General features: G+C 67.4%; 57 protein-coding genes (1 of these 57 cut by a window edge). 30 read left to right on the top strand and 27 right to left on the bottom strand.

Features of this window, described 5'->3' with window-relative positions; translation table 11 throughout:
* From lysX to P3L18_RS07200, 4 genes are all read left to right on the top strand, one after another.
* Positions 1-2,233, top strand: the 3' portion of a protein-coding gene (gene lysX, locus P3L18_RS07215; protein WP_276113726.1) for a bifunctional lysylphosphatidylglycerol synthetase/lysine--tRNA ligase LysX. The gene continues 1,169 nt to the left of window position 1, outside the view; 2,233 of the gene's 3,402 nt are visible here — the last part of the coding sequence; the start codon falls outside the window, past its left edge; the stop codon is at positions 2,231-2,233.
* Positions 2,234-2,380: 147 nt separating this feature from the next.
* Positions 2,381-2,878, top strand: coding sequence for a ribonuclease E activity regulator RraA (gene rraA, locus P3L18_RS07210; protein ID WP_006369132.1), 498 nt, complete (start codon positions 2,381-2,383; stop codon positions 2,876-2,878).
* A gap of 41 nt (positions 2,879-2,919) precedes the next feature.
* The gene (locus P3L18_RS07205; protein ID WP_276113844.1) at positions 2,920-4,476 is read left to right on the top strand and encodes a succinic semialdehyde dehydrogenase; all 1,557 of its coding nucleotides are present in this window, start codon (positions 2,920-2,922) and stop codon (positions 4,474-4,476) included.
* A gap of 106 nt (positions 4,477-4,582) precedes the next feature.
* The gene (locus P3L18_RS07200) at positions 4,583-5,776 is read left to right on the top strand and encodes a CapA family protein (protein ID WP_094601615.1); all 1,194 of its coding nucleotides are present in this window, start codon (positions 4,583-4,585) and stop codon (positions 5,774-5,776) included.
* Positions 5,777-5,779: 3 nt separating this feature from the next.
* Here the strand turns inward: P3L18_RS07200 and P3L18_RS07195 are convergent, their stop codons facing one another.
* Positions 5,780-6,283 carry a hypothetical protein gene (locus P3L18_RS07195; protein ID WP_231386813.1) on the bottom strand — a complete coding sequence of 168 codons (504 nt, stop codon included), beginning with the start codon at positions 6,281-6,283 and terminating at the stop codon, positions 5,780-5,782.
* Between the two features lie 366 nt (positions 6,284-6,649).
* On the opposite strand from P3L18_RS07195, the gene P3L18_RS07190 reads away from it, so the two are divergent.
* Positions 6,650-8,692: a glycosyltransferase family 39 protein gene (locus tag P3L18_RS07190; RefSeq protein ID WP_276113725.1), complete on the top strand. Its 2,043-nt coding sequence runs from the start codon at positions 6,650-6,652 to the stop codon at positions 8,690-8,692.
* Positions 8,693-8,780: 88 nt separating this feature from the next.
* On the opposite strand, the gene P3L18_RS07185 is transcribed toward P3L18_RS07190, so the two are convergent.
* A complete protein-coding gene (locus P3L18_RS07185) occupies positions 8,781-9,239 on the bottom strand; it encodes a DUF3224 domain-containing protein (protein ID WP_014358411.1) in 459 nt (152 codons plus the stop codon).
* 70 nt (positions 9,240-9,309) lie between these two features.
* On the opposite strand from P3L18_RS07185, the gene P3L18_RS07180 reads away from it, so the two are divergent.
* Positions 9,310-10,155, top strand: a complete 846-nt coding sequence (locus P3L18_RS07180; RefSeq protein WP_276113724.1) for a helix-turn-helix domain-containing protein — start codon at positions 9,310-9,312, stop codon at positions 10,153-10,155.
* Between the two features lie 82 nt (positions 10,156-10,237).
* Positions 10,238-11,110, top strand: coding sequence for an alpha/beta fold hydrolase (locus tag P3L18_RS07175; RefSeq protein ID WP_276113723.1), 873 nt, complete (start codon positions 10,238-10,240; stop codon positions 11,108-11,110).
* A 622-nt stretch (positions 11,111-11,732) separates the two neighbouring features.
* Here the strand turns inward: P3L18_RS07175 and P3L18_RS07170 are convergent.
* From P3L18_RS07170 to P3L18_RS07160, 3 genes are all read right to left on the bottom strand, one after another.
* Positions 11,733-12,170, bottom strand: a complete 438-nt coding sequence (locus P3L18_RS07170) for a hypothetical protein (RefSeq protein WP_276113722.1) — start codon at positions 12,168-12,170, stop codon at positions 11,733-11,735.
* A gap of 42 nt (positions 12,171-12,212) precedes the next feature.
* The gene (locus tag P3L18_RS07165) at positions 12,213-12,986 is read right to left on the bottom strand and encodes a hypothetical protein (protein ID WP_276113721.1); all 774 of its coding nucleotides are present in this window, start codon (positions 12,984-12,986) and stop codon (positions 12,213-12,215) included.
* Positions 12,987-13,115: 129 nt separating this feature from the next.
* Positions 13,116-13,829, bottom strand: a complete 714-nt coding sequence (locus tag P3L18_RS07160) for a DUF6474 family protein (protein WP_006369142.1) — start codon at positions 13,827-13,829, stop codon at positions 13,116-13,118.
* A 170-nt stretch (positions 13,830-13,999) separates the two neighbouring features.
* On the opposite strand from P3L18_RS07160, the gene P3L18_RS07155 reads away from it, so the two are divergent.
* A complete protein-coding gene (locus P3L18_RS07155; RefSeq protein WP_276113720.1) occupies positions 14,000-15,745 on the top strand; it encodes a TM0106 family RecB-like putative nuclease in 1,746 nt (581 codons plus the stop codon).
* On the opposite strand, the gene P3L18_RS07150 is transcribed toward P3L18_RS07155, so the two are convergent.
* Complete coding sequence (locus P3L18_RS07150; RefSeq protein ID WP_276113719.1) at positions 15,674-16,123, bottom strand: hypothetical protein; 450 nt, start codon at positions 16,121-16,123, stop codon at positions 15,674-15,676. The genes P3L18_RS07155 and P3L18_RS07150 overlap by 72 nt on opposite strands.
* Before the next feature lie 675 nt (positions 16,124-16,798).
* On the opposite strand from P3L18_RS07150, the gene P3L18_RS07145 reads away from it, so the two are divergent.
* From P3L18_RS07145 to P3L18_RS07135, 3 genes are read left to right on the top strand one after another with little or no spacing between them, the layout of a single operon-like run.
* On the top strand, positions 16,799-17,359 hold the full coding sequence (locus P3L18_RS07145; RefSeq protein WP_014358420.1) for a helix-turn-helix transcriptional regulator: 561 nt from the start codon (positions 16,799-16,801) through the stop codon (positions 17,357-17,359).
* A gap of 50 nt (positions 17,360-17,409) precedes the next feature.
* The gene (locus P3L18_RS07140; protein ID WP_079928431.1) at positions 17,410-17,916 is read left to right on the top strand and encodes a hypothetical protein; all 507 of its coding nucleotides are present in this window, start codon (positions 17,410-17,412) and stop codon (positions 17,914-17,916) included.
* Positions 17,916-19,154, top strand: coding sequence for an MAB_1171c family putative transporter (locus tag P3L18_RS07135; RefSeq protein WP_276113718.1), 1,239 nt, complete (start codon positions 17,916-17,918; stop codon positions 19,152-19,154). Before P3L18_RS07140 ends, P3L18_RS07135 begins: the two co-directional genes overlap by 1 nt.
* 24 nt (positions 19,155-19,178) lie before the next feature.
* Here the strand turns inward: P3L18_RS07135 and P3L18_RS07130 are convergent, their stop codons facing one another.
* From P3L18_RS07130 to P3L18_RS07120, 3 genes are all read right to left on the bottom strand, one after another.
* Entirely contained in the window at positions 19,179-19,949 is a 771-nt protein-coding gene (locus P3L18_RS07130) for an SDR family NAD(P)-dependent oxidoreductase (RefSeq protein ID WP_014358423.1), read from the bottom strand.
* A 101-nt stretch (positions 19,950-20,050) separates the two neighbouring features.
* On the bottom strand, positions 20,051-20,830 hold the full coding sequence (locus tag P3L18_RS07125) for a TMEM165/GDT1 family protein (RefSeq protein WP_276113717.1): 780 nt from the start codon (positions 20,828-20,830) through the stop codon (positions 20,051-20,053).
* 138 nt (positions 20,831-20,968) lie between these two features.
* The gene (locus P3L18_RS07120) at positions 20,969-21,490 is read right to left on the bottom strand and encodes a hypothetical protein (protein WP_006369149.1); all 522 of its coding nucleotides are present in this window, start codon (positions 21,488-21,490) and stop codon (positions 20,969-20,971) included.
* A 199-nt stretch (positions 21,491-21,689) separates the two neighbouring features.
* On the opposite strand from P3L18_RS07120, the gene P3L18_RS07115 reads away from it, so the two are divergent.
* Together P3L18_RS07115 and P3L18_RS07110 are read left to right on the top strand one after the other, a co-directional pair.
* Positions 21,690-23,879, top strand: a complete 2,190-nt coding sequence (locus P3L18_RS07115; RefSeq protein ID WP_276113716.1) for an ATP-binding cassette domain-containing protein — start codon at positions 21,690-21,692, stop codon at positions 23,877-23,879.
* On the top strand, positions 23,876-24,625 hold the full coding sequence (locus P3L18_RS07110; protein ID WP_006369151.1) for an energy-coupling factor transporter transmembrane protein EcfT: 750 nt from the start codon (positions 23,876-23,878) through the stop codon (positions 24,623-24,625). Before P3L18_RS07115 ends, P3L18_RS07110 begins: the two co-directional genes overlap by 4 nt.
* Positions 24,626-24,639: 14 nt before the next feature.
* On the opposite strand, the gene P3L18_RS07105 is transcribed toward P3L18_RS07110, so the two are convergent.
* From P3L18_RS07105 to P3L18_RS07095, 3 genes are all read right to left on the bottom strand, one after another.
* Entirely contained in the window at positions 24,640-25,107 is a 468-nt protein-coding gene (locus P3L18_RS07105) for a hypothetical protein (protein ID WP_079928435.1), read from the bottom strand.
* Positions 25,108-25,370: 263 nt separating this feature from the next.
* Positions 25,371-26,000: a superoxide dismutase gene (locus P3L18_RS07100; RefSeq protein ID WP_006369159.1), complete on the bottom strand. Its 630-nt coding sequence runs from the start codon at positions 25,998-26,000 to the stop codon at positions 25,371-25,373.
* 281 nt (positions 26,001-26,281) lie between these two features.
* On the bottom strand, positions 26,282-26,434 hold the full coding sequence (locus P3L18_RS07095) for a hypothetical protein (RefSeq protein ID WP_276113715.1): 153 nt from the start codon (positions 26,432-26,434) through the stop codon (positions 26,282-26,284).
* A 161-nt stretch (positions 26,435-26,595) separates the two neighbouring features.
* Between P3L18_RS07095 and msrA the strand changes: the two genes are divergently transcribed.
* Together msrA and P3L18_RS07085 are read left to right on the top strand one after the other, a co-directional pair.
* Positions 26,596-27,297 (top strand): peptide-methionine (S)-S-oxide reductase MsrA, encoded by a 702-nt coding sequence (gene msrA / locus P3L18_RS07090; RefSeq protein ID WP_211542933.1) that lies wholly within the window; start codon positions 26,596-26,598, stop codon positions 27,295-27,297.
* A gap of 9 nt (positions 27,298-27,306) precedes the next feature.
* Positions 27,307-28,440, top strand: a complete 1,134-nt coding sequence (locus P3L18_RS07085; RefSeq protein ID WP_276113714.1) for a winged helix DNA-binding domain-containing protein — start codon at positions 27,307-27,309, stop codon at positions 28,438-28,440.
* On the opposite strand, the gene P3L18_RS07080 is transcribed toward P3L18_RS07085, so the two are convergent.
* Positions 28,409-29,164 carry a VOC family protein gene (locus tag P3L18_RS07080; protein ID WP_079928438.1) on the bottom strand — a complete coding sequence of 252 codons (756 nt, stop codon included), beginning with the start codon at positions 29,162-29,164 and terminating at the stop codon, positions 28,409-28,411. The genes P3L18_RS07085 and P3L18_RS07080 overlap by 32 nt on opposite strands.
* Positions 29,165-29,217: 53 nt before the next feature.
* On the opposite strand from P3L18_RS07080, the gene P3L18_RS07075 reads away from it, so the two are divergent.
* The 5 genes from P3L18_RS07075 (at position 29,218) to P3L18_RS07055 (ending at position 33,741) form a co-directional block, all read left to right on the top strand.
* Positions 29,218-30,066, top strand: a complete 849-nt coding sequence (locus tag P3L18_RS07075; RefSeq protein ID WP_276113713.1) for a S49 family peptidase — start codon at positions 29,218-29,220, stop codon at positions 30,064-30,066.
* 468 nt (positions 30,067-30,534) lie between these two features.
* Positions 30,535-30,867, top strand: coding sequence for a rhodanese-like domain-containing protein (locus P3L18_RS07070; RefSeq protein ID WP_006369165.1), 333 nt, complete (start codon positions 30,535-30,537; stop codon positions 30,865-30,867).
* Between the two features lie 92 nt (positions 30,868-30,959).
* Positions 30,960-31,907 carry a DUF4328 domain-containing protein gene (locus tag P3L18_RS07065; RefSeq protein ID WP_276113712.1) on the top strand — a complete coding sequence of 316 codons (948 nt, stop codon included), beginning with the start codon at positions 30,960-30,962 and terminating at the stop codon, positions 31,905-31,907.
* Positions 31,904-32,695 carry a glycerophosphodiester phosphodiesterase gene (locus P3L18_RS07060; protein ID WP_276113711.1) on the top strand — a complete coding sequence of 264 codons (792 nt, stop codon included), beginning with the start codon at positions 31,904-31,906 and terminating at the stop codon, positions 32,693-32,695. The genes P3L18_RS07065 and P3L18_RS07060 overlap by 4 nt, the downstream gene beginning before the upstream one ends.
* Before the next feature lie 53 nt (positions 32,696-32,748).
* Positions 32,749-33,741, top strand: a complete 993-nt coding sequence (locus P3L18_RS07055; RefSeq protein WP_276113710.1) for a DUF5926 family protein — start codon at positions 32,749-32,751, stop codon at positions 33,739-33,741.
* Positions 33,742-33,760: 19 nt separating this feature from the next.
* On the opposite strand, the gene P3L18_RS07050 is transcribed toward P3L18_RS07055, so the two are convergent.
* The 9 genes from P3L18_RS07050 to P3L18_RS07010 all read right to left on the bottom strand — a co-directional run bounded on the left by P3L18_RS07050 (position 33,761) and on the right by P3L18_RS07010 (position 41,204).
* Complete coding sequence (locus P3L18_RS07050; protein ID WP_276113709.1) at positions 33,761-34,075, bottom strand: hypothetical protein; 315 nt, start codon at positions 34,073-34,075, stop codon at positions 33,761-33,763.
* Between the two features lie 115 nt (positions 34,076-34,190).
* Positions 34,191-34,733 (bottom strand): ferritin, encoded by a 543-nt coding sequence (locus P3L18_RS07045; RefSeq protein ID WP_006369170.1) that lies wholly within the window; start codon positions 34,731-34,733, stop codon positions 34,191-34,193.
* A 94-nt stretch (positions 34,734-34,827) separates the two neighbouring features.
* Positions 34,828-35,907: an LCP family protein gene (locus tag P3L18_RS07040; protein WP_276113708.1), complete on the bottom strand. Its 1,080-nt coding sequence runs from the start codon at positions 35,905-35,907 to the stop codon at positions 34,828-34,830.
* 445 nt (positions 35,908-36,352) lie between these two features.
* The gene (locus P3L18_RS07035) at positions 36,353-37,150 is read right to left on the bottom strand and encodes a CPBP family intramembrane glutamic endopeptidase (protein ID WP_079928444.1); all 798 of its coding nucleotides are present in this window, start codon (positions 37,148-37,150) and stop codon (positions 36,353-36,355) included.
* A gap of 221 nt (positions 37,151-37,371) precedes the next feature.
* A complete protein-coding gene (locus P3L18_RS07030) occupies positions 37,372-38,010 on the bottom strand; it encodes a hypothetical protein (protein WP_276113707.1) in 639 nt (212 codons plus the stop codon).
* 30 nt (positions 38,011-38,040) lie between these two features.
* Positions 38,041-38,646, bottom strand: a complete 606-nt coding sequence (locus P3L18_RS07025) for a cold shock domain-containing protein (RefSeq protein WP_026920406.1) — start codon at positions 38,644-38,646, stop codon at positions 38,041-38,043.
* A gap of 73 nt (positions 38,647-38,719) precedes the next feature.
* A complete protein-coding gene (locus P3L18_RS07020) occupies positions 38,720-39,346 on the bottom strand; it encodes a helix-turn-helix domain-containing protein (protein ID WP_026920405.1) in 627 nt (208 codons plus the stop codon).
* Between the two features lie 184 nt (positions 39,347-39,530).
* Positions 39,531-40,235: a hypothetical protein gene (locus tag P3L18_RS07015; protein WP_231386805.1), complete on the bottom strand. Its 705-nt coding sequence runs from the start codon at positions 40,233-40,235 to the stop codon at positions 39,531-39,533.
* Between the two features lie 195 nt (positions 40,236-40,430).
* Entirely contained in the window at positions 40,431-41,204 is a 774-nt protein-coding gene (locus tag P3L18_RS07010) for a DUF2470 domain-containing protein (RefSeq protein ID WP_079928447.1), read from the bottom strand.
* Positions 41,205-41,357: 153 nt separating this feature from the next.
* On the opposite strand from P3L18_RS07010, the gene pheA reads away from it, so the two are divergent.
* Both pheA and P3L18_RS07000 read left to right on the top strand, forming a co-directional pair.
* On the top strand, positions 41,358-42,326 hold the full coding sequence (gene pheA / locus P3L18_RS07005; RefSeq protein WP_276113706.1) for a prephenate dehydratase: 969 nt from the start codon (positions 41,358-41,360) through the stop codon (positions 42,324-42,326).
* Positions 42,326-43,027: a histidine phosphatase family protein gene (locus P3L18_RS07000; RefSeq protein ID WP_079928449.1), complete on the top strand. Its 702-nt coding sequence runs from the start codon at positions 42,326-42,328 to the stop codon at positions 43,025-43,027. The genes pheA and P3L18_RS07000 overlap by 1 nt, the downstream gene beginning before the upstream one ends.
* Positions 43,028-43,070: 43 nt before the next feature.
* Here P3L18_RS07000 and P3L18_RS06995 read toward each other — a convergent pair whose 3' ends face one another.
* Together P3L18_RS06995 and P3L18_RS06990 are read right to left on the bottom strand one after the other, a co-directional pair.
* Positions 43,071-43,421, bottom strand: coding sequence for a metallopeptidase family protein (locus tag P3L18_RS06995; protein ID WP_079928450.1), 351 nt, complete (start codon positions 43,419-43,421; stop codon positions 43,071-43,073).
* Between the two features lie 6 nt (positions 43,422-43,427).
* Entirely contained in the window at positions 43,428-44,744 is a 1,317-nt protein-coding gene (locus P3L18_RS06990) for a septum formation family protein (RefSeq protein ID WP_079928451.1), read from the bottom strand.
* Positions 44,745-44,817: 73 nt separating this feature from the next.
* On the opposite strand from P3L18_RS06990, the gene P3L18_RS06985 reads away from it, so the two are divergent.
* The 5 genes from P3L18_RS06985 (at position 44,818) to P3L18_RS06965 (ending at position 49,812) form a co-directional block, all read left to right on the top strand.
* Complete coding sequence (locus P3L18_RS06985) at positions 44,818-45,216, top strand: ankyrin repeat domain-containing protein (protein WP_276113705.1); 399 nt, start codon at positions 44,818-44,820, stop codon at positions 45,214-45,216.
* Positions 45,217-45,281: 65 nt separating this feature from the next.
* The gene (gene serS / locus P3L18_RS06980; protein WP_014358463.1) at positions 45,282-46,538 is read left to right on the top strand and encodes a serine--tRNA ligase; all 1,257 of its coding nucleotides are present in this window, start codon (positions 45,282-45,284) and stop codon (positions 46,536-46,538) included.
* Between the two features lie 99 nt (positions 46,539-46,637).
* A complete protein-coding gene (locus P3L18_RS06975; protein ID WP_014358464.1) occupies positions 46,638-47,663 on the top strand; it encodes a DMT family transporter in 1,026 nt (341 codons plus the stop codon).
* A 3-nt stretch (positions 47,664-47,666) separates the two neighbouring features.
* The gene (locus P3L18_RS06970) at positions 47,667-48,527 is read left to right on the top strand and encodes a DMT family transporter (RefSeq protein WP_276113704.1); all 861 of its coding nucleotides are present in this window, start codon (positions 47,667-47,669) and stop codon (positions 48,525-48,527) included.
* Positions 48,528-48,612: 85 nt separating this feature from the next.
* Positions 48,613-49,812 carry a lipase family protein gene (locus tag P3L18_RS06965; protein ID WP_079928454.1) on the top strand — a complete coding sequence of 400 codons (1,200 nt, stop codon included), beginning with the start codon at positions 48,613-48,615 and terminating at the stop codon, positions 49,810-49,812.
* A 41-nt stretch (positions 49,813-49,853) separates the two neighbouring features.
* On the opposite strand, the gene P3L18_RS06960 is transcribed toward P3L18_RS06965, so the two are convergent.
* Entirely contained in the window at positions 49,854-50,789 is a 936-nt protein-coding gene (locus tag P3L18_RS06960; protein ID WP_216354218.1) for an AraC family transcriptional regulator, read from the bottom strand.
* Between the two features lie 176 nt (positions 50,790-50,965).
* Between P3L18_RS06960 and P3L18_RS06955 the strand changes: the two genes are divergently transcribed.
* A complete protein-coding gene (locus P3L18_RS06955) occupies positions 50,966-51,904 on the top strand; it encodes an NADP-dependent oxidoreductase (RefSeq protein ID WP_079928456.1) in 939 nt (312 codons plus the stop codon).
* Positions 51,905-51,945: 41 nt separating this feature from the next.
* Here the strand turns inward: P3L18_RS06955 and P3L18_RS06950 are convergent, their stop codons facing one another.
* Together P3L18_RS06950 and P3L18_RS06945 are read right to left on the bottom strand one after the other, a co-directional pair.
* The gene (locus tag P3L18_RS06950) at positions 51,946-52,593 is read right to left on the bottom strand and encodes a response regulator transcription factor (protein WP_276113703.1); all 648 of its coding nucleotides are present in this window, start codon (positions 52,591-52,593) and stop codon (positions 51,946-51,948) included.
* The gene (locus tag P3L18_RS06945) at positions 52,590-53,816 is read right to left on the bottom strand and encodes a histidine kinase (RefSeq protein WP_276113702.1); all 1,227 of its coding nucleotides are present in this window, start codon (positions 53,814-53,816) and stop codon (positions 52,590-52,592) included. The genes P3L18_RS06950 and P3L18_RS06945 overlap by 4 nt, the downstream gene beginning before the upstream one ends.
* A gap of 122 nt (positions 53,817-53,938) precedes the next feature.
* Between P3L18_RS06945 and P3L18_RS06940 the strand changes: the two genes are divergently transcribed.
* Positions 53,939-54,514: a hypothetical protein gene (locus P3L18_RS06940; protein ID WP_276113701.1), complete on the top strand. Its 576-nt coding sequence runs from the start codon at positions 53,939-53,941 to the stop codon at positions 54,512-54,514.
* A gap of 522 nt (positions 54,515-55,036) precedes the next feature.
* Complete coding sequence (locus tag P3L18_RS06935) at positions 55,037-56,326, top strand: HNH endonuclease signature motif containing protein (protein ID WP_276113700.1); 1,290 nt, start codon at positions 55,037-55,039, stop codon at positions 56,324-56,326.
* The last annotated feature ends 455 nt before the right edge of the window (positions 56,327-56,781 follow it).

The following is a 56,781-nucleotide window of genomic DNA, read 5'->3' as shown; positions in this document are numbered from 1 at the left end:
GCTGTCGGGACCGGCGATGAAGAGTGTGCGCCAGGCGGTCACCCGTAATCGGCGGGCCGGGGTCACCGTACGAATCCGACGGCACAGCGAATTGTCGGACGCACAGATGGCCGAGGCGATCGCCCGCGCCGACGCGTGGCGCGACACCGACGAGGAACGCGGCTTCGCGATGGCACTCTCGCGACTCGGCGACCCCGCCGATGGCAACTGCCTGCTCGTCGAGGCGATCCAGAACGAGGGCACCGACGACGAGAAGGTCATCGGCTTGCTGTCCTTCGTCCCGTGGGGTCGGCGTGGGGTCTCGCTCGACCTCATGCGCCGCGACCGCAACGGCGTCAACGGCGTGGTGGAGACGATGGTCGTCGAGCTGTGTCAGCGTGCCGAACAGGTCGGCGTCACCGACATCTCCCTGAATTTCGCGACGTTTCGCGCCTTCTTCGAGCATGGCGGGCAGATCGGTGCCGGACCGGTGATGCGGGCGAGTTACTCGGCGTTGATGTTCGGCTCCCGGTTCTTCCAGATGGAGTCGCTCTATCGCTCCAACGCGAAGTACCTGCCGGATTGGCAGCCGCGGTACCTGTGCTTCGAGGACGCCCGGATGCTCCCGCGTGCCGGGCTGGCGAGCATCGTCACCGAGGGTTTCGTGCGGCTGCCGCGCTTCGGCCGCAAGGAACAGTACGAAGCCGGCGAGCCGTCGGTGCCGCAGGGAGTCGACGTCGACGCGCTCGTCGCGCAGTTCGCCGAGGAGGCCGATCAGCAGGCGGTCTCCGTGCATCGGCCCGAGCAGGTCCGGGTCCGGATGGCCAAGCTCGATCGGCTCGTCGCCGAGGGCTTCGACCCGTACCCGCCGGCCGACGCGCCCACCCACACCATCGCCGCGGCCCGGGAACTACCGCAGGGCACCCAGGTCACCATCGCCGGCCGCATCACCCGGTTGCGTGACTTCGGCAAAGTGATCTTCGCCGGCCTCCACGACTGGTCGGGGCAGGTGCAGTTGCTCATCGAGGATTCCCGGATCATTCCGGGCACACCGGATTTCGGCTCCGATGTGGACCTCGGTGATCTCGTCGAGGTGCGTGGCATGCTCGGCGAGAGCCGCAAGGGCGAGTTGTCGGTGCTGATCGACGCGTGGCGGATCAACGGCAAATGCCTGCGTCCGCTGCCCGACAAGTGGGCCGGTCTGACCGACCCGGAAGCCCGTGTGCGCCAACGCTATCTGGACCTGGCGACCAACGCCCGCAGCCGGGACCTGCTCAAGACCCGCAGCGTCGTCGTCAAAGCGCTGCGCGACTTCCTCGCCACCCGGGATTTCCTGGAGGTGGAGACGCCGATCCTGCAGCGAATCCACGGCGGCGCCAATGCCACCCCGTTCCAGACGCACATCAACGCCTACAACCTCGACCTCTATCTGCGTATCGCACCCGAGCTGTACCTCAAGCGGCTCTGCGTCGGCGGGGTGGAGAAGGTCTACGAGATCGGGCGGAACTTCCGCAACGAGGGCGTCGACTTCAGCCACAACCCCGAGTTCACCAGCCTCGAAGCCTATGAGGCGCATAGTGATTACCTGAAGATGCTGGATCTGACCCGCGAGATGATCCAGTTCGCCGCGATCGCGGCGCACGGTGAGCCGGTGATCTACCGGACCGGTGACGACGGCACCGTCGAGCGCATCGACATCTCCGGTGACTGGCCGGTCAAGACCGTGCACGAGGTGGTCTCCGAGGGTGCCGGTGAGGAGGTCACGCCGGAGACGAGCGCCGAGGACCTGCGTCGGATCTGTGATCGGCTGGAGATCGCACACCGCCCCGACTGGGACGCGGGGGCGCTGGTGCTCGAACTGTATGAGCACCTCGGTGAGGACCGCACGACGTTCCCGACGTTCTACATCGACTTCCCCACGTCGACCTCGCCGCTCACCCGTGCCCACCGCAGCCGCGCGGGTGTCGCCGAACGGTGGGATCTCGTCGCCTGGGGCGTCGAGCTCGGCACCGCCTACACCGAGCTCACCGATCCGGTCGAACAACGCAAACGGCTGACGGCGCAATCGATTCTGGCCGCCGACGGTGATCCGGAGGCGATGGAACTCGACGAGGACTTCCTCGAGGCACTCGAATACGCGATGCCGCCCACCGGCGGACTCGGCGTCGGCGTCGACCGCGTCGTCATGCTGATCACCGGTCAGTCGATCCGCGAATCGCTGCCGTTCCCGTTGGTCAAGCCCGACGAGGGGTAACCGTCGTCGACGGCGCCCGGTTTCACGCCGACGGCGCTTGTCTCAACGCCGAGAGCGCTCGAGGACGCGTCGCGAAGGCGCTGTCGGCGGGTTGGAGGGCGCTGTCGGCGGAGTAGGGGTCATTACCTGTTGGTTGCGGTTACACCTATGCTGGTTGGCATGAGTGAGCTCACCTTCACCCCGACCGCCGACCTGGTCGATGAGATCGGTGCCGATGTCCGTAGCTGCGACGTCCAGTTCACCCAGTACGGCGGCGTGCGCGAGTTCGTCGGCCGCGTGAGCACCGTGCGCTGCTTCCAGGACAACGCCCTTCTCAAGTCGGTGCTCGGCGAATCCAACCCCGGTGGTGTCCTCGTCGTCGACGGCGACGCGTCGGTGCACACCGCACTGGTCGGCGATCTGATCGCCGAACTCGGCCGGTCCAACGGCTGGGCCGGCATCATCGTCAACGGCGCGATCCGCGACGCGAAGACGATCGGCGGGATGGGGATCGGTGTGAAGGCACTGGGCACCAACCCGCGCAAGTCCACCAAGACCGGTGCAGGTGAGCGTGACGTGCCCATCGACCTCGGCGGCATCACCTTCGTCCCTGGCGACACCCTCTACTCCGACGACGACGGCATCGTGCTCGTCGCCGCCGTCTGACCGTCACACCCATCTCCCGATCGCTGACGAGGAGCGCACAGATCATGGCCCGACCCACTCCCGAATACTTCGCCCGTCTCGGTGCGCTCGTCGCCATCGACAACGCCGCCGACCGGCCCACCCGCCCGGTCCTCGAGGCGTTCAGTGGTGTCGAGATGGCCACCATCCCGGTCGGGACCGCCGCCGACCTCGAGACCGCCGTGGCCCGCGCCCGCGTCGCGCAGGAGGGCTGGGCCGCGCGCAGCCCGCAGGACCGCGCCAAGGTCCTCGACAAGTTCTCCGAGCTGGTGCACCGCAACGCGGCGTCGCTGATGGACATCGCGCAGGCCGAGACCGGCAAGGCGCGCGTCTACGCCCAGGAAGAGGTCATCGACGTCGCGCTGACCGCGCGGCACTACGCCACCGCGGGCCCCAAGATGCTCGCCGACCGCAAGGTCAAGGGCATCATCCCGGGCGCGACGAGTGTGCGGGTGCGATATCAGCCCAAGGGTGTCGTCGGCGTGATCAGCCCGTGGAACTATCCGCTGACCCTCGCGGTCTCCGACGCGGTGGCTGCGCTGCTCGCCGGCAACGGTGTGGTCATCAAACCCGACAGCCAGACCCCGTACTGTGCGCTGGCGCTGGCCGAACTGCTCTACGAGGCGGGCCTGCCGGCCGAGTTGTTCGCTGTTGTACCGGGACCGGGAAGTGTTGTCGGACAAGCGATCGTCGCCACCACCGACTACGTCATGTTCACCGGCTCGTCGGCGACCGGCGCCACGCTCGCCGAGCAGGCCGGCCGACGTCTGATCGGCTTCTCCGCCGAACTGGGCGGCAAGAACCCGATGATCGTCACCGCGGGCGCCGACATCGACCGCGCCGTCGAGGGCGCCGCCCGCGCCTGCTACTCGAACTCCGGGCAGTTGTGCATCTCCATCGAGCGCCTCTACGTCGACGCGATCATCGCCGACGAGTTCATCGAGAAGTTCGGTGCATTCGTCCGCGGCATGCGCCTGGGCGCCACCTACGATTTCAGTGCCGACATGGGCTCGCTCGCCTCAGCCGCCCAGGTCGACACCGCCCAGGCACACGTCGACGACGCAGTGGCCAAGGGCGCCACGGTGATCGCGGGCGGCAAGCGCCGCGCCGACCTGGGACCGTTCTTCTTCGAGCCGACCGTGCTCACCGGCGTCACCGATGCGATGGAGTGCTTCGCCAACGAGACCTTCGGTCCGGTGGTGTCGGTGTACCCGGTCGACTCGATCGACGAGGCCATCAAACTCGCCAACGACACCGACTACGGACTCAACGCCAGCGTGTGGGCGGGCAGCAGTGACGAGGCCCAGCGGATCGCCGAGAAGCTGCGGGCCGGCACGGTCAACATCAACGAGGGCTATGCCGCGGCGTGGGCGTCGACGGCAGCCCCGATGGGCGGCATGGGCATCTCCGGCGTCGGGCGCCGGCACGGCGAGGAGGGCCTGCTCAAATACACCGAGCCGCAGACGATCGCCGAGCAGCGGTTCATCGGCATCGATCGCGCACCCGGCATCCCGCAGGGCCTCTACCGCGCGGCGACGCCGTTCGCGATGCGCGCCCTGAAGTATCTGCCCGGTCGCTGATCGGATTCTCGAGCACTCGAACACCCGGGGTTCCGGCCCCTCCCGGGCCTGAAATCCCCTGATCAGCCGACACGCACACGGCGTGCCAATCCGGTTGGATGCAAGAGTGTTCGCGAGTGTGCGCCGACGTTCCGGCGTCTGGCTGGTCGTGGTGATCGGGGTCGTCGTCGGAGTGGTGGCGGCGTCGTCGGCATCGTCGACGACGGCTGCGCCGGTCGCACGGGTGGTGCCCGGGCCGGTTGCCGCGCCGCCGATGCCCCGTGCCCAGCAGCTCGTCCTGAGTTTCACCGGTGACAACATCCTGGGCACCGACGACAAGTTCTCCACGGCGACGTCGTTGCCGACGGTGTGGGCGGACAACGGGCGGCGGCCGGACTACTTCTTCCAGAACGTCAAGGCGCTGTTCGATGCGGACGATCTGACCGTCGCCAACTTCGAGGTGGCGCTCACGCGCCGCGGCACGCAGCGCTACAAGGGGGAGGGCGAGGTCTATCACTTCCACGGTGATCCGGCGCTCGCGGCGACGTTGCCCGCGGGCGGGATCGACGTGGTGACCGTCGCCAACAATCACACCTTCGATTACGGCCAGGTCGGTTTCGATGACACTCTCGCCGCGCTCCGGGGTGTCGGCGTGGAGTACTTCGGCACCGGTGACGAGAGTGAGGGGTCGGGGTACGACCTGGACAACCTGACCACGATCAAGGGCGTGAGGTTCGGCTTCGTCGGATACCAGGCGTGGACCGACAGCGCACAGATGCGTCGAAAACTGGTGTCGGACATCAAATCCCTGCGAGCCCGCGGCGCCGACGTGGTGATCCCGTTCATGCACTGGGGCATCGAGAGCGAACACGAACCGTACGGTGTGCAGACCGAGCTCGCCCATCTCGCGATCGATGCGGGCGCCGACCTCGTCGTCGGAACCCATCCCCATGTCATCCAGTCCATGGAGATCTATCGGGGCAAGCTGATTGCATACTCGTTCGGCAACTTCGCCTTCGGTGGCAACAGCAACCCCACCGACAAACGCACCTTCATCCTGCAAACCCGCTTCGACATGGCCGGTACCGCGGTGCGCGGCGTCGATTTCCGGGTGATCCCGACGCGGGTGTCACGTACGGAGTCCTACAACGACTACGTCCCGACGCCGTACCCGCAGGCGCAGGCGGCGCAGGTCCTGACGTTCATCAACGGGCTCTCCCCGACGCTGAACGGCCGCGCCGCCAATGCGTTCGTGCCGGTGAACCCGAACAATGTCCCGACGACCCCGACACGGCCGGGTGGGGTCGGCGGACCGGGCTGAGGGTCAGCGAGAAGCCCAGCCGTTGGCGTTGCCCGCCTGCGACCACTCACGGTCCCACAAAACGTCGTGGATGCGCGCGACCCGGCGTCGAACCAGGGTGACCCCACTCATCACCAGCGCGAACATCGCACACCAGGCCAGTACACCCACCCAGACCGCACCCAGAACGCGTTCGGTGGGGCCGGGGTGATCCTGGAGCCGGGTGCCGTCCGGGGTGGTCCATGCGGGGGTGGTGGAGCCGTCCTTGGTGCCGCGGGGCACCGACGTCGAATCGGTGTGCACGCCCGAGGAATTGCGCCACGAGACGGTGGCGGTGGTCTCGACGGCGGTCGGATCCGAATCGGAGACGCTGACGACCGTGGCGGAGATGGGGATCGCGGCGTCGGCGCGGTCGGTGACCGAGCGATAGGTGGCATCGGCCGCCCACACGCTCAGTGGGATCGCCAGGAGAAGGATGACGACGGATGCGACGACCGCGGCGGCGATCATCCGATCGCCGCGTCGCATCAACGGATTGTGGGACCACGGTAGATACGCGGCCCTCCGCCGATACGACATCCGGTTGTCCATCATTACCTCGCGATCGCGGACACATTCACCTTCCACAATTCGCTTCGGTAACGGTTTTGACAAACGCGAAAGCCCAGGTAACGACGAAGTGTGAGCAACCCAACACCGCTCGCACGCTCACAGGCTTCTCCCAGTCGTCGTCCAGTCGGGGTGGAGAACCGGACATCATTCTTGAACCCGATGCAGTGCGCTGCCATGAACGAGGCAAGTGCACTGGCGGGGCGGATCGCCCGGCGTACGTCCACCCGGCAACACACGCAGTGAGCAACGGCGAGACGTGAAGGTCTCGCGACAGGAGGAATGATGACCGCAATTCTGGATCGGCCGAGTTCGTCGCCGCCATCCGACGACGCCGCCCCACCGAGCCATCGGCGCACCGGGCGACCGATGCCGTGGAGCAAGCTGAGCCTGACCGGCTTGCTGACCATCACCGGAGTTCTCTATCTGTGGAACCTCTCGGCCAGCGGCTACGCCAACACCTTCTACGCCGCGGCCGCCTGGGCCGGGTCGCAGAGCTGGCGTGCCTGGTTCTTCGGCGCGCTGGATCCGTCGAGCTTCATCACCGTCGACAAGCCGCCGGCCTCGCTGTGGGTCACCGGGTTGTCGGTGCGGATCTTCGGGATGAACTCCTGGGCGGTGCTCGCGCCGCAGGCGATCATGGGCGTCGCGTCGGTCGCGTTGATGTACGCGACGATGCGCCGTGTCATCGCCGATCCCCGCCAGGGCACCGCGGCCGGCCTCATCGCCGGCGCCGTGCTGGCGTTCACCCCGGCGGCCGCCCTGATGTTCCGCTTCAACAACCCCGACGCGCTGCTGGTGCTGTTGATGGTGGCCGCGGCCTACTGCACGGCGCGGGCGATCGCGACCAACTCGGGCCGCTGGCTGGCCCTGGTGGGTGTCGCGCTGGGCTTCGCGTTCCTCACCAAGATGATGCAGGGCCTGCTGGTGCTGCCGGCATTCGCGCTGGCCTACCTGCTGTTCGCGAACAACGGCTGGCTCAAGCGGATCGGGCAGTTGCTGCTCGCCGCGGTGGCGCTGGTGGTGTCGGCGGGCTGGTTCGTGCTGGTCACGATCCTCGTCCCGGCGAGCTCGCGGCCCTACATCGGGGGCTCCACCGACAACTCGTTCATGAATCTGGTGCTCGGCTACAACGGGCTGGGTCGCATCAGTGGCGGTAACGGCCCGGGTGGTGGCGGTGGTCCCGGTGGCGGGCAGGCCGGAGGCTCCTTCGGCGGCTCGACGGGTCTGAATCGACTGTTCGGTTCGGAGATGGGCAACGAGATCTCGTGGCTGCTGCCGGTGGCGCTGTTCGTGGTGGCCTTCGGGGTGTACCTGATGATCCGTAGCTTCCCGATCTTCAACTACCGCAACGGTGTTGACCGCGTCGAGTCCGGCGCCATCGTCACCTGGGGTGGCTGGCTGCTGGTGACCGGGATGATCTTCAGCTACATGAGCGGCACCATCCACCCGTACTACACGGTGGCGCTGGCCCCGGCGATCGGCGCGCTGGTCGGCATGGGATCGGTGTTCGCGTGGCGGCGGCGGGCGCACTGGGACGGACGCATCGCGATGGCCGCGATGATCGGGCTGGCCGCATGGTGGGCCATCGTGCTGCTCAATCGCAACGACTGGGGTCCGGTCTGGTGCCGGTGGCTGATCGGTGTGGTGGCCGTCATCGCCGTGGTCGGTGTGATCGCCGGAAGCGTGCTGGGTCTGAAGAAGGTGGTGGCCGCCTCGGTGCTGGCCGGTGCACTCGCCGGATTCGGTGGTACCGCAGCCTTTTCGATCGCGACCGCGGCCACCGCGCACAGTGGGTCGATCCCGACCGCGGTGCAGACCTCCTCGGCCGGTGGCGGTATGGGCGGACCCGGTGGCATGGGTGGCTTCAGCGGACGAGGTGGGCAGCACGGCTCGACGCAGGGTACCCAGGGGACCCCGCCGTCGGGGACTGTGTCCCAGAACGGTTCGGCCCAGAACGGTTCGGATCAGCAGGGACGACGTGGCGGTGGCATGAGTGGTTTCGGTGGCGACGTCTCGTCGAACAGCGATCTGGTCAAGCTGCTGCAGTCCACCAACGCCACCTGGGCGGCGGCGACCAACGGATCGCAGTCGGCGTCGGGGATCGAGATCGCGACCGGCAAGTCGGTGATGGCCATCGGCGGCTGGAGCAACGACCCCGCGCCCACGCTCGACGAATTCAAGAAGATGGTGTCGGAGGGCAAGATCGCCTACTACATCGGCGGATCGGGCGGCGGTCCCGGCGGCAATTCGGAGATCTCGACCTGGGTGTCGCAGAACTTCACCGCGATGACCGTCGGCGGGCAGACGGTGTACAAGCTGATCTGATCCCCTCGGTCTGATCACGCCCGCCAGACCACGGCAGCCGCGACCGAATCGGTCGCGGCTGCCGTGCTGGTGGGCCCGGGTGGATTGCTCATTCCATCGTGTAGTGAAAGGTGATCGGGTAGCCGTCGTCGCTGTGGCCGGCCAGGTCGATCTCGGCGTGTCCGCGCATGGCTGCCAGACCGCCGGTGCCGAGGCCCTCGACGATCTCGACCGTCTCGTGCACGCCGGTGGCGTTGTGGAAACCGTTGTGCCGCAGCACGAGACTGCCCTCGTGGCCATCGATCGAACCCTCGAACGCCTCGAAGCCCGCAGTCGGGGCGTCGGCGCCCTCGATGTAGGTGAGCAGGTAGGCGAGGGTGCCCGTGCCCGTGACGTCACCCTGGTAGGAGTAGGCGACGTCGGCGCGGCTGAACCCCCGCGCCGGGTAGGTGACGCCGCTGATCTCGACGGTGCGGTCGTCGGTGGTGTAGATCTTCTCCTCGTTCCACGAGGTGACCTGGAATGTGGCTGTGACGGAGTGTGTCCGGGACGTCGATGAGGTGCTCATGGCTCCAGGGTGCGGTTGGGGTGCGGGTGTGGTCTTGTACAAACGCGACATCGGTTCGACACTGGTCGTGATGAGCGAGGACGGAAACGAGGGCTTCACCACGCGGCCCGTGCTGGGCCGCGGGCCACGGGCGATCATCGGACCTGCCGCCGCGATGCCGTTCCGGGTGTCGCGTCTGCGTGCGCCTGCCGATCTCGCTCGCTGGGTCGACTACTTCTGGATCGTGCGCTGGTCCACCGTCGACATTCATGAGCAGCAGGTCATTCCGCAACCCGTGGTGCACGTGGCGGCCGAGGACGGCAGGCTCTGGGTGCATGGCGTGGGGGAGAGCAGGTTTTCGCGGACGCTCACCGACGACGGTCAGGTGTTCGGCATCGCGTTCCGTGCCGGTGGATTTCGGGGATTTCTCGACGGTCCGGTGAGTGCGTGGACCCGATCGGTGCGCACGGTGGCCGACGTGCTCGGCGTCGATGACCGTGAGGTTGCGCGGCAACTCCTCGATCCCGACGTGGGCGACGACGAGTTGGTGACGATCGCCGTCCGGTGGCTCGCCGAGCGTGATCCCGTCGACGACCCGGTGATCGACGAGGTTGCCGCGCTCGCCGAGGCGGCCGAACACGACCCGTCCATCACTCGTGCCGAGCAACTCGCCGCACAGGCGGGCGTGAGTTTGCGGACGCTGCAGCGGCAGTTCGGTGAGTACGTGGGCATCGGACCGAAGTGGGTCATCCAGCGGTTCCGGATACTCGATGTCGCTGCGATCGCCAATGCGGGTGGAGACGTCGACTGGGCCGACACGGCGGTGCGTCTGGGATTCAGCGACCAATCGCATCTCACGCGCGCGTTCAGTCGCATCGTCGGGAGACCCCCGGCCACCTACGTCCGGACCGAACGGACCGGGGGCAGTGAACGGTGAGCGGGTTCGATGAGCGCCGGACGCGCTACTGTCGAGCAGTGCGCTGCCGCCGGAACGGCTTCGGCGGTCCTGGACGGGAGGTATGATGACGGACGACAGCACTACCGGCGAGACCGGAAGAATCAGTGAATTCGGCAGGGACGGATATGTTTTCGATGTGATCGACTCCGGTCGTGTGGGGTCGGGGGAGGTACCGGGCGCCGACATCCCGATCGTGCTGCTGCACGGATTTCCCGAACGCGCCGCGTGCTGGAACCTGGTCACCCCGATCGTGAACGAGCGCGGCTACCGCACTGTCGCCCCTGATCAGCGCGGATACTCCCCGCGGGCGCGTCCGGCCGCCGTCCGTGATTACCGGATCTCCGAGCTCGCCCGCGACGTCATTGCCTTGGCCGACACGCTGGACGCACCGAAAATTCATCTGGTGGGCCATGATTGGGGATCGGGAGTGGCGTGGGCCGTCGCCGCCGACTATCCCGATCGTGTCGCCACGCTGACCGCACTCGCGGTTCCGCATCCGGGGGCCTATCTGCGCGCGATGCCGCGTGGTCAGCTGTTGCGGTCGTGGTACATGGGGGTGTTCCAGATCCCGGGATTCGCGGAATGGGCGCTGAGCAAAGGCATGTCCAACCCGAGGGCGGCACGATTCGGTCCGCCCGGCTTCGCCGAGCAGCTGCAGACCGACATCATCGACTACGGTGCACTGACCGGCGGACTCAACTGGTATCGCGCACTGAAGTACGGCGATCGCGGACTGATGAACCGCAAGGTCACGGTGCCGACCACCCACATCTGGAGCGACGGAGACGTCTACCTGTCCCGGGCCGGCGCCCGCGGTTGCGCCCAGATGGTGGACGCCCCTTACGACTTCATCGTCCTCGAAGGAGTCGACCACTGGATTCCGCAACGCCGCCCGGAACAGGTGGCCGAGGCGATCCTCGCTCGCATCGCCTGAGTCGCCGGCGCCGCGCTGGTGGAACTTGCCTTCAGTGGATGGTCGCGGTTGATATGAATATAACTTCCACCGGAGCGGGTATCCGACCCCGATTTTCGGGGTTTTCGGCCCAATTCGGTGGAAACTGTATCCGCGGTCGCGGCTTGCACCCGCCCGTCGGTTCATGACGTTCGGCCCTTCCGTCCCGATGGCCGTCCCGCCCCGAGAACCGTTGCACCGATGGGTGCTCGGTCCACCGTGACCCGAATCCAGCATCGGCGCCGGTGGTCTCGAGGCTCGCCGCACGCGGCTCGCACCTCGACCAGCGGGGGACGACGATCCCCTCGAATGATGCTGATGTTCTCCCCATCCGACGATCGGACACTCCCCACCCGATGGTCGAGGTGCACGGCGCCGCAGACGCCGGGCCTCGGGACCCGTTGCACCGGATTGTGCGGAAGGAAAGGTGCTTGTGGACAACAGGTTTGGCTGGTGGGCTGGCGGCAGTTGTCTGTCGGTGGGGTGTGGTAGTGGGTATGGCTTTCGCTGTGATCGGGGGGATGATGAGCCGCCAGGCGGAGAGCCGCGAGATCGCTTGTACCGATGCTGGTTTCGGCTCCGCGCTGCTAGCTCCCCTCCGCGACTACGCTCGCCGCAGGACCTCTCCAAGCGACCCCGTGCTGTCGGCGCGTGTGCGTTCCGAGTCCTGTAGCGCTTTCACGCCGAGATGTGCACCGGCGATGATGAGCGACAGGACGGCCATCGGCACCCCGGCGAGGGTGAGCAATCCCCAGAAGAAGGCCCAATTAGCAAGGCCGACAAAGGCTACGACGAGAATCACCGGGACCACCAGCCACGAGACCCAACACCGCATGACGATCGCCGCCACGATCGGGGGCAGGGCGAGCGCCAGACCCAATTGGATCAACGGCCACGGTCCGAGCGCGGAGAAGGCCGTATCCGCGCACGTGGCACCGGGTCGGGTGCCCGTCTCCTCCAGTACACCGCCCTTGCCGCATCCCAGGGACACGAAACCGACCGGCTGATACGCCGCCCAGATCACGAATGCCAGAGCGCCCACGGCGATTACGCACCACAGGCACCGAACCGCGGCCATGGTCGGTCAGCTCCGCCGACGCCGAAGTACCTCGATGAGGAGCAGTAGGACGGCGAGTAGGCCGCCGCCGACGACGACCGGCACACGAACGGGATAGGGGAGCTCCGTGGGGGCGCCGGCGCGCAGCTGCGCGAAAGTGGCTCGCTGAGCATCGGATTCGGCGACGACGTCGACGATCGCCGTGCTGTCGGATTCTGCGGATGCAGGCTGCTCGGAAGCCGAGGGGGTGGACGTCACGGCTTCGGTGGTTGGTTCGGCGGCGGCCGGCTCGTCGAAGGGAAGCTCGGGTTCGACAGCGGCACGGGCCGGTGTCGGCTCGGGTGCCGGTTCAGGTGACGGGGGAACCGACTTGGGTGGCGCCTTCTTGGCCGGCGCGGTGCCCGCGCTCGGTGACGGCCGCTTGGTGGGCGGCGCCTTCTTCGCCGGCGCCTTCTTCACTGGGGCTTTCTCGGCGGTGGCCTTCTTCGGGGCGGACTTCTTCGCCGCGGCTTTCTTTGCCGGCGCCTTTTTCGCGGGCGCTTTCTTCGCGGGGGTCTTCGTGGCCGCCGGCTTGTCGGTTGCGGCCTTGTCGTTTGCGGCTTTGTCGGCGGCGGTTTCCTCGGCGTCAGCGGCCTTCGGCGGAGCCTTCTTGGCGGGTGCCTTCTTCGCGGGACTCTTCTTCGCGACCTTCTTGGCCGGTGTGCTGTGACCGGCCGCGCCGGAACCCGTTTCCGGCTCGCCACTCCCGGCCGTCCGGCCTTCGGACGATGGGCGCGCCTTGTTCGGGTCCGGGTCGGTCATGGTGCGGTCGCTCCCTCGCATGTCGCTGACGTGGCGAAACCAATCCTAGACATGACACACACCGGACACGGACACCCCGGACACAGCACCACGCCGTCTCACGACGCCGTCACCGGCGCCCGACATTGCTCAGGACCGGACGCCGAGCCTCGCGAGGATGTCGGCGTCGATCGCCCCGAGTTCGTCCTCGATCGCGCGGTGCGCGGTGCGACGCTGTCCCGACGCCATCGCCTCGGCGGCGTCCACCGCGATGGCGAGGTTGTCCAGACGCTTGCCGATCGCGTCGACGAAGGCCTTGGCATCGGCGGTGGTGTCCTGGGCGGCCACCTTGTCCAGGGAGGTGCGGGCGGTGGCAATCCGCGCGGCGAGGCTCGCACCGTGTCCGGAGAACTGACGCAGCACGTCCGGCGCGACGCCGACCCGTTCGGCCTGCATCGACGAGAACCGACCCCGTGCGGCCACCGCGGCGCGATACACAACCGGTGCGACGATCGGTGCGACGAGCCGGCCGACCGTCAGATAGCGGCGCACGCTCGCCGGGCTGTAAGGCTTGGCGTCGGCGGCAGCCTTCGCCTTCGCGGCCACCGTCTTGGCTTCGGCCTGCGCGACCTTCACCTGCGCCTTGCTCGCCTTGCGGTCGGCCTTGGCGGCCTTCTTCGCAGTCTTCTGCTCGACCTTGAGCTCTTTGCCCCGCAGCTTGTGCTCGGCCTTGCGGCGTTCCTTGGCGGCCTTGCGACGATCCTTGGATTCGAACTTGGCCTCGAGCTTCGCCTTGGCCTTGAGTGCTTTGGCCTCGGCCCGCCGTTCGGCACGGCTTCTACCGTCGGACGAGAACACACCCATCGGGGCACCTTTCGCTGGGACTGCCGAGTCTTTGTCCACCTGTACGAGTCCATCTACACGATCGCGACATGACGCGCGCGACCGCGATGGTGAACCCACCGACACAAGCATTACATAGGCTCGGAAACAGACTGTGACGGGCGATACCGCACAACCGGGGACTGCAGGAGGTGACGACGACGGTGGTGAGCCTGCTGCACGCCCGGGACCTCGCCGGGTGCGAGCATCGCCTCGCCCTGGATTCCGCGCACCCCGAGATGACCCGAGACCGTCCGCAGACACCCGAGGCCGCGCGTCGCACCGAGGCTGCGGCGTTGCATCGGGATCGTGTCCGTGACCTGCTGCGGGCCATCCACAGCGACCAGGAACCGAACACGTTCGTCACCGTCGGCCCGGGCTCCTCGGCACAGCGGGCGGCGCGGACGTTGCAGGCATGCGACGAGGGTGCGCACTGGATCTGGAATGCGACGCTGCCGATCGACCCCGACCATGGTCGTCGGGGACACTCGGAACTTCTCGTACGCGTCGACGACGGCTATTTCCCGATCATCGTGGTGAATCATCGGGCGTCGTATCCGGCCAAGCCGCGACGCGGTGCGCCCGCCGAGGGCACGGCGGCGCTGCTGACCAGCCCGCTGTGGGGCTGGCTGCCGACCCCCGACCCACACCGCACCATCCGCAACCACCGTCGTGACCAGCTGCGGCTGGCCCATCTGACCCAGATGCTGCTCGACGAGGGGCTGGCCCCGACGCGTGACGAGCCGGACCTGTGCGCAGGGGTGATCGGCCTGGACATCGATTGCATCGTCGTGCACCGCATCGGAACGACGCTGCCCGACTACCGGTCGGTGTTCGAGCGGCGACAGGCCATCGCCGCGGGGTCGGTGCTGACCGCACCGCGCCGGGTCTCCGAGTGCCGCAGCTGCCCGTGGTGGGAGAAATGTGGTCCCGAACTCGAGGCGCGCCGCGACATCAGCCTCGTGGTCTCCTCGGGGCAGGCCGACACCCTGACCGAGGCGGGAATCCGGACCGTCGACCAGCTCGCCCGCTACGAGGGGCCGGCGCCGCAGTCGTGGCCGTCGAACGTGGCCTTCGACGACGCCGTGGTCAACGCGATCGCCTGGCTCACCGAGGTGCCCCTGGTGCGCCGGGTCGAGCGACCCCTGGTGCGGCGGGCCGACGTGGAGGTCGACGTCGACATGGAGAGCTACGGCGAGGACGGCGCCTACCTATGGGGCACGCTGCTCACCGACAACGTCGACCGCGACCGGCCGGTGCGCTATCGGCCCTTCGTCACCTGGCACCCACTCCCGACCGCCGACGAGGCCCGCTCGTTCGCCGAGTTCTGGGCGTGGCTGAAAGCCGAACGGCAGGCCGCGCACGACAGCGGGAAAACCTTTGCCGCCTACTGTTATTCGCAGCAGGCCGAGAACCGGTGGTTGCTCTCCTCGGCCGATCGGTTCGCCGGCGCACCAGGCGTCCCCACGCGCGCCGAGGTCCAGGCGTTCATCGATTCGTCGGAGTGGGTCGATATCTATGAGGCGGTGAGCGCGAATTTCGTGTGCCCGCAGGGCAAAGGCTTGAAGAAGGTCGCTCCCGTCGCCGGTTTCACCTGGCGCGACGACGAGGCCGGCGGCGCCGCGTCGATGGATTGGTACAAGGCGGCTGTCGCGCTCGGCACCACCGAACTCGATCTCTCCCAACGTGATCGGCTCTTGGCCTACAACGAGGACGACGTGCTCGCCACCAAGGTGTTGCGGGAATGGATGGACGGTGACTGGACCGATCCCGACCTCGCCCGGCGCGTCCCCTATCAAGAAGAGCTGTTGACGCTGCGTCGACGGTCAGAGGCGCGTCGAACGCAGGGCGTCGAGGAACGGCCCGGTGCCGACGAGCGCGACGGCGCCGAGCAGTAGCAACAGGCCGGGCGAGATGTCGCGGAAGAAGCCGCCGACGCCGGCGAGGGTGACCTTCGGTTCCGCGGCGGGAGCCGCCTGCGGAGCCGTCGAGACCGGCCGTGGTGTGGTGGCGCGTGGTGTGGTGGCGCGCGGTGCGGGTGCGCCCGGCGCGGGAGACGCCGCCGGGGCGGAATTCGGTGTCGATCGGCCGGTGTGCGGAGCGGATGTCCCGGGAACCGCGCCCGCACCACCCGCACCTGCGGCAGGTGGTGCGACGGGCACGACCGGCGGCACCGGCGCGGCGGGTGCCGCGGGTGCGGGTGCAGTGGCCGTCGGCCGGGGACGCTCACGTTGCGGGTTCACCACGTTGCCCGACGACGAGGTGGACGTCGACACGGACGGTACGGAGTGGGAGTGGGGAGGGACGGTGATACTGGTCGGTGTTGTAGGCGGCGTTTCGTCCGTCGTCGGCGATGTGGTGGTTAACGATGTGGTGGTTGACTCAGTGCTGGGTGCTGTCTCGGGATCGGTTGTAGGTGCGACAAACGACGATCCACCGGTCGATCCACACGAGTGGTGGCAGTGAGACCCGCCGCCCGGCGACCCTGATCCGCCGCCCGGTGACCATGGAGGCGAGGCAACGGCCACCCCGACCCCGGCGCCGACCATCAGCATCAATGTGGCGAGCAGCGTGAGTAACGGCACACGTCGATGCCAACGCGGCGTCGGTGTGCGGTGCCGTCCCATCGCTGGTCTCTCCTGTTGTCGTCGGGTGGATCTCTGTCGTCGGGGGATCTCCCGATTTCTGAGTGATCCATCAATGGCCGCGCGGCCGTGTTTGCCTCGTATTCACCGATCTGTGACTGTAGGATCACAGACTGATCACGGCCAATGGACCCCTGTCACAGTGACTGTGATCAACACCACAAAAGCTTCAGGAGTGCTGGCTGTGCGGCTGAAGTGGTTCCCGAGGACACGGCCGTGCGAAATTTGATGATAGCTGCCGTTGCGGAATCTCGGGTTTACGGTCTTTAATGTTTGCAAATGCAAGTTTCAGGTTTCGGAGAAGGTATGACGTCACGAGGCGATGAACGGCCCGCGGGTTCGACGACGGGGGCGATCGACAAAGACAAGCCGGTCGACACCGACCCCGGCCTGTTCGCGCGCAGATTGGAAGAGCTGTTCCGCACGGTGCCGGGGCCCAATGGCCGCGCGTACAGCGCCAAGGCGATCGCGGCGCGATCGACCGAGCGCGGATTCCGACTCGGCGAGTCCTACCTGAGCCAGTTGCGCTCGGGTAAGGCCAAGTCGCCGTCGTTCCGTACCGTCGAGGGGATCGCGGCCGCGTTCGGCGTGGACGTGCACTACTTCCTCGAGGATCGGGCGGCCCAGCGCACCCGGGACGAGATCGACCTGATGCGCCTGCAAGCCGACACGAACGTGCAGCTCGCGGCGTTCCGTCTGGCCGGTCTGTCCAGCGATTCGGTGACCGTGGTCAACGAGCTCATCAAGGTTCTGCGCGAGCAGCAGGGGCTGCCGAAGGATCCGCCGGATATCGTGGCAGCGGGGTTGACCGAAGAGCAGGCCGATGCGCGGCTGCGCGTAGTCGGCGGCAAGGAGATCGAGGACTGATCTCCGTCGTCGCCGCGGGCCCGCTCCGCCACGACGAGGAGGGGTGTCCGATGCGCAGTTCGCGCGAGATGTGGACGCTGTGCCGTTCGGTACTCGCCCCGCTCGACCTCGACCTGCCGCTCGATGTCGATCAGCTCTGCGACCGCTTCGGCGAACGCAGGGGACGGCCGATCCGCCTCATCGCACACCCGCTTCCGGCGGGAGTGCCCAATGGGGTATGGCTGGCCGCCGAAGACGCCGACTACTTCTTTCACCAGGTCAACACCACACGCTGGCATCGTGATCAGATCGTCATCCACGAGTTCGCGCATCTCATCGCCGGCCATCAGATGCTCGCCAGCATGCCGGAGGTGCTCGCCGGGCTCAGTGACGCCGACGCCGACTCGTCACTGCGCGGTACCTGCTACGACGACGACCGCGAACGGGAGGCCGAGACCCTGGCGTCGATGATCCTCACGTGGGCGGCCAAGGCCAGCGACGGCGTCGGGCACAGTTCCGCCGACCCGGAGATCCGCGGGCTGCAGCGCCTCCTCGGAGGCCACAAGGGGTGGCTGTGATGTCGGTGCATCCGTTGGCCGCCGAGGTCCTCGCCACGCGATGGCTGACGGCGCCGGCGGTGATCAACGTGCTCGCGCTGGTCATCTTCGCCGCGGCGTTGTGCTGGCGGATCGACCAACTCCGTCGGCACGGCGGTGGCTTGCAGGCCCTCGCCATGACGGTGGCGGTCACGGCACTGACCCTGGCCTTCGTCGTCGACAACGACTCGGTCGCGCACACCCTCGACGACTGGTTGTTCGCCGGGGCCTCCCGGGTTGTCCTGTACGGCCTGCTGGCGCTGGGCGTGGCCGCCCTGATCGTCGTGTTCTTCTATCCCGGCCGCTCGGTGACCCGGGAACGGCGTGCCGGCGTCGAGGCCATCCCGCTCGTCGCCGCGCTGATCGGGCTGCAGGTGACCCTGTCGTTCGTGCCCGCGGAGATGCGCGATGCGTCACTGAGTCATTGGACGCTGACCAACTGGGGTTACGCGCTGTTCTATCTGATCGCCTGCGGCTATCTGGCGTATGGGTTCTTCGCCTGCGTGCGCAGCGTCGCCAAGTATCTGACGCACGCAGACGGGTACATGCGCACCGCGCTGATCCTGCTGATCGCCGGGCTGGGGCTGCTGGCGATCGGCTCGGTCGTGCAGATCGTCTACGTGCTCGGCAACGCGACTGGCGTGATCGACGCGTCGTGGCTGTTGACCACCAGCCGATGGCTCGAGGTGCTCGGTGTCGTCGGGTTCCTGTTCGGGATCAGTTTCCCGATGCTGCGTTCGAAGTGGCAGGGACTCACCGCGAATCGTCGGCGCCGTCGGGCCGCTCAGGACCTGTTGCCGTTGTGGGAGCTGGTGACCGACGCGGTCCCCGAAGTGGTCCTGCCCGATCCCGGGCGCATGTCGCCGACGGCGCTGCTGCATCGGCGGGTGGTCGAGATCCGGGACGCCCTCGCACAACTGAGCCCGTTCCTCTCCGACGCCTTCGACTATGCAGGTGTCGATGTTCGTGCCGGGATGGTGCGGATGGCAGTCGAGCGCCGCAAGACCGAGGGGGTTCGATCGGGGGCGGTGCGTGCCCTTCTGCCCGCTCTCGACGACGGTCTCGAGGGCGATGCGGCCCCGCTGCTGGAGCTGTCCGCGGCGGTCGCGGCCCTGCCCGACGTCGAGGACGACGACACCGACGCGCCCAATAGCCCGAAACACTTTGTCACGGAAGAAGATTCACAGGAGAGTCCTCAGGGCCGGCACGCTGCGCATTGACCGGCCCCGAGGGTCGAACAGTGCTCAGCGCGGCGCCATGCGCAGTGCGCCGTCCATCCGGATCGTCTCGCCGTTGAGGTAGTCGTGGGCGACGATGAACTCGGCGAGTTGGGCGTACTCGTCGGGTTCGCCGAGACGCTGCGGGAACGGGATGCCCTCGGCGAGGGTCTTCTGGAACTCCGGGGTGATCCCGGCGAGCATCGGGGTCTTGATGGTGCCCGGCGCGATCGTGCACACGCGCACGCCGACCTGGGCGAGATCGCGGGCCGCCGAGATCGTCATCGCATGGACGCCGCCCTTGGACGCGGCATAGGCGATCTGACCGATCTGCCCCTCGAATGCGGCCACCGACGCGGTGTTGATGATGACGCCACGAGCGCCGTCGTCGCCGACCGCGGGTTCCTGCTGCATGCGGTTGGCCGCCAACCGCATCACGTTGAACGTGCCGACCAGGTTGATGTCGATGATCTTGCGGAACAGATCGAGATCGTGCGGGCCCTTCTTGCTCAGGATGCGCGACGCCCAGCCGACACCGGCACAGTTGACCGCGACGCGCAGCGGGGCGCCCGATTCGGCAATGGTGTCGATGGCCGCCGACACCTCGTCCTCGCTGGTGACATCGGTCGCGATGAAGTTCACACCGCCCGGGGCGCCGTCTTCGGTGGCCTTGTCGATACCCGCCTGCAGGTCGAGGCCGAAGACCTCGGCGCCGGCGGCGGCGAAGCGGGCCGCGGTGGCCGCACCGAGGCCGGAGGCGGCGCCGGTGACGATGACGGAGGAGCCGGAGACGTCCATCGTTTCATGTCCTTTCGGGTCTGGCCAGAGGTCGAACACCCCTGGCCGATCGTTCGTTCGGTGTTTTCCCGAACACCCTAGGACATGTCGTGGCCGACTGGCTATCGGGACCCGTCGGTGCTACTCGGCTGATCGGGTGTGTGATCGACCATGTGTTGATCGGGCCCCTGCTGATCCGCCACCTGGTGTTCGGGCGCCCGGGCCGCCTCGTTCGCCCGGCGCCGCCGATGGACGTGGCGGATGTAGACCGAGCCGACGCCGATGAGCACGACCACTGCGGTCACGGTCCCGATGACGACCGGGGTGCTCGCCGCCGTGAGGCCCTCGAACAGCAGCCAACCGGCGAAGACGAAGAACAGCACCGCGGCACCGAGGGAGATGACGCGCTCGGGCAGATGCTTACCGAGCAGCATGCCCACCACGATGGCCAGGGCGTCGGCGGCGACCATGCCGATCGTCGAACCGATCCACACGCCGACCCAGTCGTTGTCGGTGGCCAGGGTGATGGTCGCGAGCATCGTCTTGTCGCCGAGTTCGGCGAGGAAGAACGACGACATCACCGCCAGGAAGACCGAGGCGCCGACGCGGTCGGCCTTGGTCTTCTCGTCGTCGTCGAGGTCGTCACCGCGCAGCGTCCACAGGCCGAAGATCAGCATCGCCAGGCCGCCGCAGATCGACAGCATGTCCGACGGGATCGACAGACCCAGGAAATGGCCGAAGAACACCGACACCGCGTGGACGGCGGTGGTCGCCACGGTGATGGCACCGAGAACGATCCACCACTTGTAGCGCAGGGCGTAGGTCATGGCCATCAGCTGCGACTTGTCACCGAGTTCGGCGACGAAGATCACGCCGAAGCTCAACAGGAGGGCAGCAATCATGAGGGCCACGTTAGCCAGACCTCAGTGCCGCCCGCAACGTCTCGCGCGGCCGTATTTCCGCAGGTAGGCGGCACAAAAACGAAAGTTTGGGTACCCTCAAAAACCGATCCGGACGGCAGTGCGGGAAGCTTGGGCGGCTTACGCTGCGAGAAGCATCGCCAGCACCGCGGTGTCCGGGTCGGCGCCGGGGTCGATTCCCACCTGATTGCGCAGGTTCACCACGGTCCCGTCGGCCTCGGCCTCGGCCCATCCGGCGCGGTGCTCGAGACCGAGTTCGGGCAGTCCGGGCAGCAGCACGCACCCCGAGGCCACCTGCGAGCACTCCGGCAACGACGGACGGGTCCGCGATGGCGGGTGCAGCATCAGCAGGGCGGGCGGATTGGTGAGGAAGCGCCCGGCCTCCAGGAAGCTGTCGTCGACCACGTTGCCGACGGCGACCATCATTCCGACGGCGTCGTCGGCGGCCTCCTCGGGTCGTTCCTCGACGACGCCGAAGATCGTGGTGGTGGGCAGGAATCCGGGCCGGCAGGCGATGCGGACCGAGGCCACCAGGGTCTGGGTCCATTCGAGGGTCGATTCCGGCCAGCGGCCGGAGATGAGGATGCCGTTGAGTTCGCCTTCCTGGTGAACCGGCGTGAGTCCGATCGCGGTGGACTGCATGGTGACTCCCTCCTGACGAGGTACTACTGAACCGGCTGGCGAACAACCGGTGAAGAAAATATCCACCCTTCCCAGCGCCGCGACAACTCGAATCACCGGGATGTGACGGTACTTTTACACTTCGCGTTCACCGCCTGTTGCGGACCGTGTGCGCCGACGCCGCGGCGGGCTGCCCAGCACGTCCAGGCACACTGGTGGGGTGCGAAGAAAGACCGAGACACCTTCGGCGGGGAAGCCGAGTGCACCCCGCGGACCGCTGCGCCCGGTCGAAATAGCCTCGATCGCGATCTTCGGCGGGCTGGCCGTGGCCGCCGTCGTCATCGCCGCGGTCATCCCGCTCGCCAGTGCGGTGCGCGTACTCGCCCCGGTGCCGCTGGCCCTGATCGCCGCCCGGACGCGCCCGCGCGCCACCGTCGCGGCGGCGGTCGCGACCACCGGGGTGGCCTTCGCGATGGCCGGCAGCGGTGCCGCGCTGTCGGTGTTCGGCTCGGCGGTCCTCGGTGGCATCATCGGCGAACTCAAACGACGCGGCCGTGGCGTGCCGGCGATGCTGGCCGCGGCCACCATCGTGGCGCCCGTCGTGGCCGCGGTGACCGTGCTGATCCTGCTGATCCTCAAGCCCCTGCGCGAGCTGGTGCTGGCCGCGTTGTCCAACTCCCTCGAGGGCGCGGCCCGGTGGATCGGGAAGATCCCGTCGATCGGGGACGGAATCGCCCACGGACTCACCAGCTTCCGCACCAGCATCGTCGACTGGTGGTGGTTGTGGATTCTGGTGTCGGGGGCGGTCGGCACCTTCCTGACCATCGTGGTGGCCTGGTGGATTCTGGGCGCGGTGATCGAGCGGCTCTCCGACGTGCCCAGCGAGGACACCCTCGACGCCGGTGACGCGGAGGTCACCATCGGTGACGACACCGTCATCGCCCCCTTGCCGATGACCCTGCGCGACGTCGAGTTCTCCTACGAACCCGGCGGTCGGCGCATCCTGCGCGGCATCGACATGACCATCGAGCCGGGCGAGTTCATCGCCGTTGTCGGCGCCAACGGATCGGGCAAGTCGACGCTGGCCAAGATCCTGGCCGGACGACATCCGTCGGCGGGCACCCTGACCCGTCCGGGTGCTGCGGGCCTCGGTCGCCTCGGCGGTACCGCCATGGTGTTGCAGCGCCCGGAGACGCAGATGCTGGGCTCCCGGGTCGCCGACGACGTCGTCTGGGGTCTGCCCGCGGGCGCCGACGTCGACGTCGAGGCGCTGCTCGCCGAGGTGGGACTGGCCGGCCTCGGTGAACGCGAGACCTCGGATCTGTCCGGCGGTCAGCAGCAGCGCCTGGCCATCGCCGGGGCGTTGGCCCGCAATCCCGCGTTGCTCATCGCCGACGAGGTGACCTCGATGGTCGACCCGCAGGGCCGCGAGGAGATCATGGCGCTGCTCACCGCGTTGCCGCGCACCCGCGGCGTCGCCGTCGTGTTGATCACCCACCGTGCCTCGGAAGCCTCGGCCGCCGACCGCGTCGTGCACATCGTCGACGGTCGGGCGGTCCCCGAATCGCCGACGTGGTTCCCCGCCGCCGGACCGGGCGGCGAGGCGCGGCCGGAGACCGTCGGTGAGACCCACGCGATCGGCCATCGCGCGCCGCTGTTGCGGCTGACCGACGTCGGGCACACCTATCTCGCGGGTTCGCCGTGGGAGGTACGGGCCCTGAGCGCGGTGTCGTTGACGGTCGATCGTGGTGACGGCCTGCTGATCGTCGGTGGAAACGGTTCGGGGAAAACAACTCTCGCGTGGATCATGGCCGGACTCATCGCGCCGTCGGAGGGCACGTGCGAACTCTCCGACGACGGTGACTGGGCCAAGGTCACCGGCAAGGTCGGTGAGGTGGGGCTGGCCTTCCAGCACGCGCGCCTGCAGATCCAGAAGCAGAACGTCGGCGAGGAGATCATGGCCGCCGGCGGTGAGAAGGTCGGTACCACCGAGGTGGCGCGGGCCCTGGAGTCGGTGGGACTGCCGCGTTCGATCGCCGCCGCCCGCACCGACTCGCTCTCGGGCGGTCAGATGCGCCGGGTGGTGCTGGCTGGTCTGCTGGCCCGCCGGCCGGAGGTGCTCGTCCTCGACGAGCCGCTGGCGGGTCTCGACCCCGGCGCCCGCACCGAGGTCATCGGCGTGCTCGCGGGATTGCGGCGGGCGGGTATGACGATCGTGATCATCTCCCACGACTTCGCCTCCCTCGGCGACGTGTGCGATCGCCGCGTCCACCTGGTGCGCGGTGTCCTCACCGAAGGCGGCACCGACCACGTCCACGACGGTCCCGCGCTCGACATCAACCCGCACGAGCCCGAGGTGACCGACGCCGCCCGGCCGACGCTGTTCCGCGGAAAGAGGTCTCACGAATGACGATGCGTACGGTGCCACTACGTCAGGTGCCCGGCGATTCGGTGATCCACCGGCTCTGGGCGGGCACGAAGCTCCTCGTGGTTCTCGTGCTCAGCGTGATGACCTGGGTGCTGCCGTCGTGGCCGGCACTCGGCATGGTCGCCGCGGTGCTGGTGATCACCGCGCTGATCGCCGGCATCCCCTTGGGCGCGATTCCCCGGCCGCCGTGGTGGTTCTGGGGGCTGTTGCTCCTCGGAGCGGCCGTCAATGCCGCGGTCAGTGTTGCCGCTGTGGTCGTGTTCGCGCGGGCCACCGCGTTGGGCCTGGTGCTGGTCGCCACCTCCATCCTGGTCATCTGGACGACGCCGCTGGCCGACGTCGCCCCCGCGATCGCGACGTTGATGCGCCCACTGCGATGGCTGCGGCTGCCCGTCGACGAGTGGGCCGTCTCGATCGCCCTGTGCCTACGTGGCCTGCCGATGCTCATCGAGGAGCTACGTCTGCTGCGCGCGGCACACCGGCTGCGACCGACCGCGCCGGCCGACTCCGGACACCCGGCCGCCGAGATGGGCATCATCGACATGGTGGTCGCGGCGATGAGTTCGGCACTGCGTCGTGCCGAGGAGATGGCCGAGGCGATCACCGCGCGCGGCGGCACCGGCCGCCTCACCGCCTACCCGTCCCGACCGCATCGGCGGGACTGGTTCGTGCTCGGCATCGTTGCCGTCGCCTGTGCCGGGGCGATCACGGCGACGGTGCTGCTGTAGTCGCCCCGGGCGGATCAGTTCGGGCACTGAGCGGTGAAGTGCCAGACCGTGCTTTCCGAATCTGTGGAGACCCGCACAGTGACCACCGAGGAAGAGCCCCGCGGTACTGCGACCCGGATACTTCCCGAGCCCGGTCCCGACAGGGGGCGATTGAACTTGTTCGCTGACTCGGAACCGCGCCATCCGGTGGTGGCGATCTGCTTGTTCTGATAGATCACATCGAACTTGTCAGGTTCGTCCTCCGCGTTGAAGTTTAGGACGAACGATGTCGGGCCGGTCCGACCGATACTCTTGGGGAAGTTCTGCGGTTCGGAAGCGAAACCTCCGGAGCGCGGCGTGTTTTCGACGTCGCAGGGCGTTACCGGGCCGCTATAGGCCGGGTCCTGTGTCCCGTCGGCCTGGGCCAGCCCGGGGGCGGCGACGGCCAAAGCGGCTGCGGACAGGGCGGTGGCGCAGAGGGCGCGCATGGTGCGAGAGGGCACGAGTTCTCCTTCGAGGGAACGTCACGGTGAACAGAGCAGTGCGACGCCAACCGCCTCGGGCATATCGCCGATATCGGTCGTTCGGTCCATTCATCTCTGTTCGGTGTCGTCCGTTCGGCCGAAAAATGCTCTATGGCACCAGAATTGGGGACACCAACGGTTTGCCGGGGCAACGATCGGGCCCTGCGTGGATCGGCCCGCACAACGGCGACGGCGGCCGACCCACGGAGGGTCGGCCGCCGTCGGCGGTGAAGACGAAGAACTCAGGCGGGGACGATGAGGCCCTTGCCCTGCGAGGTCGCCCGGCCGAAGCGCTCGGCGGCGTCGGCCCAGTTGACCACGTTCCACCAGGCCTTGACGTAGTCCGGCTTGACGTTCTGGTAGTCGAGGTAGAAGGCGTGCTCCCACATGTCGAGCATGACGACCGGGATGATCGCGGCGGGGATGTTGCCGCTCTGGTCGGTCAGCTGCAGGATCACGAGCTTGCCACCGATGGTGTCGTAACCCAGGATCGCCCAGCCCGACCCCTGCAGCGTGGTCGCCGCGGCGGTGAAGTGGGCCTGGAACTTGTCGAAGCCACCGAACTGGTCGTCGATGGCCGCGGCCAGGTCGCCCTCGGGCTTGTCGCCACCGTTCGGCGACAGGTTCTTCCAGAAGATCGAGTGGTTGGTGTGGCCACCCAGGTGGAACGACAGGGTTGCCGACAGTCCGTAGACCTTGCCGGCGATCGATCCGTCTGCACGAGCCTCGGCCAGCTTGTCGAGGGTGTCGTTGGCGCCCTTGACGTAGGTGGCGTGGTGCTTGTCGTGATGGAGCTCCATGATCCTGCCGGAGATGTGCGGCTCCAGTGCCGCGTAGTCGTACGGGAGATCCGGCAAGGTGTATTCGGCCACGGTAATCCTCTCTGCGCACATACCCCCTTGGGCACATGCCGTTCGGGTGTTGCTTTCACTATCGACGCGCGCGTGATCGCCCAGGGTGGACGCCGCCTCGCGGATGCTTCCAGCCTTCCCCAGTGTTTGTGGGAATGCAACAAACACGGCCCAACAAAGTTCAAGCAGGGTTGAGGTATTGACGAGGTGCGGTCAACGAGAATCCAAGAAGCGCAACGGATTTGCGGGATTCATACCGAGTATCGCTTCGCTGTGAGCGGATCGCTCCGGATGGTGCCCCCTCACCAGAGGGCGAGCGCGACGAGCAACACGACGAGCGCGAAGATGCTCAGACCGATGCCGATGCACGACGAGCGAACGTTGTAGGTGGGGCGGGGAATCGACTGGCCACGCGTGAGCGACGGACGAACATCGTGGGTCGCATCAGTGGCCATCGTCGTCCTTACGGGTATGCGGGTCGCGTGGTGGACCAGGGGCCTCGGGGCTGTCGAGTCGGACTTCTCAGTGACGGATATCACAGCCGTCTTCGCCATCATAAACACACGGGCAGTTCGGGCTCAACTTCGCCCCCGGCGACCCGCGTAGACTCGACGGCATGTCGTGGCTTGACGAGCTCCTCACCTCCCGCTCCGGAAAACAGCAGCTGATCTCGGCCGATGCGGCGTTGCCGGGTCGTGCGACGCCGGTCCCGCTCGCCGCGGAGAACATCGTGTTGCACCACCCGATGCGTGGTGAATCCGCCGACGACGGTCCCGGTATCGGCGTCTTTCCCGACGGGCTCGTGGCGGTGGTCCTGGCCGGCGGTTGCTTCTGGGGTATCGAGGAGATCTTCTGGCAGGTTCCGGGGGTGTGGACCACCGCGGTCGGCTACGCCGGCGGTTACACGCCCAACCCGACCTACGAGGAGACCTGCACCGCTCGCACCGGGCACACGGAGTCGACGCTGGTCGTCTTCGATCCCACGCAGGTCAGCCTCGAGAAGATCCTGCAGATCTTCTGGGAGAACCACGACCCGACGCAGGAGATGCGGCAGGGCAACGACATCGGCACTCAGTACCGTTCGGCGATCTTCACCCTCTCCGATGCCGACGCCGAGACGGCCACGGCGAGTGCGGCCACCTTCCAGAAAGCACTCGACGCCGCCGGTCTGGGGCCGATCACCACCGAGATCGCAGCGCTCGAGCGGGCCGGTGACGGGCATTTCTACTACGCCGAGGACTATCACCAGCAGTACCTCGCGAAGAACCCGCACGGGTATCGCTGCCACGCGGCCACCGGCGTCACCTACCCGGCCTGATCCGCGGCGGTGCCCCCATCCATCACCGCGGGGCAGTGGAATCGCACACTGCTGCGTCGTCAACACCTGCTCGCCCGCGCCGACGAGGACGCCATCGAGGTGATCGACCGGCTCGTCGGCATACAGTCACAGGACCCGAAAGCCGCTTTCTTCGGATTGCAGTGCCGCATCGAGGGTTTCGAACCCGACGAACTCGATGAGCTGCTCACCGACCGGGAGGTCGTGCGCATCGCGTTGCTGCGCGGCACCGTCTTTCTCGTCGACGGCGCCGACGCCCGCTGGATTCGTCCGCTCGCGCAGCCGGTCCTCGACGGCGAACTGCGGTCGGCGCACGCCTCGAAGCTCGCGTCGAGCACCCCGGCGGCAGTGATCGATGATGCCTGGGAGTTGTTGCGCGACCGCCCGATCGGCGGCGACGAGCTCGGGCGCGCTCTCGCCGAACGACATCCCGGGGAGAAGCCGTCGACGCTGACCGGGATGGCGCGATGTGCGCTGCCGCTCGTGCAGGTCCCGCCACGCGGACTCTGGCAAGGCGGTGGCCGCCCGACCTATGCGCTTCTCGACGACTGGATCGGTCCCGGCGAGCCTGCTCTCGACGGCGAGGAGGCGCGCCGCGAACTGGTCCGGCTCTACTTGCGCGGCTTCGGCCCGGCGTCGGTCGCCGCGATCGGAAAGTGGTCGGGGCTCAAGGGGTTACGTCCGCTCGTCGAACAGATGGAACGCGAGTGGGAGCTGGCCGCCTACACCGGACCGCAGGGGCAGACGCTCTACGACCTGGAAGGTCTCGACCTCGCCGACGAGGACGAGCCCGCGCCCGTCCGGTTGATCGCGCCGTTCGACCACGTCCTCGTTGCCCAAGGTGATCGGGCCCGCATCGCCGACGACGACCTGTTTGCACGGACCGTCACCCCCAACGGGCGCTCGCCGGGCTTCGTCCTCATCGACGGCCGGCTGGCCGGCACCTGGCGGATACCGCCGGGCACCGAGACCGTGGAGACCGACCTTTTCGGCACTCCGAGCCGCGGGGCGCGGGCCGAACTCGACGAGGAGCTCTCCCGGATCGAGGAGTGGGTGCGCGGCAGCCGCATCGATGGTGCGGAGCCGTCCGATGTCACTGACCCGTCCGCGGATTCCGGTCGGTGATGCAGTAATACCTACCGGCCGGATCGGCCATCACCGTCCACGACGGGTGCCGCGCCACGACGCGGGCACCCCAATCCTCGTGCCGGCCCACCTCGTCGTCGACCGATGTGGTGGCCAGATCGAGATGCGCCGACGCGCGCGTGGCATCCTCGAGGTCGGTATCAGAATCCAAGCGCTGCAGAAGGATTCCCAGACTCAATGCCGGATTGCGGCGCAGCGCGAGGAACTCCGCACGTGCCCGCGGCTGGGCCGGCCAGCCGGTCAACAGTGACCAGAAGACGACCTCGCGATCGAACAGCGGTGCAGGTACATCGATACAGATCTGGTCGATGATCGAGATCGTGTCCTCCGGCCATCGGATCGGACGCGCCCGGCGGGGTGAACCCACCGCGGGCACCAGGCAGAAGCGCATGCCGGCGGGGGAGTCGTAGACCAGATGGGTCGGGTGATCGGCGACCAGGATCGCGCCCAACTCGCCGGCCTCGATCGCCGCGGCCCGCGGATCGTCGACATGGATGTCGAGGTGAACGCCACCGTCGCCGTCGTGCACGCGCTGCACCCGCAGGTGGGCGTCGCCGCTGAACGGCTCGAGCGTGGCGAACTCGCGGTGTTCACCGCGTGGGGGTGACACTGTTGATCCGGTGATCGCGCGCCAATAGGTGACCTCGGTCCCGAATTGCGACGCTCCGAAGTCCAGGAACGCCGTGAGCCAGCGGATCTGCACGTCAGCAGTCTAGGGTGCCGACCCAACGCGAACGATGCCCTAGGCTCGGTGGGATGAGCCGTGGACCGCTGGGGCGGATTGCGAAGAAGCTGGCGCACAAGCGGTCGGACAAGGTTGCCGTCGTGCGCCTGGACGGGGTGATCGGCCACGGCGGGCCGGGGCGGCCGGGATTGTCGACGACGAGCGTCGAGCCGATTCTCACGCGTGCCTTCGACATCGAGCATCTGCGCGCGGTCGTCATCGTCATCAATTCCCCCGGCGGGTCGCCGACGCAGTCGGAGTACATCGCCGAACGCATCCGGCAGCTCGCGTCGGAGAAGGGCGTGCGCGTCCTGGCGTTCTGCGAGGACGTCGTCGCCTCCGGCGGTTACTGGATCGCGTGTGCGGCCGACGAGATCTACGCTGCCCATACCTCGCTCGTCGGCTCGATCGGTGTGGTGTCGTCCGGATTCGGGTTCGTCGACGTCCTCGGTCGGCTCGGGGTGGAACGGCGTCTGTACTCGGCCGGTGAGAACAAGGTGCGGCTCGACTCCTTCTCGCCGGAGAAGGCCGACGACGTGGAGTGGCTGCAGGGTTTGCAGCACCAACTCCACGACACGTTCATCCGGTGGGTGCGCCAGCGCCGCGGCAAACGACTGTCCGCCGCAGACGAGGTCCTGTTCACGGGGGACGTGTGGATCGGCGAGCGGGCCGTCGAAATCGGACTCGTCGACGGCGTCGGGGTCATGCGATCGGTGGTGGCCGAGCACTACCCCGACGCCGAGATCACCGTCGTCGACACTCCCAAACCGTTGCTCACGCGGATCGTCGGCGATCAGGTCCGGGCATCGGTGGTCGCCGAGGAGCTGATCGGCGGCGCGGTGAGTGCGCTCGAACGTGCGAGCGCGGTGCGCCTACGCTGACCCGGGCCGACGCCCTGCCGATGCGACATCGGGCCGATACACGCGCTGATGTGATGCGAATCATCCGTCCGGCCGACTGTTGTCCCCACGTTATCCACAGGTGATGGGGATGAATGTGAACTGCGCATTTCGCTCATGCGCTGCACTGTCGTGAACTGTTTGACGCGCTGCTGTTGCGAACTCGTGACCGTCGTCACACTGGGTCGGTTGACCGTGTCCAGTTCTCCACAGATTCCACAGTCTCATCCACACCTTGATGGTCTTCTGTGCCGCAGGTCACAGCGGGAGTGGAAGTGCATGTGGATAGCGTTATGCAGACCTACATAGAGCGCCGGTCGGGTTTGGACGAATGTCAAGTCGGGGTGTAGTACGTCGACTCGACGGCCGAACCGGTCCCTCGGAGGTGACCACCTTCGTGCGGCGGCGCGGTCGGCATCGCCGCGCTTGTGCGACGATGGATCGGTGAGCATGGGCGAGATTCCACAGGTTCCCGTGACCGAGCTGCCGGATGACTTCAGCACCGCCACCGACAAGGTACTGCTCGATGTCCGCGAGGATGACGAGTGGGCCGACGGTCACGTCCGCGGCGCCGTGCACATCCCCCTCGGAGAGGTCCCCGGGCGACTCGACGAGATCGATCCCGACACCGACCTCTACGTCATCTGTCACTCCAGTGGTCGGTCGATGCGCGTCCTGCAGTACCTGCTGCAGGTCGGCTATGACGGCAGCTGTGTGCGTGGCGGGATGCTGGCCTGGCGCGAGAACGGCAAGCCGGTGGAGTCCGGATCGGGGCCGGTCTGAGGATGCTCGACCTCTGCCCGCGTTGCCGAATCCAGGCTCCGCACCGCGACGGACGCGACCGCTGTCCCCGGTGCGGCGGTCCGCTGACCCTCGTGGCCTCCGACGTCGAGGCCACCGCGGTCGTCGCCGCCTACCAGCAGTCGCCCAGCGCGCCGCCGCGTCCCGCCGCCTACAGCCCTCCGGCCCGGCAGCCGTCCGGTACGCGACCACCGTCCGGTCCGCCGCGGATGTACGGCGGCCGTCGAGTGCGATGGGTGGCCCGCCGCCCGGCCGACACCCTGCCGCCACCGCGACCGCCACGGCGCACCGGCCCGCAGCTGATCCCGCGGTACGTCTACCTTCCTCGGTGGGGTCTCGTCGACACCCCGGTCACCGAGGACGAACCGCGCAACTCTCCCGCCCGCCTGGGGATGGCACTGACCGGCGCCCTGCAGATCGCCGGGGCCGCGTTCGTCGCGTCGACGTGCGCGCACCTGCTCCGTTATCTCCTGCTGGTGATCAACCGGTCGACGACGCTGCCCGGCTGGCTGATCGGCCTCAGCACGGTGCTGGTGTTGGCCGCCGGACTGCTGGCGCTCGCCGGATTCGTCTATACGACCGTCGTCTTCGTCCGGTGGCTGTTGGCTGTGCGGACCGAAACATACGGCGCGCGAGGATTTTTCGACTCGCGGTCGCGGTGGCAGAGCATTCCGCTGGCCGCGATTCCACTCGTCAACGTCGCCGGTGCCGCGTTGCTGTTACGTGAACCCGCCGAGATGCTCGACGACGTCGCGCGCCGCGCCGCGCGTACCCGGCTGCACAAGCTCTGGGTGGGTTGGACGGTGGTCAACGCGATCGCGGTGCTCACCGTGATCACCTGGTGGGTGGGCGCGGCATCCGGCTCCATCCAGACCGGAGCGAACGCCCTGTTCATGGTTGTCCTCACCGCGGCGGTCTCGGCGGCGTTCGCCTTCTGGGCCGCTCATCGGCTGCCCGCGGCGTTCTCGGGGAGCTCCGCCGAACCGAAAGTCCCCGCACACCGATGGGTGGTGGTCGCATGAACCTCGCCGAGCAGGTCTCGCGGTCGGGTAAACCGGCCGTCGTCGCGCATCGCGGTGCGTCTGCGGATGTGGCCGAACACACCTTGGCCGCTTACGAACTCGCGCTCGAACAAGGTGCCGACGGGCTCGAGTGCGACGTCCGCCTGACCGCCGACCACGAGTTGGTCTGCATTCACGACCGCACGGTGGACCGCACCTCCGACGGCACCGGCATCGTCAGCGAGATGACGCTGGCGCAACTGCGCGAACTCGACTTCGGTAGCTGGCATGCCGGGGGTGGTCCGGCCAAGGTCCTGACCCTCGCCGAATTGCTGACCCTGACCCTCGACTGGCGTCGCCCGGTCCGGTTGTTCATCGAGACCAAGCATCCGGTGCGCTTCGGCAGCCTCGTCGAACAACAGCTGCTGGCGACCCTGCACGACTTCGGTGTGGCGACCCCGCCGTCGGCGGATCACAGTCGGGCCGTGGTCATCTCGTTCTCTTCGGCGGGGGTGTGGCGAATCCGCCGGCACGCGCCGATCCTGCCGACCATCCTGCTCGGCGAGACTGCGCGCGTCCTCGGCGGCAGCGCCGCGACCGCCGTCGGCGCCACCGGCATCGGCCCGTCGGTGGAGACGCTGCGGATGCATCCCGAACTCGTCGACAAGGCAGCCGCCGCGGGCCGCGTCACCTACTGCTGGACCGTCGACGAGGCGGCCGACGTCCAGCTGTGTGCCGACCTCGGAGTCCGCTGGATCGCCACCAACCACCCACAGAAGGTGCGCGACTGGCTCGTCACCGTCGACTGACGTGCAGCAGGCGCACGCGTCGGCGTCGTCGGCGTCCGTGAGAGGGTGGTCCCATGGGCAAGAAGAGCAAACGGGGTAGCGGGCCGCGTCCGGGAAGTAATCGAGCCGAGCGGGTGGCCGCACGCAAGGCGCGGGCGGCGGCAGCGCTCGCGCCGTCGCCGCGCCCGTTCGCCGGCCTCGCCGCCGAGTGCGACCTGGTGGCGTTGCGCGCCTTCGTCCCGTCGGCGACCGCGGTGCTCGACCTCATCGAGCCGGGACCACCGCAACCGGAGTTGACGTCGGTGATGCCCGACGACACCACGCCAATTCCGCCGGCACCGGATGCGACGCGCAACAATGTCGTGCTGGCCACCATCCTGCCCGGCGCGGTCGCGGCGATCACCCGTGAAGTACGCGGCGCCACAGAGGGTTTGGCGGCGCTACAGACCGACCCCGACCCCGACGACCTGAATCGGGCGCTCGCGGCCGCCATCGAATGGGCCGCACACACCGGTCCCGGCAACGAGTACCGGCACACCGGGGAGGAGGCCGACGGCCCCGAGCTCGCCGACATCCTCGACGTCGATGCGCAGTTGCCGATCATCGTGCACAACGACTTCTCATGGTGGTTCCCGCCGGGCAACGAGGTGCCGCCGGAGATCGCGGCGATGCTCGAGCGCGCCAACGAGACCGTGTTGCCCACCGCACGCATGCACGTCGACAGCGGCAACGGGGCGCCTTGGTGGGTCGATGCCGGAGAACGAGCCCACCTGCGCTGGGTCCGACCCGAACCGGAGGACGACGTCATGACCGCCCTCGCGCGTCTGCACGCCGCGGGGCGGCTGACCCTGGGTGAGGGCTCGCGGTTCGCTGGATCGTTCCGCACCCACGGACTGCTGGTGCCAGTGTTCGACCTCGACAACGAGCGTCATCACGAGGAGTGGTACGACGCGCTGGATCAGTTCGACGGGTGGCTCACCGATGCGCTCGCCGAGACCACTGAGCTGACCATCGAGGAACGCAGTTCGCGCGACGGCATCCGCGGTCGGCAGGTCACGCTGCGCTGAGGCGGAGCGCAGCGGTGTGTCAGATGCGTGGCAAGCGCGCCCGCGCGCGGGTGCGGCGTCGACGCGAGGCGGCGGCACCGAAGGTGACCAGGACGATCGCCACGATCGCCGCGGCCAGGCTCGCCGATGGCCACCAGCGGGCGAAGCCGTCGGCGATGGCACTGCCGCTGGCCGAATGCGACCACGTACTCGCCCCCAGCAGGAACGCCACGGCCAGGAAGGTCACGGCCGTTCCGTACACCGCTGCCATGGCGGCGAACCAGCGTGGCACCGTGGTGCGTCGGTCGGCTCGGGAGCTGATGCCTCTCTGAGGGTTCATACGCGATGAAGCCATGGGCCCACCCTGCCCGACGCTGCTGAAGAATGGCTGAATATCGGCAGAGTTTCTTTCCGATCAGGGAACGAAACCGACTATTCGGACTTCGGGCAGGGTGGATGACGGCGGATCGTCAGAGGTTGCCGCCGGCCGCGGTGGGGGCCGTGGCATCGGGTGCGGCCGGGCCGTTCACCTCGCGCTCGACGAAGTTCTCCATATCGAACAGGTTGCCGTTGGCGCGCTCGGCGATGGTCTGCAGCGTCGTCATCGTGGCGACCTCCTCGACCTGCTCCTTGAGGAACCACTGCATGAACTGCTCGCCGAGGTAGTCGCCGCTGTCGCGGGCCGACTTGGCCAGGTCGACGATCTGCTGCGTCACCCGGCGTTCCTGCTCGAGAGCCAGGTCGATGGGTGACCGGTAGTCAGCGAAATCGTTTCGCGGAGCATCGATTCCGGGGATCTCCACCTCCATGTCGCGGTCGAGGAAGTACTGCACGACCATCATCGCGTGGTTGCGTTCTTCGACGGCCTGCGCATAGAAGTGCTTGGCCAGCTGCGGCATGTCGTGGTTGTCGTAGTAGACCGCGACGGCGATGTACTGCTGCGACGCGGCGAACTCATTGCCGATCTGATCGTGCAGCAACTGGTGGAACTTGGTGCGTTCGGGAGTGCTCATAGCGGACAGGGTAGAGGGCGTGAGCAGGGCATTTCATCCCAGTGAAGCCTTAGAAAGGCAAGTCTCGCCTACCTTTTGGGCTTCCCTGATCGGGTCAGCCGGCTGGTTGGTTGAGATATTCCTGGGGGATCTGCCGGCCCTGACGCAGAGCGTCGAAGAACTGTTTTGTCGTGTCGTCGACGGCCAACGAACTGCCGTCGTCGGTGTCGACGGGACCTCCGTTGGGGGTGGTGATCGTCTGCGGTGAACTGCGTAGCCACCACGCGAGCCGGGCGAGATCCCAGATGTGCGTGCCGTTGTCGACGGTCAGGGTGTCGACCGTGCCGTTGACGAACGGGAACAACCGGAACGGATTCAACAGCACCGACGGGCTGGTCGCCTTGGCCATCAACGCCGCCAAGAACTTTCGTTGGTTCTGCACGCGCATGAGGTCGGCGTCGGCGAAGGCGCGGGTGCGCACGAAGCCCAATGCCTGTGTGCCGTTCAGGGTCTGGCAGCCGGCCTTCAGGTTCAACCCGGCCTTGGGGTCTCGCAGTGGGGTGTCGATGCACATGTGTACGCCGCCGACGGCGTCGACGAGGGTGTCGAACCCGCCGAATCCGATCTCGGCGTAGTGGTCGATGTGCACCCCGGACAGTCCTTCGACGGTCTGTATCAACAGTGTCGGGCCGCCGAAGTTGAAGGCGGCGTTGATCTTGTGGCTGCCCTGCCCGGGAACCGGGACGTAGAGATCACGCGGGATGCTGATGATCGTCGCCTTCCCCGACGGGGGCTTGTAGATCAACATCATGGTGTCGGTGCGCGCTCCCGAGTCGTCACCGGTGGACAACTGTTTGCGTTGCTCCTCGGTGAGGCCGCTGCGCGCATCGGTGCCGACGATCAGCCAGGTGGTCCCCGGGGTGCTCGCGGGCTTGCCGGCGTACGGGGCGAGTGCGTCGACCCGGTGCAGTTTGGAGTCGTAGTAGAACATCAACGCCACCGGCGTGATCACCACGACGAGCAGCAGCACCAGCAGGATGGTTCCGACCCTGCGGCGGGTCAATCGTCGAGTGCCACGCGGACGACGCAGCGCGCGTTTGCGGCGTTCGGGTTCATTGGGGGCGACCGGACGTGGGGCGTCGGGACGCGGCCTGCGCGGCGGCGCGTCGGAGGCCGAACGGCTCTGCGCCGGCACAGGCTTGCGGGTCGGGCGCTCGCGCCCGGGGATCGGCTCGGGCTGTTGTGGTGGCGCGTACCCGGGGACACCCGAATAGGCCTTCGGTGGTTCGTAGACATCACCGCGCGGACGGTTCGGTGGCGCGACCCGGCGCGTCGGGTCGGCGGCATCGGGTGCTGGAGGTGTGGAGCGTCCGGACGGTCGCGGGTTCTGCGGAACCGGGGGTCGGCGATCGGCGCCACGCGGGAACTGGCTAGGCGGGTACGGGCCCCGGGGGCCCTGGTGCGGTGGGGGCGGTCCCATCGGTGCCGGATTCCGCCGCGGCGGGGCGGGTGGAGGACCGCCGCGTCGTCCCGCATTCGGCGGTTCTGGCTGGTTCACCTCATTGAATGTACCGACGGCTCAGGCGTGTCCGTGTCATTCGTGCGGTTGTGTTCGGGGTCGTTGACGCAGCGGGCGCAGCTCATCCCACCCACGACAGGTGGTTGTGCAGCAGTGCATATCCGACAAATGCGACGACGTCGATGACGGCGTGCGCGATGACCAGCGGCCATACCCGGTTGGTGAGCTGGTAGTACCGGCCGAAGATCAGTCCCATCACCACGTTTCCGATGCCCGCGCCGACGCCCTGGTACAGGTGATATCCGCCACGCAGGATCGCGCTGGCGGCCAGTGACCCGTTCTCCGACAGTCCGAGTTGGCGCAGTCGCGTGATGAAATACGCGACGACGACGATCTCCTCGGCGGCCGCGTTCCCGATCGCGAGCAGGATGTAGAGCACCCAATGCCACCACGGCCCGGGCTCGCTGGGGACGAGGTGCGCGTTGATACCCAGTGCGCGGGCGGCCGCCACCAATCCGAGGCCAGGCAGGCCGATGACTGCGGCCAGCAGCAGGCCGGGCGGGATGTCGGGGGTGCGAATGCGGCCGAGGCCCACACGGCCGAGGATGACGCCGCCGCGCCACAGCAGATACGCGCCCAGCGCAGCGATCGCATACAGGCGGACGGCGCTCATGAGTTGTCGGAGGAAATCGATCGCGCCGACCGTGGACTGGCTGGGATTGAGTGCCACCGTCGCGTTGCCGACGCCGCTGGTCATCTGCAGCTCGATCAGCGACAGGATTGCCGAGATCGCCGAGAAACCGAAGGTGAGGATGCCGACGATCACCAACTCGATGATCAGCCCGCGGCGCTCGCGCTGGTCGGTGACCACGTCGACGACCTGCTGGGCCGCGGGACGCACGAGGGACGAGAGTCGCATGAGACGTCAGCCTACGGGGCGGGTGTGTGAGGCGCGGAGATCTGAAGGGTAGGGGTGCTGGTGGGACGTTGTGTGCGGTCGGTCGCCTGTTTTCAGTCATCGGGTGAGGTATCCGAGCGCGGCGACCTGGGGTTTTGTGCCGAGGCTACTTCGGGAATGACTGAAAACAGGCGAGAAGGGGGAGACGTGGGGCGATGCCCGGTACCCAGTGAGCCGATGAGTCAGGTGTATCGAGGTGGTTCGCTCGTGGGCTCGTCCACGACGACGTCGATCCGAGTGTCCGAAAGCAACTCGTCGACGGCCCGGGTGTTTGCGCCGATGCTTGCGAAATGTGGGTCGACGTCTTTGGTGATGCACCAGGCGCGATCGCTCGGCCAGATGAACGAAGGTAGTGGCAGCAGCTTCTCCAGAGGCGGCCGTTGGTGCGCACCTGGCTCACTTGGTTCGGTCGACGCGAAAAGATCTGAGCTGCCGCGAAATAGGTAGTAGCTGCGGACGATCGTCTCGGAATCAAATACCCCGCCGCGCAGGTCCACCTTCGCGGCGGTTGTCGACTTGTACTCCGGATAGGGCCACCCCTCCCAGATCAGGAAGTAGCAGTCGTCGGGAGTGCCGGTGTGGCTTCGCAGGAGTGACGTCGCGACGGCAACCTGCCACAGTTCGGTTGGGCCAGAGGCTATGTCGTCGGGAATCACGGCATCGCTCTCGCGCTGACCGACATAGGCGGGATCGGGGATGAACCGAAGACGCGCGGTCTGTTCATACCCGAGTGGACCGCGTGCCGTCAGGTCATACCACTCGCGGTCCTGATCAAGGATCCACTGCGCCGCCGCCTCATCAGAGCACGGCTGTACCGACATGTGCTGGATCCTCTCCTCGGGTGTCCTCGTTCAGCGACTGCGAATGTTGTTTGCCCGGTACGGGTATCCGTCCTGGCCCTTGTTCTCGTACTCGAACTCCACCTTTTGCCCAGGGGTCAGGGAGCGGAAGCCGTCGCCGACGACCTCGCTGAAGTGCGCCCACGCACCACCCGGTGTGGCCACGGAATCGAGCACACCCCAACCATCCTCGCCGTGCCAGACGCGAACGGTACCCACGGTGCTGGGCAGACTCGGTTTCTCCACGCGCGGAACCTGCGAGTCGTCGATGGAATCTTCACGCATCGTCGTCAAGCCGTCGGGTCCGGCTTTGCCGACGCTGTTCCACAACGTTCCCGAATACGGAGAGGGAGAACGCTTCCGCGGGGTGACTCCGACCGGCCACACGGCGTGGACGACGAAATCGCATCCGTTCACCGGGGTTTCGGCACGTGAGTATTCGAACTCCACCTCGGTTCCCGGCCGGAAACCCAACAGGGGCCCAACGCTGTGGTCGGCGACAGCTTCGCCCCTGATCCGGAACGAGTCAGCCGAGGCGGCACCCGGCAGGGAAGGGGATTCGACGATGCCCCAGCCCTCGGCCTGGTGCCAGACGGTGACCACTCCTGTTGTCGACATTCCTTCACCGTAAGTCTGGAAGCGATTCGGTGAAAGTGGTTTTCGGTCGATGCCGATTAACCGGGCTGCTACCTCACCCGGCAAACGCGGAGCGCACCGCCGACTCGTCGCCGTCGATCTTGATCAGCGACAGCATCAGTGCGTCGTCGAGAGTGAAGGCGCCTGCGGCCAGTCCGAGGATGTAAGCAGGCTCGGCACGCACCGTGGCGACGAGGTCGCGACCGGCGTGCGGCAAGACCTCGAATCCGTAACGCGTCGTTCGCAATTGCAGCGGTTCGTCACCCACGTCAAGCCCGATAGTCGGGGCCGAGCGGTCGGTCACGCGCCTGTCGAGCAACGCCGGAACGGCGAGGGCCAGCCATTCGAGCCGGAATTCGTCGCCCTCAGGGCCGCGGATCATCAACGGAGTCGACCAGCGGATGAAGCCTTCGATCGGTTCGCGTAGCTGCGCGCCCCACGGCGTCAACGCGTACTCGACGGTGCTGCCCGTGCCCGTCAGGCGGCGCTCGAGAACGCCGGCGGTCTCGAGGTCGCGGAGTCGACCGGCGAGCAGGTTGGTCGCGATGCCGGGAAGCCGGTCGAGGAGATCGCGATAGCGAGCCGGGGACATCAGAAGTTCGCGAACGATCAGCAGGTTCCATCGGTCGCCGACCACTTCGAGCGATCGAGCGAGCCCGCAATACTGGCCGTAGCTACGCATGCGCTTGATATTCTCAAGTGAAGAATAGTTAGTCAAGTGATTTCGCCGGAGCGGTCGTCGCAGCCACCGCTCGATCCCGTCGATCGCCTGTTTTCAGTCATTTTGAAAGTAGGCGCGAGATCTGACCTGGGCTTTTGCGCCATAGCTACTTCGGGAATGACTGAAAACAGGTCAGAGCGGTCGGTCACAGGGCCGGCTGCGGAGAATCCTGGTCGGATGCGGCGTTTCCGGCCGGTCCCGACCGTAGTGCCCAGCCACGGGCGAGGACGAAGGTCGCGGCGACGACGGCGGTCGCGGCGAGAACGGTCGCTACCCAGGTCGTCGTGTCGGTGGTGTAGCCGAGGTGGCGGGCGACTGCGACACCGGACCCAGTGGCGGCGGCCGCACCGAGAGGCAATGCGACTGCGGTCGCCAATGCCGTTGTCTCCCTGCGGGAATCCCTCGACATTCGAAGGACCAGGTAGACGGCGGCGACGCCGAGGACGTAGGCGAGGACGGCGCTGATCCCGTATGCGGCCAGCTGTGTGGTCACGTCGTAGTCGACGCGTCCGCCGAAGGCGGTGCCAACGATGACAAGCGCCGGCGACAATCCGACGATCACGCCGAGCAGACCTGCGCACACCACACGGCCGAGTCGATTGTCGGGCGCTCCGGAGACGCGGACGCCTGCCCACCACAACACCGCTCCGAGGAGGAGGCCGAGGAACGCGCCGATTGCTGCTGTGATGGCCAGGGACCTCCAGATGCCGGAGTCGCCGGAGCTCACGCACAACCCCGATCCCCACATCACCGAGCAGCCCATTCCGGGGAAGCCCTGTCCGCTGATCGCCGCGACGAAGACCGACAACGCTCCGGCGAACACCGCAAAACCGACGAGTTGGCGCCACATGGCAGCCATCATGCAGGACGCATGGAGGTGGGGAGGAGTGATCGGGAGTGGTGTTTCGTTGTCGGCTTGCTGGGGTCTCGAGGCTCGGCGCCTGGGGCGCCTCGCACCTCGACCATCGAAAAGAAGACCTCGACAATCGGAGATGGGCTGGCGCCGCGGGGATGGGCTGGCGCCCGATACCGGCACCGGGGATGGTCAGTCCGGCAGGCTGTTCATGAACGGGCAGCCGGCCAGGGAGCGGAGTGCGCGGGAGAGTTCGCCGACGTCGGTGACCGGGCGAGGGAAGGGGAGGCGGACGTCGGCGTCGCCGTCGGCTCCCTCGACGCGGAAGCGGATGCCGAAGCGGTCGAGCCCGAGCGGACGCACGCGGCCTTTGCGCAGGTCACGGGGGAGTTTGCGGGCGAGTTGGCCGACGACGTCGGCGTGGTCGGCGTCGAGGTGGGCGATCCACTCGCCCTCGTACTCCCAGAACGGGTCGGGATCGGCGACGGCGAGTTCGCCGGCCGCGACGGCCGCGGCACCAGAACTGCTCGCGACGACGGCGCGATCGACCTGCAGTCGGATCATCGACCGGCCGTGACCGATGTCGAGCAGGCCGCCGTTGGGGTGCTCGGTCGCGATCTCGACGGCCAGGTCACGCTCGAGGTTGCGGGGCACTGCGTGGGCGGTGCCGTTCAGCCAGACCAGTGACCGGACGCGTTCGCGCAGGTCGATGGGTGCGCAGTCAGTGATCTCGACCATCGCCGGCACTCCGTCGGCGGCATCGCCGGCCATGACGATCGCCTCGCAGTCGGTGGGGACGAGGAGGAACGCCTGCGACTCGAACAGATGCACCAGATCCACCGGTGTCGGTTCACTGCTCGATGTTTGTGTCGGATCCTCCATGGCGAGCATGGCCGCATCGGCCCGGCGGCAGGCCGTCGCGATCACCTCGGCGTCCGACGGGCGGTCGGTGATGGCACGTGTCATGGCGATCCTCACTGGTCGTGCTGCGGTACCCGCGGTTCGTCGCCGAACCAATTGGAATGAAGGTAACCCTAACCTAAAACTCGATCCGTCTGTCGTCAATGGTGAGACTCGCGCTGAGGCGATCTCGGCAGCGTTCTCGATTAGGCTCTTGTCGTGACACAGTTCGCGTACTTCGGCCCGCCGGGAACCTTCACCGAGATGGCCCTCGACAAGTTCCTCGCCGACGCGTCACTTCTGTCTGCACTGACCGGTGGCACCGCGAGCAACATCGACAAGCAGCCCGAGAAGAGTCCGGTCGCCACCATCGATGCGGTCCGATCCGGTCGCGCCGAGTTCGCATGCGTGCCGATCGAGAGCTCGCTGGAGGGGTCGGTGCCGGCCACGATGGACGCGCTGGTGCCCGACCCCCGCGCCGTGGTGCCGCGCGTGCAGGTCTTCGCCGAATGCGACCTCGACATCGCCTTCACCATCGCCGCCCGTCCGGGCACCGCCGCCGCCGATGTGCGCACCATCGCCGCCTACCCGGTGGCCTCGGCGCAGGTGCGGGAAAGCATCGAAAAGCTCTTCCCGGGAGCCGAATTCGTCACCGCGACGTCCAACGCGGCGGCCGCGGTCGACGCCGCCGACGGGCGTGCCGACGCGGCGGTGTCCACCCGGCTCGCCGCCGAATCATCCGGGCTGGGGGTGCTGGCCGATGGGGTGTGTGATGCCGCCGACGCCGTCACCCGATTCCTGCTCATCGGGCGTCCGTCGGCGCCGCTGCCACGCACCGGGGCGGACCGCTCGTCGGTGATCCTCGAACTGGCCAACGAGCCCGGCAGTCTCATGTCGGCGATGAATCAATTCGCCTCGCGGGGAATCGATCTCACCCGAATCCAGTCCCGACCGCGGCGTGACCTCGAACGTGGGGTGACGATGCCCGGGCAGTACCGGTTCTTCCTCGATGCGGTGGGCCACGTCGACGACGCCGCGGTCGCCGAGGCGTTGCAGGCACTGCACCGGCGCTCCGAGCGGATAACGTTTCTCGGTTCGTGGCCGATGGGCAGTGGTGGTGGCACCCCGCCGCCCGACCATGACGCCGACGCCCAGTGGTTGGCCCGGATACGCAGAGGAGAGGACTGATGGCCCGGTTGCACCTGGTACGGCACGGTGAGACGACGTCTAATGTGATGCGTCGTCTCGACACCGCGTTACCGGGAGCCGCCCTCACCGATTTCGGTGTCCGCCAAGGTGTTCGATACGGTCTGGAGAACCGCGGCATCATCGCCGAACACCCGCAGCGCCCGGCCGTCCTGGTCAGCTCACTGGCGCGGCGCGCGCAGCAGACCGCCGAACTGATCAGCTCGGTGTGGGAGGTGGAGCCGCGCATCGTCGAGGGCATCCACGAGGTGCAGGCCGGTGAACTGGAAGACCGCAGCGACGACGAGGCGCACGGGGTGTTCCGGGATGTCCTCGATGCCTGGTACTCCGGCGCCCCCGACACCCGCATCCCGGGCGGCGAATCGCTGCAGATGGTCTACGACCGCTACCTGCCGGCCATCGACGAACTCGCCGCCACCTACCTGAGCGGTCCCGACGCCACCGACGTGGTCGTTGTCAGCCACGGTGCGGCCATCCGACTCGTCGCCGCACGGTTGGCGGGGATCGACGGGAAGTTCGCCGCCGCAACGCATCTGCCGAACACCGGCAGCGTCGAACTCGAGTATCGCGACGGTCTGTGGGTGTGCCATCGCTGGGGCGCCACCCGGGCGCCGTTCGACGAGGCCGTCGACGAGCCGCTTGTCGTCACCGACGACTCGGTGGGCGACAACCCGATGGGCTGAACCGCCCGCGACTTATGAACCGCCCGCAACGCAGGAAGGGCACTCAGCCCCACCCGTTGGCATGCAGCCACTCGTCGTCGATACCGAAATGGTGCCCGACCTCGTGCATCACGGTGATCGCCACCTCCCGCACCACCTGCTCGCGGGTGTGGCACATGGCGAGGATCGGCTCCCGGTAGATGTGGATCGTGTCGGGCAGGAATCCGCCGTAGTCGTGGGTCCGTTTGGTCAGTGCCACACCGGAATACAGTCCCAGGATGTTCGGGGAATCGGGGTTGCGCGGCTCGATCAGGATCACCACGTTGCTCATCGCGTCGGTGAGCTCGGACGGGATCGCGTCGAGGGCGTCGCCGACGAGTTCTTCGAATTCCTCGTCGCGCATGTGTACGGTCATCGGTCCCTACCCGGCCGGGGCCGCGGTCTCGAACGGGTTGGGGGTGACCCCCGGCGGTAGCGGTACCGGCGTCGGGGTGGCGCGCCCGGACGGGCCCGGCGCGGGCGGCTGCGGGACCTTGCCGTTGACCAGGACGGTGCCACGCGCGTCGCCGACGAGGGTCGCGAACCCGCCGCGGTCGGGAAGTCCCAAGAAGCACACGACCTTTCGGCTTCCCGACAGCCATCGGGGTTCGCTGATCACCGACCACTGGGTGTTCAGGGTGGTGGCATCGAGTTTCTGTTTGCCGCCGACGAATCGCTCGGCCTGACCGGGGCAGATCGTCGTCAGATACTCATTCTGCGCCTTCTCGCCCGGCCACGGCTTCCCCGAGGTGGCGTCACCGAAACGCTGTGCGAGATCGACGATGCCGGTGGTCTGGAAGGCATGTGGCTCCGAACAATTGACCACCGTCGGCGGCGACGTCACGCGACGCGTTGCGGCATCGATGCCGATGCAGGTGCCTGCCGGCCACTGGAAGGACTGGTCCTGCTCGCCGACCTTGCCGGAGAACAACTGTGGCGTGCCGTCGGCGCCGGTGATCTGCAGACCGCAGCGTAACTCGCGAGCTCCCTTGGCCCACTGCTGATCCGACGGGTACATCAGTCCCACCGAGAACCGGCCATCGGGGTCGAGGCGACCGTTGAGGTAGCGGTTGACGATCACCGGGCACTGTTCGTCGCGGATCTGGCCGAATCGCTCGGGCCCGGGCCACGCCGCGGAGTCGCCGAACTCCGACCCCGGCAGCAGCGCGGTGTTCAGGGCGCCGGCCACCTCGAACCGGTGCTCGGTGGCGCAGTCGACCTTCGCCGGATCACCCGGCCGGTTCTCCGGCCAGGTCAGGCAGTCCCCGGCGACCGATCGGGTGAAGGCGTTCTCCGCGAGGCGTTCACTCTGCCCGATGTCGGTGCCGCCCACGCTGCCGCGATCGTTGAATGTGCCCATGGCGAACGCCACCCCGGCGGCAACGAGGGCGCCGACGACGATCGCGGCGAGCCCGACCCGCACCGCATTGCGCTGCAGCCATCCGCGGGAGTCGGCCGGGGGCGCATCGGGGTCCTCGTCGGCGGGCTCGAGATCAGCGTCGTCCTCGAAATCGGTGGCGTCCGCGTCGTCGCTCGCCCTGGCCGCCGACCACGCCTGTGGTCGGGTCGCGGTGTCGTCGGCGATCGGCGCGAACTGGGTGGTCTGCTCGTTCGCCGCCCGATCGCCGGACTTGCTCAGGTCGACGGTCTCGTTCGCCTGGTCCTCGTCCGCCTCGTCGCGGTGGGCTTCGTCACTCATCGTCCTCCATGATGCCTGGTGGTTCGGCGATCACCGAGGGCGCCACGGCCCCGTCGTACCTACACTCGGCCGGGTGAGTCCCGAACCCGACGAGACCGATCCGGAGGTCGTCGCACTGGCGACCCGCCTGTTCGACCTGGCCCGCCGGGGCGTGGCCGCCGATCTTGCGGCCTATCTGGACGCCGGAGTGCCCGTCGACCTGCGCAATCAGTCCGGTGACTCGCTGCTGATGCTCGCGGCCTACCACGGCCACGCCGACGCCGTCGCCGCGATCGCCGCCCACGGTGCCGACGTGAACCTCGCCAACGATCGTGGTCAGAGCCCGCTGGCCGGTGCGGTGTTCAAGGGTCATGACGACGTCGTCACGACCCTGCTCGAGGCGGGTGCCGACCCGCACGCCGGCACACCCACCGCCCACGACACGGCCGTCATGTTCGGGCGCGACGATTATCTCGCCCTGTGGAACCGCTGAGCCGGCGCTGAGCGCGGCACTCCTGATCCGGGCGGGCCCGGCCTGCTCAAGTAGGGTTTGACATCGTGATCGACCTCAAGATTGTGCGCGAAGATCCCGACCGTGTCCGCGCCTCGCAGCAGGCTCGTGGCGAAGACGCGGGTCTGGTGGACCAACTCCTCGACGCCGACGCCACGCGACGTGCGGCGATCGTCGAGGCCGACTCCCTGCGTTCGGAACAGAAGGCGTTGGGCAAGCAGGTCGGCAAGGCTTCGGGCGAGGAGAAGACCGCGCTGCTGGCCAAGGGCAAGGAACTCGCCGAGCAGGTCAAGGCCGCAGTCGCGCGTCAGAACGAGGCCGACGAACGGTCGCAGGCGGCACACATCGCGATCTCCAACATCGTCGAGGGCGCCCCGGCCGGCGGCGAGGACGACTACGTGGTGCTCGAGCACGTCGGTGAGCCGCCGACCATCGAGAACCCGAAGGACCACCTCGAACTCGGCGAGTCGCTCGGTCTGATCGACATGGAGCGCGGCGCGAAGGTGTCGGGGTCGCGGTTCTACTTCCTCACCGGGCAGGGCGCACTGCTGCAGCTCGGTCTGCTCACCATGGCCGCACAGAAGGCCACCGCCAACGGCTTCACGTTGATGGTCCCGCCGGTGCTGGTGCGCCCGGAGGTCATGGGTGGCACCGGATTCCTCGGCGCCCACGCCGACGAGGTCTATCACCTCGACAAGGACGACGACCTGTACCTCGTCGGCACCTCGGAGGTGCCGTTGGCCGGCTATCACATGAACGAGATCCTCGACCTGTCCGACGGGCCCAAGCGCTACGCCGGCTGGTCGACGTGCTTCCGCCGCGAAGCCGGCTCCTACGGCAAGGACACCCGTGGCATCATCCGCGTGCACCAGTTCGACAAGGTCGAGGGCTTCATCTACTGCAAACCCGAGGACGCCGAGGCCGAACACCAGAAACTGCTGGCGTGGGAGAAGGAGATGCTCGCCGCGATCGACGTGCCCTACCGCGTCATCGACGTCGCCGGTGGTGACCTGGGATCCTCGGCAGCCCGCAAGTTCGACTGTGAGGCATGGGTTCCGACACAGAACACCTACCGCGAGCTGACCTCGACGTCGAACTGCACGACGTTCCAGGCCCGTCGGCTCTCGATCCGTTACCGCGATGAATCCGGCAAACCGCAGACCGCCGCGACCCTCAACGGCACGCTGGCGACCACCCGCTGGCTCGTCGCAATCCTGGAGAACCATCAACAGCCCGACGGCTCGGTACGTCTGCCCGAGGAGTTGGCCCGGTTTGTCGGCACGGAGGTGCTGGCCCCGGCATGATGGCGGGATCGGCAGCGCACAGATGGGCATGACATGACGGTCGCGCAGAGATGACAGTCGCGTGAAAACGGCAGGGCGAGAGATGGCGGTGAGTGCGCGATGATGCCCGGTGTCATCGCCGCGGTCATCGGCTCGGTGGCGTTCGCGTTGGCCGCGGTCCTGCAGTCGATGGCCGCCGAATGGACCGCACGACGAGAGGCCGCCGAACAGCGCGCCGCCGCCCCGGCGAATGCCGGTGGCACGGCGACCGCGACGACGACCAAGGCCGCCAAGCGGGCGCACCCGAGTCTGCGATCCACGGCCCGCACCATGATCAAGTGGCCGTTTCTGCTGGGCCTTTTCTTCGACGTGATCGGGTTCGGCGCAACGATTCTCTCCGCGCGCCTCATTCCGTTGTTCCTCTCGCAGTCGATCATCGCCGCGCGGCTGGTGGTCACCGCGGTGCTCGCCATGGTGATCCTGCACGTGTCGTTGCGGACGCGCGACTGGATCGCGGGCACGGTCGTCATCGCCGCGCTCGTCCTGCTCGCCGTCGGCGCCGGACCCGAGGGAACGCGCAACGAGCAATGGATGCACTGGGCGACGCTGGTCGCGACGTTCCTGCTGTTCGGCCTCGGACTGGTGCTGATGCGTGTGCTGCACAAGCACATCGCCTCGGCCACCGGGCTCGTCGCCGGTGCGATGTTCGGCGTCATGGCGGTGGCTTCGCGTGTCTTGCACGGCCTCTCGCCGTTCTCTGCGTCGCATCTGCTCACCGACCCGGCGCTCTACGGACTCGCCTTCAGTGGCATCCTCGGCTTCTATCTGTTCACCGTTGCGCTGCAAACCGGATCGGTCAACGGTGCCGCCGCCGCGCTCGTCGTCGGCGAGACGGTGATCCCGGGTGCGATCGGCATCCTGCTGCTCGGCGACACCATCACCAATGGCTGGGAGATCCCCACCACCATCGCCTTCATCGCCGCGGTCATCGGCGGTGTCATCGTGTCGTCGTCGAGCGCGGTGCAGGCCGTCGAGCACGCGGAGGCGGCGGCCTACCACCACGAGCATCGCCCGCGTCCGCTCGAATCCGCGACGCCGCGTACGGCATTGGAATCGGGCTCCGACCACGGCACCGGCAAGGACTGAGGCGTGATCGTCGGGTTCGTCGCCGCCGTCCTCGCCGCCTTGGCCTACGGCACCGCGTCGGTACTACAGGCCCGTGGCGCCGCCGAGGTCGACGACGGTGCACAGCAAGACGAGGTGCCGAGCGCAGCCTCGACATTCGCGGCGATGATCACCGTCTCCTTCCTGATCGGCTTCGTTCTCGACGCTCTCGGATTCATCGGGAACATGGTTGCGGCGCGCACCATGCCATTGTTCGTCGCGCAACCGATCATCGCGGCGAACCTGGTGGTCACCGCATTGTTGGCGATGGTGGTGTTGCACGCGCGGTTGTCGGTGCGTGACTGGATGGGAATCGTGCTGGTGATCGCCGCGCTCACCGTTCTCGGTATCGCGGCCGGCGAGGAGGGCCACGACGACGCCGGACGATCCCTGCACTGGGGTGTGCTGATCGCCGGTGCCGTGCTGATCGGATTCGGTCTGGTGGTGATGCGGTTCTCCGGTGCGCGTGTCGCCGTCGGGGCCGGACTGCTCGGTGGCGTGCTGTTCGGGGTTCTCGCGATCGCCGTGCGCGTCGTCGACGGCGTCTCCCCGTTCGACCTCGGCCGGTTGTTGACCGATCCGGCCGCCTACGCGGTTGTGGTGTGCGGGGTGGGCGGGTTCTATTTGTTCACCATCGCTCTGCAGACCGGGTCGGTGAGCGCCGCCGCGGCGTCGTTGGTGGTCGGGGAGACCGTGGTGCCCGGTGTGGCGGGCATCGTGTTGCTCGGCGACACCGTCCGGCACGGCTGGGCGGTGGTGGCCGGCGTCGCGTTCTTGGTGGCGATCGCCGGCGCCATCATCGTCGCCATGTCGTCGGCGGTGGCGAATGTGGAGGCGGCGGGCTGAGGCGTTCACTGCACGCAGTCGGCGCCCGCACGACACAATGACTGGCATGTCGACCCCCGGACGTGCGCGGCGCCGCGCTCTCGTAGTGATCGTGTTCCTCGCACTGTGCGCATTGGTGACGGGGGGACTGTCGGCCGGGCCGGCCCACGCTGCGCCGCCGGCCCCGCCGAGTGCCGACCCGTTCTACACACCGCCTGCCGGGCTCTCGTCGGCACGGCCGGGCGCCATCCTGCGCCAGCGTGAGGTTACCCTCGGCTACGCCGGAACGGGCCTGCCGGCGCAGGCGACCCAGCTGTTGTATCGGACGACCGACACGTTCGGCAGACCGTCGTCGACGGTGACCACCATCATCTCCCCGCCTGGTGCTGCGCCCGGGTCGGCGCGAAAGATCGTGTCCTATCACGAGTTCTACGATGCGCTCGGCAGTCAATGCGATCCGTCGTACACGCTCCGGGGCGGATCGTCACAAGCGGCGCCCATCGATCTCGCGATGATCACCACGATGGTCGCCGCGGGATACACCGTCGTGGTGCCGGATTATGAAGGGCCGCAACTGCGGTGGACGATCGGCCGGGAATCGGCGTATGCGGCGCTCGACAGCATCCGCGCCGCCGAGCGTCATCTGGGTGTCCCGGCGTCCACGCCGGTCGGTCTATTCGGCTATTCCGGCGGCTCCATCCCCACCGGCTTCGGCGCCGAACTCGCCCCGGCCTACGCCCCCGAGCTGAATCTGGTCGGTGCCGCCGCCGGCGGGGTGCTCGTCAACCCGGCGCACAACCTGCCCTACGTCAACGGCACGCCGCGGTGGTCGGCGGTCATCCCGGCGCTGATGGACGTCTATGACCGCACCTACGACATCGGCATCGGACAGTACCTGTCTCCCAAGGGAACACAGGTTCTCGATGAGATTCGCGGGGAGTGCATCAACGACTTCCTCGGTAAGTATCCGGGCTTGACCGATGCGTCGCTGCTCAAGCCGCAATACCCGTCCCTGCTCGACGTCCCCGGTATTCCGGCGGCCATCGCCGCCAACGTCATGGGATCGGTCGGGACTCCGCGCACGCCGATGATGCTCGGGATCGGCGACGCCGACGGCCGTGGGGACGGGGTGATGCTGGTCGGCGACGTCGTCGGACTTGCGAGAAGCTATTGCAGCCGTGGGCTTTCCACGGCGGTGCACGTCTACCGAGGTGACGATCACCTCCGTGCCTTCGGGCCGTTCACCGCCGACGCGTGGACCTTCTTGCAGGGCCGGTTCGCCGGGCGGCCGGCGGGTGGGTGCTGAGGCGGTACCGCGATGCACTGCGCCGGGCAGCGGGGCAGTGGTCACGCTCGGTCGGCGGCGTCGACCCGGGCACGGAATCGGCCCGGTGCTTCGCCCACCTCGCGTTTGAACGCTGTGGCGAAAGAGAATTCGTCGGCATAGCCGACCTGTCCGGCGATCGCGGCCAATGATGTGGGAGACGAGGCGAGGGCCTCCTTGGCGAGTGTCATCCGCCAGGTGGTGAGGTAAGACAGCGGCGGTACGCCGGTGACCGTGGTGAAGCGGCGGGCGAATGCCGCGCGACTGAGCTTCGCTTCCGCGGCGAGGTCGGCGACTGTCCACGCACGCGCCGGGTCGGCGTGCATCGCCCGCAATGCGGCCCCGGCGACCGGGTCGGCCAACGCGGAATACCACTGCGGTGCAGACGTATCGCCCCGCGTCCACAGCGCCCGAAGCGTTGCGACGAGGAGGAGGTCGATGAGCCGGTCGAGAACCGTCTGTTGGCCGGGTTCAGTAGCGCGGATCTCGTCGGCGAGCAATGTGATCAGTGCACCCAGTCGACGATCACCCGCGCTCGACACCACCGCGAGGTCCGGCAGTGACGTGAGTAGTGTCGTACACAATCCACCTTCGAATCGATAAGCACCACAGAGTATTTCGGTGCATGGCCCGTGGCTGCCCGGTCCCAGGGCAAATGTTCGGGAGGTGCCGGGCACAGGTCCTGCCGCCTGTGCCCGTGTCAGGCTCATCGCCGGCGCGCCAGGGGTGGAGACGAACCGCGTACGACCACCCCGGATGACGATCAGATCGCCCTGGCGTACCCGCTCCGGCGGCTTCCCGTCGCGTTCGACGGTGAGATCGCCGCCGATCACGGTATGTATCGACAAGGGGTTGAAGCCCTCGTCGAACTCCAGGCCCCACTCGCCGGTGAGTTGCCAATGCCCGAACATGGCACCGCGAGCATGAGCGCGGGACAGCAGGTCGGCGAGGACGTCCACACCGTCGAATCTAGCGTTGCATGCACTGAGCGTCCATACGATGAGACGTTCGGACATGTGGGACGAGCGCCTCGGCCATGGTGGTCGGCAGCCACCTCGGGGTGTACTGACTGCGGTGTCGGCGTCGATGGCGCACCGACCCACAGAACCATCGACCCCCAGAAAGAGGACGCGTCATGTCCCACGCAGACAAGCTCTCCAAGGCAGTGCGATTCGACACCTACGGCGGTGTGGACGTGCTCTACGTCGCCGAGGTGCCGACGCCGACCCCGGGCGCCGGTCAGGTGTTGGTGAATGTGCGCGCCGCAGGGATCAATCCCGGTGAGGTAGCGATCCGCGAGGGTGTGTTCCACGAACGTTGGCCCGCGACCTTTCCCTCCGGTGAGGGCACCGACTTCGCCGGCGTGGTCGCCGATGTCGGTTCCGGAGTCACCGGTGTGGCTGTGGGGGACGAGGTGATCGGGTGGACCGACGACCGGGCCAGTCATGCCGAATACGTCGTCGTCGACGCCGAGCAACTGGCCGTGAAACCGGCCGAAGTCGGATGGGAGGTGGCCGGCGGTCTGGCCGTCGTCGGATTCACCGCGACCGCTGCAGTCGCCGCGGTCGCATCGACTCGTGGTGAAGTGGTGGTCATTGCCGGTGCGGCAGGTGGCGTGGGAACCGTTGCGGTGCAACTTGTGGTGGCGACCGGCGCCACGGTGATAGGCCTCGCGAGTGAGGCCAACCACGCCTGGCTGGCCTCGCTGGGGGCGATTCCGGTGACCTACGGCCCTGGTCAGCGCGAACGTATCGAGGCCGCAGCAGGCGGTGGTATCGACGCCTTCATCGACCTTTTCGGCGGCGGATACGTCGCATTGGCGATCGAACTCGGTGTGGCTCCCGATCGGATCAATACGATCATCGATTTCGCGGCCGTCGAGGAATTCGGCGTCAAGAGCGACGGCCAGGCGCAGGCACAGAGTGCGGCTACGCTGGGCCGGCTCGCGTCGTCGATCGCGACCGGAGAGCTCGTGATCCCCGTCGCCGCAACATACCCATTGACTCAGGTGCGCGAGGCCTACCGAGAGCTGGCGAAGCGCCACACGCACGGAAAGATCGTGCTGATCCCGTGACGGCGCACGCTCGTCGACCGCCGGAGGCCAGGATCTGACGCTCACACCCCGCCCAAGTCGCGTACCAAGATGGCAGCCTGCACCCGCGATTCCAGGCCGAGCTTCATCAGCACCCGCGACACGTGCGTCTTCACCGTCGCCTCGGTGATGAACAGGGTTGAAGCGATCTCCGCGTTGGCCAAACCCTCACCGAGGCAACGCAGCACATCTCTTTCGCGGGCGGTGAGATCGTCGAGAGCGGTGGGTGGTGGGGGAGTGGGTGAGCCGCCGGGCGTGGTCCGGACCGCGTCGACAACGCGGCGGGTGATCTCCGGCGACAATGCCGCGTCACCACGCACCACGGCGCGGACGGCATCGATGATGACCTCCGCCGACGCCGTCTTCAGCAGAAATCCTCTCGCCCCGGCCCGCAGCGCGCCGAAGACATACTCGTCGAGGTCGAACGTCGTGAGGACGACGACCGGGCAGATTCCCTCGCCGACAATCACTTCGGTGGCGCGGATGCCGTCGGTCCCGGGCATCCGGACGTCCATCAGGACGACGTCGGGGCGCAGGTCGCGGGCGCCGGTGATCGCCTGGTCGCCGTCGGTGGCCTCCCCGATGACGTCGATCCCCTCGGCCGGCTCGAGCATCATCCGCAGACCGGCCCTGATGGCAGCGTGGTCGTCGGCGATCAGGATCGTCGTCACGGGTGAATCCTCGGTGCATCGGAGGAGGTTGTCGGAAGTGTTGCGGTGACCCGGAATTCGTCGGTGCCGCGCTCGACGCAGAGCCTTCCGCCGACCGCGTGGGCGCGAGTGCGCATGTTGACCAGGCCGCGTCCGGTGTGACGATCGCCGGTCGGATGGTGATCGTGGTGAGCGGCGAGTCGATTACAGATGTCGAGGACCAGCGTGTCGTCCGCATGGGTGATCCGCACCCGGATCGGTTGTCCCGGTGCATGTGTGGCGGCGTTCGTCAGTGCTTCGGCGACGATACGGAACGCGGCGATGTCGACGACCGGCGGTAACGCATCGATGCCGTCGGCGGCGGTGATCGTGGCCGGTATCTCCATGGTGATGTCTGTGCCGGACTCGGCGATCGGTTCGGTCAGCCGATCGATACGTCGCAGACCGGCAGTGGTGTGTCGGCCGTCGGTGCTCTGCTCGCTGCCATCGGACAGCAGGTCGATCAGCCCGCGCATCTCGGTCAGCGCTTCCACGCTGCTCGCCCGGACCGCGGCCAAAGCCTTCCCCGCGAGAGCGGTGTTCTCCGGATATTGCAGCGCCGCAGCCGATTGCACCGCAATCGCCGACAACCGACCGGCGATCACGTCGTGCAGTTCGCGGGCCAGCCGACGACGTTCGTCGGCGACGGCCTCGATCTGCTCTCGCTCGCCGAGTTCGGCCAGCGCCCGCGAGTGTTCGCGTTCCAGGGACAACGCGCTGCGGTGTTCGCGCACGGCCAGCCCGTACGCGAGCGGCGAGCCGATCAGTGCGAGCAACCACAGCACACAGACGAAGAGCAACCGCCAGTCATCGTGGGCGACCACGGAGACCAGCAAGAACGTCGCGACCGACACGACGGCGGCCAGCCCGTACAGCACACGGACGAGGCGAGCACCGCCGTAGACGCACGTGGAGTAGACGATGTCGGAGAACACCAACCACACCCCGATGGACGGGACGGTCAGTGAATCGAGTGCCAGTGCTGCACTGACCCCGGTCAGCGCGACGGCCGGATGCCGCGAACGGAACAGCTGAGAGCACGACGCGAAACCCAGGGAGACAAGGCATAACCACGTGGGTAGCGGGCTCGCGTTCTCGTCGAGCACCCCGAGGCCGGTCGCGTACAGGCTGACGCCCAGGGCCAGGAACAGCAGCGTGAGGCCGACGTCGTTGAGCAGCGCGCGGGACACCGGAAGTCGCCACATGCACCCATCGTCGCACGAGCCGACATTCCGGTCATCCGACGAAAGGATGACTTCTCCCGACCCAGGAGTGCTCGATGGGATGGCCGATGCGGTCGGGTTGGTATGCGCGCCACCGTGGTGACATGACAGATGAAGTGTTGCGGTCACCGGTCCTGTGGGTCATCGTCGGGTGCGAGATCGGGTTCTGGGTGCTGGTGTGCGCGGGGATGTCGATTCGCTACATCCTGCGCAGGCGCCGGGCGTCGACGGTGGTGTTGGCGCTGGTGCCGTTGGTGGACCTGTTCTTGCTCGCCGCTGTGGCCGTTGATCTTTCGCATGGCACCGAGGTGACGACGGTGCACCGGCTGGCCGGGATCTACCTCGGTGTCACCGTGGCCTTCGGCCATTCGATCATCACCTGGGCGGACGCACGTTTCGCTCACTGGTTTGCCGGTGCACCGGCGCCGGCCCGACCACCTCGCGGTGGCGCTGCCGCGATGCGCCACGAACTGGTGCTGTTCGGGCTGTGGCTGATCGCGGCAGCGATCGCCGCGGGCGCGGTGCTACTCCTGTCGGTCACCGTGGCCAACGATCAGCAAGCCACCGACCTCCGTGGGACATTCGGGATGCTCGGGGTGGTCACCGTCATCTGGTTGGTGACCGGCCCGGTGTGGCAACTGTTCTCGACGGCCGACGACCGGGATGGGGTGAAGAGGTGAGGTCGGGGATAAGGGATACTCGAACACCTCCCATCCGATGGCGGAGACCTTTCCCCCGATGGTCGAGGTGCGAGCCGCGTGGGGCGAGCCTCGAGACCCGGTGAGACAACAAGCCTCCCAACCACATCCACCGTCACACGACCTGAACGCGAGCCGGGTTTACAAACGCTCCCGCTGCATCAGCCGCGTCTGCACAGTGGAGCCGCGGACGCATTACTCCTGACAGTCCAGGCGCCCTCCCCGACAGTCGAGCACCCCCTATCCAATGGCCGAGACCTTTCCTTCGATGGTCGAGGTGCGAGCCGCGTGCGGCGAGCCTCGAGACCTGGCGAGACAACAAGCCCCCCAACCACATCCAAAGCAAGACAAACGAAACGCACGCCCCCTACCACACCCCACCGACAGAAAATCAGCGCCGAAACACGTTGTCCACAAACAGAATTGACCAAAACATCCCTTGCATCAAACACCCTGGCGAGGTATACTGAACCCATCACACCGATCAGCCACCGGGGAGGGGCCATGATCGAATCCAATGCCATTCTTGACACCGAATCCGTTGACGCCGAAGCAGTCTTCGCCACCATCGCCACCCAACTCAGCGGCCTGCAGTGGAACCCGCAGTTGACCGGCCCCCAAGCCTTCGGCGCGATGAAGCAAGTCCTGTTGTTGCGGAACCTGGTTGATCATCACGCCACCACCCTCACCGGTGAGATGGACCGGCTGGGCGTGGCCGATCACAAGACCACCCGGCTTCGGGAGTTGTTGATCAGCACGGGTTTCGCACCAGCCGTCGCAGGTCGGTACGTACGGGTCGCCGCCACCACCGATGTGGATCTGCTGCTCGCGCACGCGGCGGATGGGTCCATCTCGTCCGAACACACCGACGCCATCGTCCGCGGGTTGGCGCACATCGACACCCGCTCCCCAGAATCCCTCGACACCGTGCAACGGTGTGAATTCCTGCGGAAACTGCTGTCGCACTACTTCGCCGGCTTCACCCCCGCCGAGATCAACACCTACGCGCGACAGTTGGGGAACGAGTTGGCGGCCGAGACACCGGGCGGGTTACCGGCCGCCGAGGACAAGACGATCAACTCCTACACCGACCACATCACCGACGACGGACGGTTGGAGATCTCGGCGAACCTCGACATCATCGCCGGGGAGAAAACCCGTACTTTGATGGAAACCTTGTCGGCGCCCAAACCTCAACCCGACGGATCCCCGGATCCTCGGACACCCGAACAGATCTGTGCGGCCGCATTCGAAACGATCGTGGAGTTGGCGGCACAAGGACTAGCGGACACCACGTTCTCGGCCAAACCCACCAACGGCCTGCTGTGGACCTGGTCAGCGGACAACCCGGCACTCGGCGGGGACCTGCAGAACATGGGTCCGATCACCGAAGCCACCGCCAAACTGTTGTCGTGTGACACCACCATCACCAAAATCATGCTCGACCCCAACGGGGTACCGCTCAGTGTCGGGGAGGCGAAACGCTTCTTCACCCCCGGGCAACGCAAAGCCCTACTCGTGCGTGATCGCGGGTGCATCAAATGCGGTGCCCACGCCGGACGCTGCCAAGGACACCATCTCGAGCATTGGGCCGATGGTGGGCCCACCGACCTCGACAACGGCTGCCTACTCTGCACCAGCTGCCACGACGACGTCCACCACCACGGATGGGACATCATCATCGGATTCGACCGACACCCCTGGCTCATCCCACCCGCCAGCATCGACCCGAAACGACAACCCGTACCGTCCTACCACCGCAGAACCATGCGACTCGACGACGCAGCAGCCTGATTCCCGCACCCGGCCTGGCCGGGGCCGCATCCGATCTTTGAAAACTCCATAGAGACAAACCCCACCCGATGGACGAGGTGTGGTGCCGCCAGTGGACCGGACTCCTTTCGGCACAAGGGGTCTCGAGGCTCGTCGCTAGCGCTCCTCGGCACCTCGACCATCGGGATGGGTCGGTTCCTCCGATGGCCGAGGTGCGAGCCGCGTGCGGAGAGCCTCAAGATCACCAGCGCCAGCGCTGGATTCGAACCACCGTGGACCGGAAGCCTGTCAGCACAGGAGGTCTCGAGGCTCGTCGCTGGCGCTCCTCGGCACCTCGACCACCGGGGTGGGACGGGCGGGAGCCTTCCCGCGCGGGAAGGCCTCGACCACCGGGTGGACGGTTTCCCCCGATGGTCGAGGTGCCGAGCCGCGTGCGGAGAGCCTCAAGACCACCAGCGCCAGCGCTGGAACCAGAC

This window comes from Gordonia sp. N1V (genome assembly GCF_029269935.1).
Classification (GTDB): domain Bacteria; phylum Actinomycetota; class Actinomycetes; order Mycobacteriales; family Mycobacteriaceae; genus Gordonia; species Gordonia polyisoprenivorans.
Note: the sequence above shows the minus strand (reverse complement) of the source record. Positions and strands in the feature narration are given on the sequence as shown.

Excerpts from the sequence above, each read along its gene's own strand:
- P3L18_RS07120 (WP_006369149.1), bottom strand. The coding sequence starts at position 21,490 with ATGCAGTCCACCGCGATCGGACTCACGCCGGTTCACCAGGAAGGCGAA.
- P3L18_RS07025 (WP_026920406.1), bottom strand. The coding sequence starts at position 38,646 with ATGTCGACAACAGGAGTGGTCACCGTCTGGCACCAGGCCGAGGGCTGG.
- P3L18_RS07010 (WP_079928447.1), bottom strand. The coding sequence starts at position 41,204 with ATGACACGTGCCATCACCGACCGCCCGTCGGACGCCGAGGTGATCGCG.
- P3L18_RS07015 (WP_231386805.1), bottom strand. The coding sequence starts at position 40,235 with ATGTGGCGCCAACTCGTCGGTTTTGCGGTGTTCGCCGGAGCGTTGTCG.
- P3L18_RS07000 (WP_079928449.1), top strand. The coding sequence starts at position 42,326 with ATGGCCCGGTTGCACCTGGTACGGCACGGTGAGACGACGTCTAATGTG.
- P3L18_RS07125 (WP_276113717.1), bottom strand. The coding sequence starts at position 20,830 with ATGATTGCTGCCCTCCTGTTGAGCTTCGGCGTGATCTTCGTCGCCGAA.
- msrA (WP_211542933.1), top strand. The coding sequence starts at position 26,596 with ATGTCGTGGCTTGACGAGCTCCTCACCTCCCGCTCCGGAAAACAGCAG.
- P3L18_RS07030 (WP_276113707.1), bottom strand. The coding sequence starts at position 38,010 with ATGTCGGTACAGCCGTGCTCTGATGAGGCGGCGGCGCAGTGGATCCTT.
- P3L18_RS07195 (WP_231386813.1), bottom strand. The coding sequence starts at position 6,283 with ATGCGACGCGGCGATCGGATGATCGCCGCCGCGGTCGTCGCATCCGTC.
- P3L18_RS07140 (WP_079928431.1), top strand. The coding sequence starts at position 17,410 with ATGCGCAGTTCGCGCGAGATGTGGACGCTGTGCCGTTCGGTACTCGCC.
- P3L18_RS07160 (WP_006369142.1), bottom strand. The coding sequence starts at position 13,829 with ATGGGTGTGTTCTCGTCCGACGGTAGAAGCCGTGCCGAACGGCGGGCC.
- P3L18_RS07135 (WP_276113718.1), top strand. The coding sequence starts at position 17,916 with ATGTCGGTGCATCCGTTGGCCGCCGAGGTCCTCGCCACGCGATGGCTG.
- P3L18_RS07165 (WP_276113721.1), bottom strand. The coding sequence starts at position 12,986 with ATGACCGACCCGGACCCGAACAAGGCGCGCCCATCGTCCGAAGGCCGG.
- P3L18_RS07175 (WP_276113723.1), top strand. The coding sequence starts at position 10,238 with ATGATGACGGACGACAGCACTACCGGCGAGACCGGAAGAATCAGTGAA.
- P3L18_RS06995 (WP_079928450.1), bottom strand. The coding sequence starts at position 43,421 with ATGACCGTACACATGCGCGACGAGGAATTCGAAGAACTCGTCGGCGAC.
- P3L18_RS06940 (WP_276113701.1), top strand. The coding sequence starts at position 53,939 with ATGACAGATGAAGTGTTGCGGTCACCGGTCCTGTGGGTCATCGTCGGG.
- P3L18_RS06935 (WP_276113700.1), top strand. The coding sequence starts at position 55,037 with ATGATCGAATCCAATGCCATTCTTGACACCGAATCCGTTGACGCCGAA.
- P3L18_RS06955 (WP_079928456.1), top strand. The coding sequence starts at position 50,966 with ATGTCCCACGCAGACAAGCTCTCCAAGGCAGTGCGATTCGACACCTAC.
- P3L18_RS07190 (WP_276113725.1), top strand. The coding sequence starts at position 6,650 with ATGACCGCAATTCTGGATCGGCCGAGTTCGTCGCCGCCATCCGACGAC.
- P3L18_RS07045 (WP_006369170.1), bottom strand. The coding sequence starts at position 34,733 with ATGAGCACTCCCGAACGCACCAAGTTCCACCAGTTGCTGCACGATCAG.
- P3L18_RS07070 (WP_006369165.1), top strand. The coding sequence starts at position 30,535 with ATGGGCGAGATTCCACAGGTTCCCGTGACCGAGCTGCCGGATGACTTC.
- P3L18_RS06945 (WP_276113702.1), bottom strand. The coding sequence starts at position 53,816 with ATGTGGCGACTTCCGGTGTCCCGCGCGCTGCTCAACGACGTCGGCCTC.
- P3L18_RS07060 (WP_276113711.1), top strand. The coding sequence starts at position 31,904 with ATGAACCTCGCCGAGCAGGTCTCGCGGTCGGGTAAACCGGCCGTCGTC.
- P3L18_RS07180 (WP_276113724.1), top strand. The coding sequence starts at position 9,310 with ATGAGCGAGGACGGAAACGAGGGCTTCACCACGCGGCCCGTGCTGGGC.
- P3L18_RS07055 (WP_276113710.1), top strand. The coding sequence starts at position 32,749 with ATGGGCAAGAAGAGCAAACGGGGTAGCGGGCCGCGTCCGGGAAGTAAT.
- P3L18_RS07185 (WP_014358411.1), bottom strand. The coding sequence starts at position 9,239 with ATGAGCACCTCATCGACGTCCCGGACACACTCCGTCACAGCCACATTC.
- P3L18_RS07095 (WP_276113715.1), bottom strand. The coding sequence starts at position 26,434 with ATGGCCACTGATGCGACCCACGATGTTCGTCCGTCGCTCACGCGTGGC.
- P3L18_RS06990 (WP_079928451.1), bottom strand. The coding sequence starts at position 44,744 with ATGAGTGACGAAGCCCACCGCGACGAGGCGGACGAGGACCAGGCGAAC.
- P3L18_RS07035 (WP_079928444.1), bottom strand. The coding sequence starts at position 37,150 with ATGCGACTCTCGTCCCTCGTGCGTCCCGCGGCCCAGCAGGTCGTCGAC.
- P3L18_RS07145 (WP_014358420.1), top strand. The coding sequence starts at position 16,799 with ATGACGTCACGAGGCGATGAACGGCCCGCGGGTTCGACGACGGGGGCG.
- P3L18_RS07050 (WP_276113709.1), bottom strand. The coding sequence starts at position 34,075 with ATGGCTTCATCGCGTATGAACCCTCAGAGAGGCATCAGCTCCCGAGCC.
- P3L18_RS07075 (WP_276113713.1), top strand. The coding sequence starts at position 29,218 with ATGAGCCGTGGACCGCTGGGGCGGATTGCGAAGAAGCTGGCGCACAAG.
- rraA (WP_006369132.1), top strand. The coding sequence starts at position 2,381 with ATGCTGGTTGGCATGAGTGAGCTCACCTTCACCCCGACCGCCGACCTG.
- P3L18_RS06975 (WP_014358464.1), top strand. The coding sequence starts at position 46,638 with ATGATGCCCGGTGTCATCGCCGCGGTCATCGGCTCGGTGGCGTTCGCG.
- P3L18_RS07130 (WP_014358423.1), bottom strand. The coding sequence starts at position 19,949 with ATGGACGTCTCCGGCTCCTCCGTCATCGTCACCGGCGCCGCCTCCGGC.
- P3L18_RS07020 (WP_026920405.1), bottom strand. The coding sequence starts at position 39,346 with ATGCGTAGCTACGGCCAGTATTGCGGGCTCGCTCGATCGCTCGAAGTG.
- P3L18_RS07110 (WP_006369151.1), top strand. The coding sequence starts at position 23,876 with ATGACGATGCGTACGGTGCCACTACGTCAGGTGCCCGGCGATTCGGTG.